The 55,097-nt window shown below is 39.3% G+C and carries 35 protein-coding genes and 11 pseudogenes; 26 read left to right on the forward strand and 20 right to left on the reverse strand.

The features are described 5' to 3' along the window. From FTU01_RS12365 to FTU01_RS12380, 4 genes and pseudogenes are all read left to right on the forward strand, one after another. Positions 1 to 210 (forward strand): annotated as a pseudogene (locus FTU01_RS12365) (IS982 family transposase); the annotation flags it as partial. Positions 211 to 736: 526 nt separating this feature from the next. Next, entirely contained in the window at positions 737 to 2,023 is a 1,287-nt protein-coding gene (locus FTU01_RS12370) for a carbohydrate porin (RefSeq protein WP_180034218.1), read from the forward strand. 166 nt (positions 2,024 to 2,189) lie between these two features. Further along, complete coding sequence (locus FTU01_RS12375; RefSeq protein ID WP_180069200.1) at positions 2,190 to 4,592, forward strand: glucose/quinate/shikimate family membrane-bound PQQ-dependent dehydrogenase; 2,403 nt, start codon at positions 2,190 to 2,192, stop codon at positions 4,590 to 4,592. Positions 4,593 to 4,825: 233 nt separating this feature from the next. Next, complete coding sequence (locus FTU01_RS12380; RefSeq protein ID WP_180139355.1) at positions 4,826 to 6,970, forward strand: TonB-dependent receptor; 2,145 nt, start codon at positions 4,826 to 4,828, stop codon at positions 6,968 to 6,970. A 311-nt stretch (positions 6,971 to 7,281) separates the two neighbouring features. Here the strand turns inward: FTU01_RS12380 and FTU01_RS12385 are convergent, their stop codons facing one another. From FTU01_RS12385 to FTU01_RS12395, 3 genes are read right to left on the reverse strand one after another with little or no spacing between them, the layout of a single operon-like run. Beyond that, the gene (locus tag FTU01_RS12385) at positions 7,282 to 10,470 is read right to left on the reverse strand and encodes a tyrosine-type recombinase/integrase (protein WP_154320135.1); all 3,189 of its coding nucleotides are present in this window, start codon (positions 10,468 to 10,470) and stop codon (positions 7,282 to 7,284) included. Continuing rightward, positions 10,454 to 12,724, reverse strand: a complete 2,271-nt coding sequence (locus tag FTU01_RS12390) for a hypothetical protein (protein WP_070153152.1) — start codon at positions 12,722 to 12,724, stop codon at positions 10,454 to 10,456. Before FTU01_RS12390 ends, FTU01_RS12385 begins: the two co-directional genes overlap by 17 nt. Beyond that, positions 12,711 to 13,415: a hypothetical protein gene (locus FTU01_RS12395; RefSeq protein ID WP_094069346.1), complete on the reverse strand. Its 705-nt coding sequence runs from the start codon at positions 13,413 to 13,415 to the stop codon at positions 12,711 to 12,713. Before FTU01_RS12395 ends, FTU01_RS12390 begins: the two co-directional genes overlap by 14 nt. Positions 13,416 to 14,126: 711 nt before the next feature. Here FTU01_RS12395 and FTU01_RS12400 point away from each other — a divergent pair. From FTU01_RS12400 to FTU01_RS12415, 4 genes are read left to right on the forward strand one after another with little or no spacing between them, the layout of a single operon-like run. Beyond that, entirely contained in the window at positions 14,127 to 14,417 is a 291-nt protein-coding gene (locus FTU01_RS12400) for a helix-turn-helix transcriptional regulator (protein ID WP_070153163.1), read from the forward strand. Next, complete coding sequence (locus FTU01_RS12405; RefSeq protein WP_179994267.1) at positions 14,407 to 15,756, forward strand: type II toxin-antitoxin system HipA family toxin; 1,350 nt, start codon at positions 14,407 to 14,409, stop codon at positions 15,754 to 15,756. Before FTU01_RS12400 ends, FTU01_RS12405 begins: the two co-directional genes overlap by 11 nt. 18 nt (positions 15,757 to 15,774) lie before the next feature. Beyond that, complete coding sequence (locus FTU01_RS12410) at positions 15,775 to 16,779, forward strand: YecA family protein (RefSeq protein ID WP_070153169.1); 1,005 nt, start codon at positions 15,775 to 15,777, stop codon at positions 16,777 to 16,779. Positions 16,780 to 16,789: 10 nt separating this feature from the next. After that, entirely contained in the window at positions 16,790 to 17,908 is a 1,119-nt protein-coding gene (locus FTU01_RS12415; RefSeq protein WP_180139356.1) for a hypothetical protein, read from the forward strand. A 143-nt stretch (positions 17,909 to 18,051) separates the two neighbouring features. Here the strand turns inward: FTU01_RS12415 and FTU01_RS12420 are convergent, their stop codons facing one another. Then, on the reverse strand, positions 18,052 to 19,365 hold the full coding sequence (locus FTU01_RS12420) for an ATP-binding protein (RefSeq protein ID WP_070153175.1): 1,314 nt from the start codon (positions 19,363 to 19,365) through the stop codon (positions 18,052 to 18,054). Between the two features lie 237 nt (positions 19,366 to 19,602). Here FTU01_RS12420 and FTU01_RS15645 point away from each other — a divergent pair. Together FTU01_RS15645 and FTU01_RS12430 are read left to right on the forward strand one after the other, a co-directional pair. After that, a pseudogene (locus FTU01_RS15645) lies at positions 19,603 to 19,908 on the forward strand (transcriptional regulator). After that, a pseudogene (locus tag FTU01_RS12430) lies at positions 19,905 to 20,819 on the forward strand (type II toxin-antitoxin system HipA family toxin); the annotation flags it as partial. The pseudogenes FTU01_RS15645 and FTU01_RS12430, both read left to right, overlap by 4 nt. 44 nt (positions 20,820 to 20,863) lie before the next feature. Here FTU01_RS12430 and FTU01_RS12435 read toward each other — a convergent pair. From FTU01_RS12435 to FTU01_RS12445, 3 genes are read right to left on the reverse strand one after another with little or no spacing between them, the layout of a single operon-like run. Then, positions 20,864 to 23,272, reverse strand: a complete 2,409-nt coding sequence (locus FTU01_RS12435) for a DEAD/DEAH box helicase family protein (RefSeq protein ID WP_094069352.1) — start codon at positions 23,270 to 23,272, stop codon at positions 20,864 to 20,866. A gap of 25 nt (positions 23,273 to 23,297) precedes the next feature. After that, a complete protein-coding gene (locus FTU01_RS12440; RefSeq protein ID WP_000354814.1) occupies positions 23,298 to 23,669 on the reverse strand; it encodes a type II toxin-antitoxin system HigA family antitoxin in 372 nt (123 codons plus the stop codon). A 31-nt stretch (positions 23,670 to 23,700) separates the two neighbouring features. After that, positions 23,701 to 24,003, reverse strand: a complete 303-nt coding sequence (locus tag FTU01_RS12445; protein WP_154320130.1) for a type II toxin-antitoxin system HigB family toxin — start codon at positions 24,001 to 24,003, stop codon at positions 23,701 to 23,703. Between the two features lie 390 nt (positions 24,004 to 24,393). Here FTU01_RS12445 and FTU01_RS12450 point away from each other — a divergent pair, with 390 nt between their 5' ends. Beyond that, positions 24,394 to 24,597 carry a hypothetical protein gene (locus FTU01_RS12450; protein ID WP_094069354.1) on the forward strand — a complete coding sequence of 68 codons (204 nt, stop codon included), beginning with the start codon at positions 24,394 to 24,396 and terminating at the stop codon, positions 24,595 to 24,597. 22 nt (positions 24,598 to 24,619) lie between these two features. On the opposite strand, the gene FTU01_RS12455 is transcribed toward FTU01_RS12450, so the two are convergent. After that, on the reverse strand, positions 24,620 to 25,501 hold the full coding sequence (locus FTU01_RS12455; RefSeq protein WP_179989051.1) for a hypothetical protein: 882 nt from the start codon (positions 25,499 to 25,501) through the stop codon (positions 24,620 to 24,622). Positions 25,502 to 25,568: 67 nt separating this feature from the next. After that, positions 25,569 to 27,122: an esterase-like activity of phytase family protein gene (locus FTU01_RS12460; protein ID WP_167846514.1), complete on the reverse strand. Its 1,554-nt coding sequence runs from the start codon at positions 27,120 to 27,122 to the stop codon at positions 25,569 to 25,571. Between the two features lie 474 nt (positions 27,123 to 27,596). Between FTU01_RS12460 and FTU01_RS12465 the strand changes: the two are divergent. Continuing rightward, positions 27,597 to 28,424: pseudogene (locus FTU01_RS12465) on the forward strand (TonB-dependent receptor domain-containing protein); the annotation flags it as partial. A gap of 268 nt (positions 28,425 to 28,692) precedes the next feature. Here FTU01_RS12465 and FTU01_RS15650 read toward each other — a convergent pair. Then, positions 28,693 to 28,779: pseudogene (locus FTU01_RS15650) on the reverse strand (HNH endonuclease); the annotation flags it as partial. A gap of 38 nt (positions 28,780 to 28,817) precedes the next feature. Then, the gene (locus FTU01_RS12470; protein ID WP_094069408.1) at positions 28,818 to 30,050 is read right to left on the reverse strand and encodes an ATP-binding protein; all 1,233 of its coding nucleotides are present in this window, start codon (positions 30,048 to 30,050) and stop codon (positions 28,818 to 28,820) included. A gap of 335 nt (positions 30,051 to 30,385) precedes the next feature. On the opposite strand from FTU01_RS12470, the pseudogene FTU01_RS12475 reads away from it, so the two are divergent. Beyond that, positions 30,386 to 30,688: pseudogene (locus FTU01_RS12475) on the forward strand (transposase); the annotation flags it as partial. Here the strand turns inward: FTU01_RS12475 and FTU01_RS12480 are convergent. Beyond that, entirely contained in the window at positions 30,673 to 31,011 is a 339-nt protein-coding gene (locus FTU01_RS12480) for a transposase (protein ID WP_154320127.1), read from the reverse strand. The pseudogene FTU01_RS12475 and the gene FTU01_RS12480 sit on opposite strands and share 16 nt — an antisense overlap. A gap of 305 nt (positions 31,012 to 31,316) precedes the next feature. Between FTU01_RS12480 and FTU01_RS12485 the strand changes: the two genes are divergently transcribed. From FTU01_RS12485 to FTU01_RS12510, 6 genes are all read left to right on the forward strand, one after another. Continuing rightward, entirely contained in the window at positions 31,317 to 33,074 is a 1,758-nt protein-coding gene (locus FTU01_RS12485) for a ShlB/FhaC/HecB family hemolysin secretion/activation protein (protein ID WP_154320126.1), read from the forward strand. An 86-nt stretch (positions 33,075 to 33,160) separates the two neighbouring features. Then, positions 33,161 to 40,204 carry a hemagglutinin repeat-containing protein gene (locus tag FTU01_RS12490; protein WP_179994266.1) on the forward strand — a complete coding sequence of 2,348 codons (7,044 nt, stop codon included), beginning with the start codon at positions 33,161 to 33,163 and terminating at the stop codon, positions 40,202 to 40,204. Positions 40,205 to 40,222: 18 nt separating this feature from the next. Next, positions 40,223 to 40,843: a hypothetical protein gene (locus tag FTU01_RS12495; RefSeq protein WP_154320123.1), complete on the forward strand. Its 621-nt coding sequence runs from the start codon at positions 40,223 to 40,225 to the stop codon at positions 40,841 to 40,843. Positions 40,844 to 41,079: 236 nt separating this feature from the next. Then, a protein-coding gene (locus FTU01_RS12500) for an IS3 family transposase (protein WP_179991387.1) occupies positions 41,080 to 42,155 on the forward strand; the annotation gives its coding sequence in 2 pieces (ribosomal slippage) (positions 41,080 to 41,332 and positions 41,332 to 42,155; 1,077 coding nt in all). A 98-nt stretch (positions 42,156 to 42,253) separates the two neighbouring features. Then, a complete protein-coding gene (locus FTU01_RS12505) occupies positions 42,254 to 43,642 on the forward strand; it encodes a hypothetical protein (protein WP_179991388.1) in 1,389 nt (462 codons plus the stop codon). After that, positions 43,632 to 44,150 carry a hypothetical protein gene (locus FTU01_RS12510; RefSeq protein ID WP_179989170.1) on the forward strand — a complete coding sequence of 173 codons (519 nt, stop codon included), beginning with the start codon at positions 43,632 to 43,634 and terminating at the stop codon, positions 44,148 to 44,150. The genes FTU01_RS12505 and FTU01_RS12510 overlap by 11 nt, the downstream gene beginning before the upstream one ends. Before the next feature lie 120 nt (positions 44,151 to 44,270). Here the strand turns inward: FTU01_RS12510 and FTU01_RS12515 are convergent. Continuing rightward, positions 44,271 to 44,534, reverse strand: a pseudogene (locus FTU01_RS12515) (integrase core domain-containing protein); the annotation flags it as partial. Positions 44,535 to 44,567: 33 nt separating this feature from the next. Further along, positions 44,568 to 45,044 (reverse strand): annotated as a pseudogene (locus FTU01_RS12520) (transposase); the annotation flags it as partial. Between the two features lie 490 nt (positions 45,045 to 45,534). Between FTU01_RS12520 and FTU01_RS15655 the strand changes: the two are divergent. Beyond that, a pseudogene (locus tag FTU01_RS15655) lies at positions 45,535 to 45,636 on the forward strand (recombinase); the annotation flags it as partial. Positions 45,637 to 45,821: 185 nt separating this feature from the next. Continuing rightward, positions 45,822 to 47,021: an integrase arm-type DNA-binding domain-containing protein gene (locus FTU01_RS12525; RefSeq protein ID WP_005245164.1), complete on the forward strand. Its 1,200-nt coding sequence runs from the start codon at positions 45,822 to 45,824 to the stop codon at positions 47,019 to 47,021. 41 nt (positions 47,022 to 47,062) lie between these two features. Here FTU01_RS12525 and FTU01_RS12530 read toward each other — a convergent pair whose 3' ends face one another. After that, positions 47,063 to 47,476 carry a Cd(II)/Pb(II)-responsive transcriptional regulator gene (locus FTU01_RS12530; RefSeq protein ID WP_179989169.1) on the reverse strand — a complete coding sequence of 138 codons (414 nt, stop codon included), beginning with the start codon at positions 47,474 to 47,476 and terminating at the stop codon, positions 47,063 to 47,065. Between the two features lie 79 nt (positions 47,477 to 47,555). Between FTU01_RS12530 and FTU01_RS12535 the strand changes: the two genes are divergently transcribed. Then, positions 47,556 to 48,287 (forward strand): transglutaminase family protein, encoded by a 732-nt coding sequence (locus tag FTU01_RS12535; RefSeq protein ID WP_005245162.1) that lies wholly within the window; start codon positions 47,556 to 47,558, stop codon positions 48,285 to 48,287. Continuing rightward, positions 48,274 to 49,161, forward strand: coding sequence for a cation diffusion facilitator family transporter (locus FTU01_RS12540; protein ID WP_127800877.1), 888 nt, complete (start codon positions 48,274 to 48,276; stop codon positions 49,159 to 49,161). Before FTU01_RS12535 ends, FTU01_RS12540 begins: the two co-directional genes overlap by 14 nt. Positions 49,162 to 49,245: 84 nt before the next feature. Here FTU01_RS12540 and FTU01_RS12545 read toward each other — a convergent pair. Then, positions 49,246 to 49,470: pseudogene (locus FTU01_RS12545) on the reverse strand (efflux RND transporter permease subunit); the annotation flags it as partial. Here FTU01_RS12545 and FTU01_RS12550 point away from each other — a divergent pair. Next, positions 49,470 to 49,613, forward strand: a pseudogene (locus FTU01_RS12550) (antitoxin HicB); the annotation flags it as partial. The pseudogenes FTU01_RS12545 and FTU01_RS12550 sit on opposite strands and share 1 nt — an antisense overlap. Before the next feature lie 252 nt (positions 49,614 to 49,865). Here the strand turns inward: FTU01_RS12550 and FTU01_RS12555 are convergent. After that, positions 49,866 to 50,117 (reverse strand): hypothetical protein, encoded by a 252-nt coding sequence (locus FTU01_RS12555; protein WP_004658363.1) that lies wholly within the window; start codon positions 50,115 to 50,117, stop codon positions 49,866 to 49,868. A gap of 194 nt (positions 50,118 to 50,311) precedes the next feature. On the opposite strand from FTU01_RS12555, the gene FTU01_RS12560 reads away from it, so the two are divergent. Next, the gene (locus FTU01_RS12560; RefSeq protein ID WP_004658364.1) at positions 50,312 to 50,533 is read left to right on the forward strand and encodes a helix-turn-helix transcriptional regulator; all 222 of its coding nucleotides are present in this window, start codon (positions 50,312 to 50,314) and stop codon (positions 50,531 to 50,533) included. Positions 50,534 to 50,705: 172 nt separating this feature from the next. Here the strand turns inward: FTU01_RS12560 and FTU01_RS12565 are convergent. Then, positions 50,706 to 51,850, reverse strand: a protein-coding gene (locus FTU01_RS12565; RefSeq protein WP_099046175.1) for an IS3-like element ISAba14 family transposase whose coding sequence is annotated in 2 segments (ribosomal slippage) — positions 50,706 to 51,586 and positions 51,586 to 51,850 — 1,146 coding nt in all. Because the reading frame shifts where the segments join, the coding sequence is not laid out codon by codon here. Between the two features lie 277 nt (positions 51,851 to 52,127). On the opposite strand from FTU01_RS12565, the gene FTU01_RS12570 reads away from it, so the two are divergent. After that, positions 52,128 to 52,916: an aminoglycoside adenylyltransferase domain-containing protein gene (locus tag FTU01_RS12570; RefSeq protein WP_038350081.1), complete on the forward strand. Its 789-nt coding sequence runs from the start codon at positions 52,128 to 52,130 to the stop codon at positions 52,914 to 52,916. Positions 52,917 to 53,042: 126 nt separating this feature from the next. Here FTU01_RS12570 and FTU01_RS12575 read toward each other — a convergent pair whose 3' ends face one another. Next, positions 53,043 to 53,501: a DUF523 domain-containing protein gene (locus FTU01_RS12575; protein ID WP_077170035.1), complete on the reverse strand. Its 459-nt coding sequence runs from the start codon at positions 53,499 to 53,501 to the stop codon at positions 53,043 to 53,045. Positions 53,502 to 53,735: 234 nt separating this feature from the next. Continuing rightward, positions 53,736 to 54,901, reverse strand: a protein-coding gene (locus tag FTU01_RS12580; RefSeq protein WP_119285041.1) for an IS3 family transposase whose coding sequence is annotated in 2 segments (ribosomal slippage) — positions 53,736 to 54,643 and positions 54,643 to 54,901 — 1,167 coding nt in all. Because the reading frame shifts where the segments join, the coding sequence is not laid out codon by codon here. Positions 54,902 to 55,097 lie beyond the last annotated feature (196 nt).

A 55,097-nucleotide genomic window follows, 5' to 3' on the forward strand; every position in this document is an offset into this window, starting at 1 on the left:
ATACAACTTTCTGAGTCAGATAAATATCACTTAAAACAGCGCAATAAGATAGAGACTTTATTCAGTTTATTGAAAGGTCAGTACAATTTAGTGACAAGCAAAGCACGTAGTGTTCATGGATTTCTAGGAGGGATTTACGCGTCCTTGTGTGCATATCAACTGATCCATAAAAATAAGCCAACAATTCAAATTATGAAGTCATCGGCTTAAGCAGGATTCGGGTTATTGATAGAAAGAATTAAACAAGATATACATCTATAATCTAATATGAATAGCCAATAATTATAATTTTTACATATATTTAAACTTTATTTAGCAGATATCACTCTTTATCTTATTTAATGGGTTTAAGTACCTATATAGATCTAGTTTTTTCTCAATTTTCCTCGCTAAGAAACCCAAGAATAGAACGGCAATGACCATCAAGTTTTAGTATATAAAATGAGCAAAAGACCAAATATTTTTTTTATTACGCAATTCGAATTGGTAAATTTTTGTACAAAAGAACTGATGTAGAAAAAATATTTATAGGTAGTATTATTTTTATTAATATTATATTTATTTTATCATAAATTATTGAATTTAAAATTTAAAATTTTCTTAAATTAAAATTAACAAAAGAATTAGATTAGCTAAACTTCATAACATTATTAATACTTTTCCTTCATTATTTGAAACTAAAAAATTAAATGAGTGTACTATATTTAGTAAAAACGTGATTAAGGTGAAGCATTTAATGTCTATTTCTCCCTTATCTAAGGCTGTCTATACATCCTTAGTTGGATTGCTATTGGCAAATACAACTACTCAGGCCGCTGATGCATTTAGTGCAGAAAGTCCGTGGATGTTGGGTGACTGGAATGGTCAACGTATCCAGCTTCAAGAACAGGGCTATGATTTTAGCTTTGGATATACAGGTGAAATGGCGACTTTACTTGACGCGAAACGCTCAAATAGCCATGGCACAGAATATACCGGTCAGTTAAACCTGGGTGCTCATCTGGATCTGGAAAAAATTGCTGGCTGGCAAGACACTGAAGCACAAATTACAGTAACTCATCGTGATGGCCGCAACCTTTCAAATACTTCTGATGCATTAAATGGTCAGTCACTTGATCAAGCAAATGGTCATTTAAGTTCAGTACAGGAAGTATGGGGCCGTGGTCAAACCTGGCGTCTAACAGATTTCTGGATCAAGAAACAATTCCTGAATCAAAAACTGGATGTCAAAGTCGGACGTTTTGGTGAAGGTGAAGACTTTAACAGTTTCGATTGTGATTTCCAGAATCTGGCATTGTGTGGTTCACAAGTGGGTAACTGGGTAGGGGATCAATGGTATAACTGGCCAGTTTCTCAATGGGCTGCACGGGTTAAATATAACGTTACCCCGGAAGTTTATACTCAGGTAGGGGTTTATGAATACAATCCTGAAAATGCTGATAATCGTGGCAAAGGCTTTAACCTGAGCACAGACGGATCTAAAGGCGCGATCATTCCTGCAGAAGTGGTCTGGACACCGAAACTAGGTGAGCAAAAACTGCCAGGTGAATATCGTGCCGGTTATTACTACAGTACCGCTGATGCCAAAATATTTGATGGCGTGACTCCACAAGATGAACAAACCCAAAATGGTCATCATCACGGGGGGTGGATTGTAGCTAAGCAACAGCTGACTTCACATCAAGGGGATACATCACGTGGTTTAAGCGGTTTCGTGAACGTCACTGTTCATGACTCTAAAACCAACCAAGTTAGTGATATGCAAAATATCGGTCTTGTCTACAAAGGTGCGATGGATGCCCGTCCACAGGATGAAATCGCTTTGGGTGTTGCACGCATCAATATGAACAATGATGTATTGGGTAACCGTAGTGAAGAAGTCGATGCGGAAATCTATTACGGCATTCATGCAACTAACTGGCTAACCATCCGTCCAAACCTGCAATATGTCCATCATGTCGGCGCATATAAAGACGGTGAAAATGTCTGGGTAGGCGGAATCAAGTTTAATACGTCGTTCTAATCGGAGTTTTTAGTTGCAAATACACAATTGATTCTTCCATTACTTTGGGGCATTGATGAACTGATACTCCAAGTATTCATGTATTTATAACTAAGAACTTAACAATATGGTGTCTATGCCGCTTAAGTGCTTAGACGTTCAAGAAATCAAAAAAAAGGTGTTCAATATGAATACTTCGTCTTCAGGTTCAGTACTGAAAACGATTCTGGCAGCTATTGCTGCCATTTTCGGTTTGGTTCTGCTATTTGGAGGAATATATCTGGCAACACTTGGTGGGTCTTGGTACTACATCATTGCCGGTCTGTTCTTCCTGGCGACAGCCGTGTTATTACAAAAACGTAAAAGCACAGCCCTTATTGTTTATGCAGTATTGGTCCTTGGTACAGTGGTATGGGGTCTTTGGGAAGTGGGTTCAGACTTCTTTGCACTGGCACCACGTCTAGATATTTTAGGCCTATTCGGTCTGGCCCTGCTGATTCCTGCAGTGACTCGTGGTTTTGGTGACAGCAAAGCTGCAAAAATGGCGCTGACTGGCTCCCTGGCAATTACGATTGCTGTCATGATTTATTCTGTATTTAATGACCCACAGGAAATCCGTGGCGAATTAAAATCACAGCAGCCTGCAGTGCATCAGTCTATTCCAGGTATTGCTGACGAAGACTGGCCTGCTTATGGTCGTACTCAATCCGGCCTACGTTATTCTCCATTGAAACAGATTACTGCTGATAACGTAAAAGATCTGGAGTTAGCTTGGGAATTTCATACCGGTGATGTAAAAACGGATAAAGATTCTGGTGAAACTACGAATCAGGTAACCCCGATTAAAGTGGGTAATAACCTGTTTATGTGTACCACTCACCAGTACCTGATTGCACTTGATCCTGCGACGGGTAAGGAAAAATGGCGTTTTGATCCTAAGCTGAAAGCGGACAATACCTTCCAGCATTTAACTTGCCGTGGAGTGTCTTATTACGATGCCAATAACACTACCGGTTTTGAAAGCAGTCTAGCTGCTCGTTCTACAACGTCTGTCGAATGTCCTCAGAAAGTAATCTTACCAGTGAATGACGGACGTTTGGTGGCGGTCAATGCAACTACTGGTAAGGTATGTTCCGACTTTGGTAATAACGGCGAAGTCGATCTGCAAAAAGACATGCCATTCCCATATCCAGGCGGTTATAACCCGACTTCACCTCCTGTGGTGACAGGTACAACCATTATCATCGCCGGTTCAACAACGGATAACTACTCAACTGAAGAACCTTCAGGTGTGATTCGTGGTTATGACGTAAATACCGGTGAATTATTATGGGTATTTGATACTGGTGCAGAAGATCCAAACGCGATTCCAGCTCCTGGTCAAAAATTCGTAAATAACTCACCAAACGCATGGGCGCCATTGGCTTATGATGCACAGTTGGATATTGTCTATGTACCTACAGGTGTAGGCACACCGGATATCTACGGTGGTCACCGTACTGAGCTAGACGAGCGTTATGCAAACTCTATGCTAGCGATTAATGCATCTACCGGTAAATTGATCTGGAACTTCCAGACTACTCACCACGACTTGTGGGATATGGATGTACCAGCACAGCCAACATTGACTGATATCAAAGATAAAAACGGGAACATGGTTCCAGCGATCTATGTGCTGACCAAAACTGGTAATGCCTTTGTATTAGACCGTCGTACAGGTGAAGCGATCGTTCCGATTACTGAAAAACCAGTACCTCAGTCAGTAAAACGCGGTCCGCAAACCAAAGGCGAGTGGTATTCAAAAACTCAACCATTCTCTGACTTTAACCTGGCACCTAAAGATAAATTGACTGATAAAGACATGTGGGGTGCCACTATGTTTGACCAGTTGATGTGTCGTGTATCGTTCAAGAAATTAAACTATGACGGTATTTATACGCCACCATCTGAAAATGGTACGTTAGTGTTTCCGGGTAACCTCGGTGTATTCGAATGGGGCGGTATGTCAGTCAACCCAGACCGTCAAATCGCATTAACCAATCCAATTGGTTTGCCATTTGTATCTCGTCTGATTCCGCAAGATCCGAACCGTAAGCAGACTGCCAAAGGTGCAGGTACTGAAGCGGGGGTACAGCCAATGTATGGCGTGCCTTATGGTGTTGAAATCAGTGCCTTCCTGTCTCCATTCGGCTTACCATGTAAGCAACCTGCATGGGGTTATGTGGCTGGTGTTGATCTGACCAATCATGAAATCGCTTGGAAACGTCGTATCGGTACGATTCGTGACAGTATGCCGGGCATTCCATTGCCTCCATTTAAAATGGGTGTACCAATGCTCGGTGGTCCAATCTCGACTGCAGGTAATGTGATGTTTGTCGGTGCAACTCAAGACAATTACATCCGTGCGATCAATGTAACTAATGGTGATGAGCTGTGGAAAGGTCGTCTGCCTGCAGGTGGTCAAGCGACGCCAATGACTTATGAAGCCAATGGTAAGCAGTACGTTGTGATTATGGCGGGTGGTCACGGTTCCTTCGGTACCAAAATGGGTGATTCTTTGGTTGCCTATGCACTACCTGACAATAAATAATGAAGTTTTATAGTTAAGTAAAAAAGCCTGATTCGTCAGGCTTTTTTATGCAAAATACAGGCTGTTATGACAATAAAGCTTGATTAGAAAATGATGGACCTTTAGCTCGGCTTTCCTGCAAGTCTTCAGTTTGATCTTATGCAGGTGCTGAGTCTTCGAAAATTAATAAGACACTTTTAAAACTTTTGAACTCCCATGGCATGAGTAAATGCCAGATATCAGGAATATTAGCTATGCACCTTCATACCACGCGGTTGCCGATGAAATCTACTTTATCCTGTCTGATTGCTTGCATTAGTCAAGGAATTTATGCGGAAGAACCGGTTACAGAGGTACAGCGACTGGCTCCCATTGTGGTTGAAGCAACCCGTACGGATCGTGCCATTCTGGAAACCCCGGCATCTGCCTATTATCTGAATCAGGAACAACAAAATAGCCTGAATGTAAATCTGTCTGAAACCTTAAAAGGTGTACCAGGTTTACAGCTGAATAACCGCGAAAATTATGCTCAGGATTTACAGATATCAATGCGGGGCTTCGGTGCACGTTCGACTTTCGGTGTGCGAGGAGTACGTTTATATGTAGACGGTATTCCTGCGACTATGCCGGATGGGCAGGGGCAAACCTCGAATATTGACCTGAATAGTTTGGATCATATTGAAGTGCTGAGTGGGCCATTTTCTTCGCTATATGGTAATTCTTCTGGCGGAACCATCCTGACACAAAGCCGTGAAGGGCAGGGACCTGATTCAGTCACTTTGGGATATTCGGGTGGCAGTCAGAATAAAGGCCAAACGAACCTGGTGCTACAAGGTGGTTCAGAAAATGCTTCTGAACCAAGCTATATCATCAGTTCATCTTATTTTGATACGGATGGTTTTCGTGATCATAGTGGTGCACATAAAGTACTGAACAATGCCAAGCTGACGTGGGATCTGGACGATGGCTCTAAAATTAACTGGATCAATAACTATGTCAAAATTGCAGCTGATGACCCAGGTGGTTTAGAAAAAAAGGATTGGAAAGCTAATCCGAAACAAGTTGTTGATAATGTACGTGATTACAATGCTCGAAAAGAAATTGAGCAGTTTCAGACTGGTCTGACCTGGAACAAACCAATTGATGATCAGCAAGAACTATATGGTATGGCATATTGGGGGCAGCGTGAAGTTACTCAATATCAATCAATTAAAAATGTTGCTCAAAATAAACCTCAGCAAGCTGGTGGTGTCATTGATTTTGATCGCCAGTTTTATGGCGCAGACCTACGTTGGACAGGTAAAGATATTTTTCCTAATACCAAACTGATTGCTGGTGTTGCAATTGATGGCATGACTGAAGATCGTAAAGGATATAAAAACTTCATTGGTAGCACTTTAGGGGTTAAAGGTGAGCTTCGTAGAGATGAAGATAATACTTTGTGGAGTGCAGACCCTTATTTACAAGCTTCTTATAACTTTGTACCTGATTTAACGCTGGATACTGGATTGCGTTATAGCAATGTACATTTTAAAACTGAAGATCATTATATTTTAGGTGAAAATAAAGATAACTCAGGTAAAACGACTTATGAGAAACTTTTACCTTCAGTTGCTTTAAGCTGGAAAATTATCCCTAAGTTAATGGCTTATACAAGCTATGCACAAGGTTTTGAAACACCGACCTTTACTGAAATGGCTTACCCAGCAAATGACACTAATGAAACCTTTGGTTTAAAAGCTGCTGAAAGCGAAACTTATGAGCTAGGATTAAAATCTGCTAATCGCTTTGGTGATATGACCTTAGCAGCATTTCAGACTCAAACCAAAAATGACATTGTTTCTGCGGGAAGTGATGGCGGGCGCTCAACGTTTCGTAATGCAGATAAAACTCTAAGAAAAGGATTAGAGCTATCTTGGAACAAAAATCTTTGGCGAGATCTGATAGCACAAGCCAGCTATAGCTATATTGATGCAACTTTTGATGCAGATATTCCGGAAATTCTAGGCAAAGACGGAAAAGTGGCTGTAGTGAAAATTCCCAATGGAAACTATATTCCTGGGATTGCCAAGAATCAGGCTTTCTTAAGTTTGGGATGGAAGCCTGAGAATGGCTTTAATGCAGGTCTCGATGTGCGTTATTCAGACCGGATTTATGTTAATGATATTAACTCACAATATGCACCAAGTTATACAGTGGCTGGGGCTAATGTAGGCTATAACTGGAATGTCAAAGATTTGTCTATAAAAACGTTTGCACGCGTTGATAATCTGTTTAATAAGGATTATTCAGGTTCAGTAATTGTCAACGAAAGTAATGGTCGTTTCTATGAAAGCCCGATATTGGCAATAGTCACCAACATAATATACATTAAATTGTATAAATTGCTGTGTATATAAGTACAATGAAATAAACAACTTACGTTTTCAAATATTTTTTATTGGAATTAATTTTTATTAAGATCGTTTAATTGTGGTCACATAAGTTTTTAAAAATTTACCAAATTATCACCAACATAATTTTGTGATGATTAATTAGGTAAACCGAATGGTAAAAAATCAGGTTGATGGAATTATATATGGCCAGCCTAGGCTTTTATCAGCATTAATTAACTGTATAACCCCCAAAAAAAATTAAAACAGACACTCACCATTAAAACTTAGGTGTAGCACGAGAGTTAAGCAGTATCCGTTACGATGATTTATTGAAGTCATTTTATTTCTAACTGCAATTGAGCAGGCCTACCAATGCAAGCCAGATGTAAACAAAATTTAAAAGCCGGTAGTGCTTTGCCTTGTTTTAAGGAATATAGCTGTAAGCGTGCATTATTTTCTTTTGTTGTTGGGTAACCTTCTAGTTTCTGATTTGCCTTGGCAAGTTTGAGTAGATTCGGCGTAATTTCTTTGTTTAAAAAATTAACCATATCTATTCCAAGTAAATGCCACATGTTGGCAGGAAACAGATCTTTGGCCGCATAGTAGAATTTTTCCAGATTCTGAATATTTTTCCGCGTTGAATGTAAACCTGTATGTGAAGCAGTTACGTGATTAATAAAGAATTCTAAGACATACCTAATATTTTCAGGTGACTTTTGATAGCAGGCTTGTAGATAGTTAAAAAAATGTGTGACCAATAAAAGGTCCTCATTAGTATCAATCATTGACGGTTTGATGTATTGCAGTTCGGTTATATGAAAAAGTCTTGGATTGTTTTTTCTAGATTTAAGTTGTTTGAGTTGGATTGCATTGTCATACCAATACTTGATGAGCTCATGAGATAGGCAAAGTTCTTGTGCTACGCGCTCCGTATCATATTTGTATAACTCTAATAAGCAGAGTGCCTTATAAAATAGATCAAGATCGATTTTAGATTCTGGAGTCGCGACAAAATAGTCAAAAATACAATGTTCTTGCGTTTGATTTACCTCTAATTCTGCATGTAGTGTGTGAGCATTGCTCGCTATCCATTTTTCTTGATTGTTTAGAAGGAGTTTACAGAGCGTTGTAGCATGCATTTCAAAATTGAATTCAGACTGATCATTGAGCGATTTTAGAAAATGTAACTCTTGTGTTGAATTGCTTATCCCCAGCATTTTCTTAACCAAACCATTGCTTAGTAATGGGCGATATTTGGAAAATTGATAACCTGCAATAAAGTAAGCTACATGAATATAACTTTTAAAGGTCTCGATGGGTTCGAGATGCCCCAAAAGATGTGCGATGATAATCCAATGATTTTGATCAATTGAATTACGTAATAACTCAGCCCTGAGCTGATTATATTCAACTTCCGTATAGTCTGTGAGGCTATCAGACAAAAAATGATAATCACATTTAAAAATTAATGCTAAATGATTTGCTGCAGAATGTCTAAATGAATGAAATGTATAGTGATGTTGCTTGAATAACTGATCCATAAAATTTTTAAAGGGTGCAGTCAGCATGTGCTGGCTGAGTTTCTTATTCTCATTGAACTGACTGAATAAATAATCATTCGGTTTTTTTGTTAACCGCTGTTTGACAACATATTGATGAAATTGTTGATACTCAGATGCTTTGAGTAAGCAATACACGGGCACGCTACGTTGCGCGCTGTCAGTCTTTAATCTGTGTTCATTGCCTATTTTTTCTGACCCATATGGCTTGACCAATAATGATATTCTGTTTAATCCTTCAGTATCTTTGATACGTAAACCAATCATTTCATTAATTCGCATCCCAGTTCTGTAAGCAAGCGTATAAATAAGACTAAGATTTTCATAGTCATGTTGAGAGATGATATTTTGTAGATGTGCTTGTTGAAGTTTTTTGATTAACAGTTGAAATGTGACTGGGCTGATAATACGTGTGCGTGGTCTGGTTTGTTGATCCAGCGTCTCTAAAGTGAATGCTGGGGCATCGAATAGTTGTTCTTGAAATTGATGAAAACGTTTGAGTGTTTTTACAATTTGAGCAGCCGATTTTTTAACAGTATCTTCGAGCAGACTTTCAGCAATACAGTTATTTTGATAAATCTGTGCATATATTTTTTGCAGGCGTGTTTCTTCATCGTCCTCAGAAAATTGATATTGTAAAGAATAGATTAGCCAAGGCTCACCAATTCGAGTGTAGTATGTGTAAATTGAGCTTTTGGCTAACTGGCTATTGTTGGAAATGATTTTAGCAAAAATTGTAGCGCAAAAATCAAATCTCTGAGCTAGCAGATCTATATCTTCTTGAGGTGGTTTAAAGAGACTAATTAACCACAGGGTGATTCGTTTACTGTATTCATTAAAGAGTTTTGCATTCTCCATACAATAATCGATCATGAGTTGATAGATTGGGGCATCTGTTTGGCGAAGACGAATAATTTTTAATAAGTCTTTATGAATTTTTAGTACATCTTTTAGTGCATCTTGCTCATGATGCAAATAAACAGTTTGTGGAGGTAAATTCTTAGACTGATGAATGACTTCAGTAGTGAGCTCATGCTTATATTTAAATTTTGGTTGCACAAAACGCTCAAACTCTTGTTCGGGTAAACCACAACTGAGTAAATTCCCGATGAGGCATTCAGAGAGCGCCGGATCTATATCTACGTTGGGAAGCTGTAACCAGTTGTAGCGAGCATGCTGAAGTAAATGCGATAAGCTATTTTTTTTAAACTTTTTCTTTATTTTTCGAAAGATATACTCAAGATAGCCCTCTACGGGAAGATGAACATGTCGAATATCTCTCAGATTAAAATGTATTAGCCACAGACGTGTGACGGGGTCTGGAATAAAATTTCTAGATTTTCGAACAGTATATTCATCAATAAAAATATCGCCATAATGATTAGAATGGGATTCTAAAAAAAGAATATTAAGGTCTTTATAATGGCGTACTTTTACTGGATTTCTGAGGTGTTCAAGCAAGGCATTAAGTTCAGCTTTTTCATTTAAGCCACCAAATAGAATGGCAGACAATATAATATTGCCCACGATTTCCTCATTTGAGAATGAGTCACAGCTTTCAGCCAATTCCCAATAATTATAAAGCTGTTGTACGAGGTCATTTATTTCATGACCATCGGCATTCCAGCTCATGGTCACGATAGGCTTATCTCTTTTAATATCTAAAACAGCATGAGGCAGCTCTAAATCCAAGCGATGCTGAGCATTTAACTCTTTGATGTAATCTTCAAAAAAATCATATGCAAACTTGATCCACTTTTTACTCGTAGAGTTTTTCTTGATGTGGCTATAAACCTCGCCGTAATCACCTAGCAAATGTGGATTCTGATCAAACTGCTGTTCTGAAAAATATTTGCGGAGTGAAGCATGAACTTCATTTTGAATTTTTTGTTCATTTAATTGTCGAGTAAGTTCTCGTTTCTTTTCGGCAAACAGTTGATCTGCTTTTTTAAGCGATGAGGACATTTAAATTCACTCCAATAATTTCAAAATATTCCTGCATTTCATTTAAATGTGTTGCGAGCGCGCGATATTGGTTCAGAGACAAACTAGAAAATGGATGTGCGGCTTCCTGTTGGAAGGCTTCATGTCCAAAAAGTGCAAGTATTAAAGGCTCGGGGATTTGTTTGTTGGTGAGAAAGGCACGTGTTGTATGGCGGTGCCAGTTGGGATGTGCTAACCCAACTTCAGGATGAAAGTCACGCACATTGGAAGGTGTAAGCGGAGTGAGTGTGCCATTTTGTAAAAGATTTAACAGAGGCTGTTCATTATTAAATATGGCATCAATTTGGGCTGAGATTTCGCGGTTAATCGCCATGTAATGTTGTTGGATATGTTCGAGGAAACGAAGATATTTCTTTAATTCACCGATGAGAAATGCACAAAGTGGAATCAAGCGTCCAAAGCCACGTCTACCACCGACCTCTTTGTCAGACAGCATAATTGTCTGTTGCTGAAAACTTATATTATTCAAAAAACCTGGAAAGTCCCGAACAGGTCGTGCAGCGGTAAACAAAAGTAGGATATGCCACATCCAAATGCTATAAGCATTAAAACTTTCTACCCAGTCGTTATCTGAAGTCGTATAAATTTTGGTGTAAAGATAGAAAAGGATGTCCTTTATGACATTTTTACTTGGTGCTTTTTGGCTACCAAAGCAGATGGACTGATCACTATAGACAATATCACCGTAGTCATTTTCAGCGAGCTGTGTACATAGTTCAGATAAAACTTTGACATAATTTTTTTGTAATTTATTTACATTGTAATGGCAGTAAGAGCTTGAAGAAGAGTGACTTGCATCTACACCAGTGATGATGTCAGCAAGTTGCCTATTGCCTGTTTTTTGCAAAATAACATGATGCAGTAATGAGCTAGTTTTTGATAAGTTCAGCTGAGGAATTTTGACTTCATCTTTTATTATTCTAATTTTTTTCTTTAGCTCATCTTCAGTGATGATTGGTTCTGCTTTGATACGATCAATAAAGTGATTTGGGATAGGGATATCTAAATGAACGGTGTTATTGATCAGTGACTCCGGATATTCAAACGTTGCATCTTCAAAAATGCTGAATTTGGTTGAGAGATAGTATTGGTCACTTTGCAATTTAATGACTTGGCGATGATTTAATCTTTTTACACGCCTTTTTTGAAAATTTAACCAGTCTTTAAAGCCAACGCCTGTGATTAAGCAAAGTAATACAACGAGCACGCTTTTATCATTATGTTTTTTATCATCATGATACAGGTATGTAATTAGGTCAGAAATAGTATAAACACTTGGGAGTAAACAACTTGCAGTGAGCAAATGATCTTGTCGTTGCATATGTTTTGGAATTAACGAAAGTGCCATACGTTGGGCATTTTTAGAATGTCTGGCAAGTGGTGTAATCTGATCTGCTTGAACAATAACAGAGGGGTCTTCTTGCTCGTCAAGGGCTTGCTCATTAGCTAAACCTCTATTACTTTTTTTAGTCTCAATGATTTCGTTAATAGTTCCATCGGTATCCCATGTACGATATTGCAGTTTACTATCTACACTTGATTTGGCAATTTTTGGACGGCTTTTTAGTACATAATTGAATGCAATACGTAATTCATCACAGAAATTTTTCTGAAAATCATTTAGTTCTTGATCTGCTTCAGGTTGAAGAGCAGACTCTACAAATTGCTCTAATGATAGAAATAAAGCAGGGAATTTAAGAGTTAAGAATGCTTGATAATCTAATGCGTGAGCATCTTTTTTTTTTGCAAAAAAAGACTTGTTTGCAACGCGGAAACGCTGAAATAAGCGCTTAATCGTATTGAGATGCTCTGTATGTTGTTTTTCAAATAAATCTGGTTTGATCTGCGGCAATGCTAATAAATATAGTGCTGCTTTAAGGACGAGCACATTCCAGGTGAGTAGTTCCGTGTGCGCATGATAAATGCTGGCAATACTGTTGATGTAATACGTGATTGGGGAATCACCAATTTTAGATTTTCTAGACGCTTGGAGAGTAGCGGGAATGCGAGGTGGTGAACTTGTAGAAATATCAGATTCAATCTCACTGAGAACAAGCCCCTTAAGATAATCTGAGCAGTCATGGTAAACCAATAGATCTGCGATAAAGTTAATATGTGCATGAAGACACAAATCCTCTGCATTAAAAAGCTTTTTTAATAAGTCTGATAATAAAATTTTGGGTTGAGGAAGGGGCTTAGTTTCACTTTCGTGCATATGAACAATTCCAAAAATCTGTTGGATTTGGTGAAAAATCATTTTGATTTAAATAATGATCGACGACTTTTGATTGCTTGCTGACTTCGTCAAGTAGATGCTGGCGACGTGCATGGATTTTTCTGTTTCTATTGTGGAGTTGTGTATGGCTAAAATTGAGTAACTTACCAAGCCCCTCAAGACTGAGCGTTTTATGTGCTTTGAATGAATGTAAGCGATTAAAGTCGAGTAAAACTTCAGTCGAAATATATCGGTTGATCGCTTGCTGAAGATGCTGCGGATTTAAATTGTGTATATCAAAAGTATTTGCTTGCAAAAAACTTAAGAATTCAAAGCTTGCATAGTGTTTGAGTTGTTGTTGTAAGTTGGCATCAGGTGGGAACGTATATACATGTAATTCCTGAGGTGAAGGCGGAAGCTTCATGTGATGCAGGTACAAATCAAAATTATCAGCGATCCAGAAATTGGATATTCCTGCTATAGACCAAACATTGAGTTTGTTTGATGCTAAACGAAAATGAGAAGTTAATCGTAGAGCTCGAAAGGCCATGTGATAGCAGTGATGAATGCCAGCAAAATCTGGATGAGTGTTTAATGCGAGTTTAGAAAGATCTCGCTTGAAGATAATTTTGGGGTTATCAAAATTAAATGAACATTCAGAAGTTACTTGTTTACGCGTTCCACGGCACATATTTAGATTATTAAAATATAACTATGATACATTTCTACTATTTAACTGTTTACTTTTCAAGTAATCTAACGGTATTTATTGTGTAAGTGTAGAAAAGTAGACACAATTTATAGTTTTGGTGTGCATAATTTAATTTGGTTCTATTTTTATTAGTAATATTTTTAAGCTATTACCGAGGTTGGGATTGATTGATTGTATGGCTGTGATTCCTGCTACAAAGTAGTAAAAGTTAGATCATAAAAATACCCCAACCTTGGCAATAGTCACCAACATAATTTACATTAAATTGTATAAATTGCTGTGTATATAAGTACAATAACATCAATAACTTACGTTTTAAAATATTTTTATTGGAATTAATGTTTATTAAGATCGTTTAATTTTGGTCACATAAGTTTTTAAAAATTTACCAAATAATCACCAACATAATTTTGTGATGATTAATTAGGTAAACCGAATGGTAAAAAATCAGGTTGATGGAGTTATATATGGCTGAACCGTACCGGGTTTGTCGGAGACTTTTTTATTTAAGTTAGGCCACCTGACCTAACGGGTTAATCTTATGCTGCTGTTAGGGTCTAAAAATAGCAGTTTTGAAGGGCTTTATCGAGTGATTTTTTCAACACTCTACGCAATTATGGATATCATAGTATCCACTTTATGTTTTATTTCGCTATAATGGATATAACTGTATCCATTTGGTCTTTGCGGATGAATTTTACCTTACTTGATGATACCGATGTAAGCCAAGCTTATGCGGCTTATTTACGTGAGTTACGCAAGCAGGCAAAGCTGTCGCGCGCTGCATTGGCTGAGCGAAGCTGCGTACCTGCGGCCACCATTAAGAAATTTGAGCTGACCGGGCAAATTTCATTTCGTCAATTGCTGTTGCTATGGCAGACACTTGATTCGCTAGATAGGCTTTATCAGCTCACGCAACTTAGCAAAGAACGCGCTGCTATACCCATGAGTATTGATGAGGTGCTAAAAGATGAGTTTTAAACCGATTCAGAAGCTTAATGTTACTCGTACGCTAAGCTCAGGTGAGCAGATATCTGTTGGAGTCTTGGCGCAGAATCGGCAAGGCGTTTTTTTTCAGTATACTGACGACTATTTGCAGCAGTTTGGCAATTTATCACCGTTTACCTTGCAAGCGAATACGCTAGTTCAAGCCGCACCTAAAGCGCCGCACCAAGGTGTACATGGCGTATTTGGGGATTGTTTGCCCGATGGCTGGGGCATGTTGTTACAAGATCGTATTTTCCGGCAAAAGGGCATCCTACCTAATCAATTAACGGCGATGGATAGACTGGCCTTTGTCGGTGATAAAGGCATGGGAGCGCTGTCTTTTGCTCCGGTGTCTGAGTTTTCAGCCACGACATACGCGGACATTGATTTAGCAACCTTGGGCTTAGAAGCACAAACGCTGTTCGATGCTTCAATGTCAGATTATATGGATGATAATCACGATGAGTTAGATGGGCATACGCAACAGGTGTTGGCCGCATTAGTCGCCGGTGGTAGTTCGGGTGGAGCAAGGCCTAAGGCGCAGATTTATATGCCTGCAGGGGAAACTCAGCATTGTCGAACCTTTGCTCAGCCTGGAGATGAGGCTTGGCTGATTAAGTTTACCTCGAAAAATCTCGCGCTCGGGCATGAAGAAGGGTTGTGTGAAGCGGTTTATTTGCAAATGGCCGAGCTTGCCAAGTGCCAACCACCAGTCTGGCAACTCATTGAAGCACCAACTACAAGCGGTGCGTCTGCCTGGTTGGCGCTTAAGCGTTTTGATTATGTCACGGAGCAGGCCCGTTTAAGCGGTAATCGCAGTTCAGGTCGCTTGCATATGCACAGCGCTTGCGGGCTGCTGGATGCAGACTTTCGAACGCCAAGTTTAGATTATATTGACTTGATCAAAGCCAGCCGTCAGTTGTGTAAATCTCCTGCTGCTGGGCAGCTGCAATTTCGCCGTGCCGTTTTTAACCTGCTGTCGTCTAACCAAGACGACCACAGTAAAAACTGGGCGTTTTTGCAAGCGGATGACGGTCAATGGAACCCTGCACCTTTTTACGATGTTACCTACAGCCCACATCCATTCAACGAACACGCCACTGCTTTCGGCGGTTATGGCAAAGTGCCATCGCTTAAGGTGATGCAAAAACTTGCTACTAGTGCTGGCTTTGCGAATTGGAATGATGCAAAGCAAGTTATTGAAGAAGTCGCAGAAGCCATCAGCCAATTTACGTATCTTGCCAAGCAACAAGGGATCAGTAAAACAACAATGTCCGTGATTGCTAAGACATTGGAGCAGCGTAAACAAGAAAATGCAGCGCTTTTTCTATAACAATAAGAAGGGACAGTAATGAAGCTCGGCCGAAACGATCCTTGCCATTGTGGCAGTGGTAAAAAATTTAAACGTTGTTGTATGAGCAGCGTTTCCAAGCAACATGCCCAAGTCTTCGATGATGTTGAAACCATGCTGGCAATGAACCCAAATTTGAGTCTTGATGAACTCAATGCCGCTTTGCAGCACAAAGTGCAAGAACGCAATCATCAACCTCATCCCGATTTTTGTGGCGTAACGCCAACGCAAATGGCCAATTGGCTTTATGCGCCTTTTGATGAATTAAAGTGGGTGACAATTTGCACTCCCGACTCTCTTTCTGCCAGCCCAATAATGCGTTATCTAGCCCTCATTCTTGATGAGGCCATGGCGCAAGAAGGCTCCTTCAAAGCCACGAGTAAAGGCAACTTACCGGCTAAGTTGGTTAAACAGGCCAGTGAGTTATTGCCTGAGTTTGCCGTTGCTCAATTAGAACGTAGTATAAGCATCAGCGAGTTTTCGGGCAGCAATGAAGACAAATTTAATGCCTTGCACTACACCCGAGTGCTTGCCGAAATTAGCGGTATTATTTATCGGCGCAGTGGCCGCTACCATGTAAAAAAATCAGCGCAAAAGCAGTATCAAGCGCTAGGCATACAGGCCTTTTTCAAACCTATGTTAGAGGCCGCTATCAGCAAATATAACTGGGGTTATTTGGACAGTTTCGAATACGATGTCGACTTGCGCACTTTTTGGTTGTTTATGCTGTGGCGTATTCAAAGCCACAACAGTGTGGAGCAGCTTGTGAAAGAGGTGATGACAGCTTTCCCTAATCTATTGCTGGTATTCCCTACGGATGATTACTTCTCGCCAGAAAGAAACTTAAGTATGCTCATCGAATCACGATTTATTGAGCGATTTTTGCAGTTTTGGGGATTTGTAACGATTGACCCAAGACGTTATATAAACGCTGAACAAGTCGCCAGAGTGATTCAGGTACAGCCTTTGTTAAAACAAACTTTTCAATTCACAATAAATAAATAGCAAGGTCACCGTGAGCGAATTTCAATACTATAAATTTGAGCGTCTGGATGGGTATTTAGATGCTAAAGCACGTCAAGCACTCAGAGCCATTTCAAGCCGTGCCGAGATCAGCGCTACGGCCTTTCAGGTGTATTACACCTACAGTGATCTAAAGGCCGAGCCTTTTGAGCTGATGTTAAAATACTTTGATATCGGTTTTTACTATGCCGATTGGGGCTCAATCGATGTATACATCAAGCTACCAGCAGGAACGCTTCCAGATGCGTTACTTGGCTTTTCAAGTGATGGACTTCATGTTCACGAAAACGATGAGTGGCAGTTGCTGATTTTTTCCCTTGAGGAGTGTGATGAGTATTTTGACGATGAGCATGCTGACGACTTTTTCCAGCATTTAGCCGCTTTACGCGGCGGGTTAATGCAAGGGGATTGGCGCCTTGTGTACTTAATGTGGCTCAAAGCGTTTGATTTTAATGATGGCGTTGAGCGAGTGCCGTTAATTCAATTCGATTTTGAGCACCTCAGGGAAGAGGAGCAGTCGTTTGCTGCGCTGTATGATATTCCCTTAGCATTGGTTAAGGCGCTCGCCATGGTGCTGAGCGAACAACCCAGTCACCAAGCCAAACAAACTCAGCTTACGCTTGATGCGTGGATCCATAATCTCTCGCAAGCAGAGAAAGACACGCTATTACGCACGTTGTTTGAGCAAGGCCAGCTAACCCGTCACCAAGCCTTAGCGCTGACGCGAAAAGAACCTGTCAACACAGACGAGATCTATCAATACTGGTTAACTTCCGCCGTCATTTCTCCTTTCATTGAGCAAGCGCAAAGTCAATTACAGCAAGAGCAAGCCGCAGCACTCGCAAAAAAATTAGCTATCGAAAAAGCGGAAAAAGAAAAAGCGTTGACGTATATCTACAATCAACGTGAGCACTACTGGCAGCAATCACAAGAGCAAGCGGATCGAACTGGCGCCAGTGGTTACGATGCGGCATCACGCTATCTGCATCAGCTGTTTGAGGCCTATCAGTTCAAAGCTGATGAAGCGGCGTTTGAACAACGTTTTAAGCGCTTTGTTGTGGCGAATAATAGCCGTAAAGCACTGTTAAATCGCTTGAGTGATTTGCTTTAAACGATGAGGCGATAGGCTGGCCAAATGACGTTAGCAAAAAACCGATTGAGGGTTGGTTGAAAGGTTGTAAGCCCACCAAAGGTCTACAAATTGTTACCTATGAAGTCACTTTGTGTAGACCTCGGGGTCTAAGTAACGCGCTTTTACCATCTCTGTGGTAAATACTGCGTGAAATACAAAGGCATCACGATATTGGTTTGCTCTAATGCGGATGAGCCTTGTGTACCCGTTAACTTAAAGGTTTTACTTGGAGTACATTTTTCAACGTAGGATGCCAACGATTTTGCTCTTGTACGTTTACCACTTTTGACCTCCACAGGGACGATATCGCCTTCATCGGTCGCCAAAATAAATTCGATTTCGGCACGGGCGTCATTCCATGAATAGCTTGGGTCAACGCCAATGGCAGTGAGCTCTTGTTGCACAAAGTTTTCAGCCACATAACCTTTGTATTCATAGTTTTGTTGCTTAATTTCTTTATAACTGCTGCCGAGCATATGATTAAGCAGACCCACATCAAACAAAAACAGTTTCACCATATTTTCTTTTTTATAGGCCGCTAACGGAGATTTCGGCAATCCTTCAATAGGGTAGTTTGGCAAAGCTAGGCGGCAGCAGTTAAGCCAATGGATCGCGGTTTCAAAATCGCTATAACGAGATTTACGCTCATGCACATGCTTAAATTTAAAGCGTTTAACCGACTCATCGCTGACAAGTGATAGCTGGGCTGGAATGCTATTAAATACCGATTCAATCAGTGTGGTGTCGACCTTGCCCGCGTACTTACCAAAATCGCGGCGATAACCTTCCACTAAATCGGCATGAATTTTTGTGACTTTTTCAACACGCTCTAGAATGCTTGAATCCTTATACTGATACCAAGCAGAAACGGCTTCCGGCATACCACCAGTAAAAAAGTAGTCAGTGAGTTTGTCCATCAATTTGGTGTGTACTGCCGGTGTGCTTGCTTGACTATCAAACGCTTTGATCAGCGCTTGCTCGTTGGATGCGTAAATAAATTCTTGGAAGGTCAGTGGTCGTAAATTGTATTGTTCTACCTTGCCCACAGGGAAGGTGTTGAGCAAACCAATATTCGAGCCGCTGGCAGCGACAAAATAGGACGGTGCTTTTTCAGCAAAGTACTTTAGTGAGGTAACGGCACGTTCACATTCGCCAATTTCATCTAATATCAGCAGATCGGTTTCTGGGTTGAACGCTTGGTTGGTTAACAACTCAATATTCATTACTAGCTCGTCAGGTGACAGAGAGCCATCGAACGCTTCTTTGTAGGCAGGGTTTTCAAGGAAGTCGATACGAAGGATGTTGGCAAAGGTATTCCCAAATAACTCTTGTAGCAGATAGGTTTTACCTGTTTGTCTTGCACCATCGATCAATAATGGCTTGCGCACCGGTTGATTTTTCCATGTTATTAGGGCGTTTAGTAAGTTGCGCTGCATTGTCATTTCCCGCCAATTAAGACTGTTAACTGCCTGTAGTATAACTCAGCCTACACTTTTACGCGCAGAAAAGTGCGGAATTTTACATTTTTATGCGCATAAAAGTGTAATTTGATGACCTTTGGCATTCAGGGATTCACATCATCGCCTTGGCCAACGCGCAAGCTAAACCTAAAAGTAGGATATAAATCCAATTATATTGAGTAAAGTGGGAATATAGTCCCTTTGGTTGGTGATATGGCTAAGCGTGACTTACACAATATATTGTTTCCAAAGCAGCGTAAAATCCTGACGCAGTTTGGTGAAGACTTGCTGTTGGCGATGAAAAGACGTGGTTTTACCAAAAAGCTACTGTGTGAACGTACTGGTTTTGATCATAAAACCGTGAATTAAGTCTTAGCCGGTGATCCGGGCGTTGCCATAGGCACTTACTTAAAGGTGATGGCCGTTCTTGGCATGGAAAGCAACTTTGCAGAAATGGCCGCCCATGATGAAGTGGGTATCAAGCTGCAAAACATAAAATTGCTGGAAGGTTCAAGATGAGCCGTGAAATCGTTGAAGTCTATGCCGACTGGCAGCCAATTGAAGCACCTTTGCTAATAGGGCTGCTTTCTTACAGCGATTCAAGCCGAGGTGGCGTGTTTAGTTTTGCCTACGATAAAGCATTTTTAACCTCAGCCTATCGCTTGCAAATTGATCCCATCCTGACCCTCCACTCCGGTGTACTCTAAAACGATGAAGTCGATAAAAGCTTCCGCGCATTTCTTGATTCATCGCCTGATAGATGGGGGCGTATTTTAATGCAGCGGCGTGCGGCGATTGAGGCGCGCAAAGGCATTCGAGCAACAAGTCGATTAAACGAATTGGATTACCTGCTGGGCGTAAATGACTCTTACCGGATGGGTGGTATTCGATTTAAGCGAACAGGCTCGAATGCTTTTTTGGACGACAATTCTGAATTTGCTGCGCCGCCAATGGCTTCTTTGCGAGAGCTAGAGCATGCAGCAATGCAGATTGAAAAAGACGATAACATCGACAGTGACGAGTATTACCGCTGGTTGAAAATGCTGATTTCTCCAGGCTCATCATTAGGTGGTGCAAGGCCCAAAGCTTGTGTCACAGATGAACAAGACCACTTGTGGATTGCTAAGTTTCCCAATTTAAACGATACCCATGATGTGGGCGCGTGGGAGATGGTCTGTTATGAATTGGCGTTAGCGGCAGGTGTTGACATGTTTCCAAGTGAGATGAGGCAATTTTCGTCACAGCACCATACCTTCTTAACAAAACGGTTTGACCGCGACGGTGACAAGCGGCTGCATTTTTCGTCGGCCATGACACAGCTTCAATACTATGATGGTGAACAATCTCAAGGTGCCAGCTACTTAGAGATTGCTGAATTTATTTCCAATTGTGGAGCACAAACCACAGCTGATTTAGCTCAGTTTTGGCGTATGGGGGTAAAGGCATGGGGAAGTGTTTAATGAAGTGCTGCTGTTTATTTTGGCTTGGTATTTGGTGAAGGGATGTTTTCTAATTTCAATGAAGGTTGCTTGTTACTGTTGTCATCAATGTACTCAAGGGCGTACCTCATAGCCTTGTAGCTTTTCTCGCGTTTTTTAAACATGCGTTGCAGCATAGGGAGAGTGCAGTCCACATAGTCGTGAATAGTGACTTGTGTTTTGCCTTCCGATTCACGATGAATACGACCGGCATATTGAGCCAATGTTCCTTTCCATGAGATGGGCATGGCCAAAAACAACGTATCCAGTCTTGGTAGGTCAAACCCTTCGCCTACATATTTTCCTGTTGCGACGACGACTTGAGCCGATTGCAGATGATTGTCAGCGTTCTTGCGTTCCGCAGCTTTCATGGCGCCTTTAAGTACGACAGTGCTTATACCCATTTCGGTAAGTCGTGAGTGTATGGATTCTGCGTGCTCTCTACGCTCTGTAAGGACTAACGGGTGTCCGCCATTTTGAACACACTCGTAGGCGTCTGAGACGATTTTTGAAGTGCGCTGCTCATTATTGACGAGCCAGCGGTAGGCATCGCTTATTTTGGGGCGCTCATCTGTTTTTATAAGCTCTGCTGCTGGTACATCGTAGAGCTGATGAATCATCACGGTTTGAGTAAATTGCTCATCAGGGCTTTGTTTCACTTTGTAGCGAATAGGCCCTGCCGCCATAAAAATGATCTTTTGATGACCATCTTGTCGCTCTGGTGTTGCTGTAAGGCCCAATACATATTTTGCTCTTACCTCGTTGAGTACCATTTCAAACCTTGGTGCAGATAGGTGGTGGCATTCGTCAACAATAATATGGCCGTAGTCTTGAATGAGAGGAGTGATGGAATTGTCTTTTTTATTAACCAAACTTTGGTAGGTGGCTATGTCGATAATGCCACTCGGCTTTCTTTTACCTCCGCCTATACTGCCAATGGTTACTTCGGGTAGGAACGTGCGTAAGCGCTCTTGCCATTGTTCGAGCAGTTGTCGGCTATGAACCAGTATGAGGGTATTTACTTTGCGTTTTACGATCATAGCAATGGCAGTAACCGTTTTTCCAAATGCAGTTGGCGCATGCAAAATACCGAAGTCATGTTTAGATATTGCGGCCACTGCGTCACGCTGGTTCTTTCGCAAAGTGAACTCAGGGGTAAGCTTTAATAATGGTTTACCAATTTCACGCTTATCGTCAAATAGTGGCGAAATGTTTTGCTCTTGTAGCAAAGCAATCGCATCATCGAGGCAGCCTCGCGGTAGTGCTAGATAACCGTTTTCAATACGAGCACAGGAAATAAACCTCGGAATGCCATGGGTTGAAAAGCGCAACGCTTGTGTTTTAAAAAACACAGGATTAGAAAAACTAGCTAATCGCTTTAGTCCGGCCAGTAATGGCCCAGGTAACTCGCTCATCAAAAAGTAGATATGGTTGGCCAAGGTAATGGTCACGTTTTTCGGCAAAGACTCTAATTTTATTGGTGCGGCTTTGGCTGTGATTTCCCAAGGAGGGCGGTTGTCTGTTAGCCCTTGCTCGGACAGTAATAGGGTGTTGGGTGAAATAGTTGTTATGAGTTGGTCAATACTCGACTGAGTGAGCGTTTTAAGCTCAGCAAGGTACCGCCATTGATCATCGATGGCATTCAGGTCACTGTCAACAAAGCAACTACGACCTGAAAGGCGAGCCTCCTTTTGAAGTGGTAACGCAATGAGATTGCCAAACCCGCCTTCAGGAAGTACATCTTGGTTAGGAAAGAGCCTGTCATAGGAGTCAAACGATAGATTTGGAAATATTTCCATGGCTTTATCAAGCAAAGCGAAACCCAGTGCCCGAGCATGGTTCGCTGGGATATTGGTTTCAAAAAATATCCATAAGTGAGCCCCGTTGCCAGAACGCGAGATTTCTATCGCGTGCGGAATATCAAACGCTTGGCACACTTTAGACATTGCTTTGACTTCTTCTTGCCAACAGCCTTTGTCAAAATCGGCTGCCAACAAATAGCACGAATTATCTTTAAGTAGTGGATACAGACCTACCACTTGATGACCGGCAAGGTGCCTGTAAATAATGTGCTCGTTTAATTCGCTAAACTTTCGGTGTGAACAGTCTTGGCATTTAATGCGGGGTTTGTTGCATAGCCCGCTTACCCACTCATTATCACAGGCTACGGAATAGCCACTGCGCCCCTGTTGATTTTGCCAACGATTGGCAAAGATATCCTCTCTTCCACGAAATCGTTGTCTGAATAAGGCGACCTTTTGTTCTGGCGTGAATGTCTGTACTGAACGCTCGATTTGAGCGCTACGCAAAGCCTCTCTTAATGCGAGAAGCTGCTGCTTTTCATTTTCAAGCTCAGCTAGCCTGTTATCAATAGCAGAAATGTTTGGGTAGCGAGCGTCATTCATAACAAACTAATTTTGATTCGCAGCACTATAAAGCGCGAACTTGCGGTGGCTTGATCAGCGACTCTGCTGGAATACCTAACCCTTCATGAAGTTTCCAAATCATTTTTAGCGTGAGTGATCGCTTATGGTTTAGGATTTCATAAACACGATTGCTTTTACCTATCATGGGTTCAAGATCTTTAACGGTTAAGCCTTTGCGCTCCATCTCAAACTTTATTGCCTCAACAGGGTCTGGCAAATCCATTGGAAAATGCTTTGCTTCGTAGGCCTCGACTAACGTAACCAAAATGTCCAGCTTTTCGCCTTCGACGGTATCAGGCTCCGCCATCATTAGGTTTTCGATGTCGTTTAATGCCGCGCGGTAGTCGGCATCTGTTTTAATAGGTCTGATGTCCATTATATTTACCTCTTGTTACTACCTTTTGGCTTCAAATCGTTTGTACATCAATTTTATCGTATTGCGCATGGCTGCCGATAAACCGTATGTAAACCACTTTGTACGCATAATTGATCCAAGCAACTAACCGGTATTTATTACCGGCAATGTTAAACACGACACGCCCATCTTTGAGGATGCTGGCATTTCTAAAGTCCTGTTTCACATCCGCCGGTGCTCCCCAATCAGCGTTTAATGCATGCCTATACCAAGCTAACGTTGGCTCTTTAGCGTCAATGTATTCTGAGCTGTCTTCCCAAAATGTTTTTAAGGTTGATAGTGCGATAATTCTCATAAATAGATATTAGTCCCAATTTGGGACTTTTGCAAGTTTGGTATTCTTGATGCGGTTAGGAGTTGTTACCGCATCCCCAATTGCCCCATTCCTTGGGGCGGTTCACATCCCTCTTATTCACCCTCTTAAGCTCGGCATATCAAGTGTTGCCCCATTGTCCCAACTGCCACGGTAAGTGATCAAATGGGGGGCTTGCTATTTTCGCCTGATGGGCCTTTTCGACATGCGGCTGCGTTTGCCATCGAAGAAGGCCAATACTCTGAACCAATAGAGTGATTCTTCATACCCCAAGCTGTGCGTTGGACGTGCAGGCGGGATGAGCCCCAGTTTGCGTCCTAAACTGACAATCACGTAGAAGCGAACGGAAAATACCTATACGAGCCTGAAACTGTGGCTGAAGTTGAGCATATTCTAGGTGCTGTTGTTGTTCTATTAAGACAGCCGATTTATTCACTCGGTTTAGGCTGTGTGATTAATGTGTTTAGAACAGCCCAAGCTTTAAATATTGGGCTTGAAATTGGGGCAGAGAAGGATAACTTGTATCTCAAACCTGATCTGACAGTTACCCATTTTTTATTGTTTCTATCAGGTTAAATTTTCTAGATGTGTATGAAGGCTAATTGCAGAAATTTGATTGATATTGGTACACAAACTGAGTCTTTGTTGCTGTCGAAGTTGGTGCATTATATTGGGTTAAACCTTTTAAAGCACTGAAGCTTAAAGCAGCACGATCAACTACTTTTCTTGTGAAATTCGCATTGGGATCTGAATATTTAAACGAAATTTCTGCTAAAACAGGTTTTAGACTACCGTAAGGCAATAGGGTATACCATAAACTTAACTCTAAATCTGCATCGAATTCACCTAAATCAATCGTTGCACCACTATATTTTCGTTCATAGATAGTTAGACCACCAACTTGATTCAGGGCTAGACTATTATTAAAATTATAGTCATTTTTGAAGCCAGTAAATAGAATATTGATATCCTCAAAATCGTTAATGGTTCGCGAGGTTGGTACGGTTGTTGACTTGCTTGCAACTACAAGGAAACTCAAGTTATCTTTACGAGTAATGTCATCTTCTAGCTTAGTTTTTGCGCCTGATACATTGCTAGTCAAATCTTTGAAGTCAGCAATATAATGGTCATATCCACGATACTTTAAAGTTACTTCTTTTGTACCATTTTCATTACGCTCTCTGAAGCTGTATCCCATATTTTTTAAAGTACAGCTTCCTTGAGTATCGTAAAAGCGGATTTCTCTTTGTGTATCAAAGATCATAGCACCAGTTACGTCACGACTGATTTTATTTTCAATCGCATTTTTCACCGCTGAAAAATAGCTATTTATGCTGCTTGCTTCATTTCCATAATTAAAATTTATGGGATCTAATAGTACTTTGTATTCGCGAGATGTGGCTTTGGGAGATGCATAGCTCAGCGATGGTAGCACTGTAATTGCCAAGAAAGTTATCAAAGCCGATTGAGTTATTCTCATTTTTCTCTCTAGACAAAAGTTGAATTTAAAAAGCCCAAAAGTTTTAGCTTTTGGGCTTCATTCATTGTTATGGGTTGAAAAGATTTAACTTATCGGCAATATATAAGGTAGGTGTATCGACACGCATGCCCACATTATCCAAATACTTTTGCTCTAAACCATTGGTTGTCCAAAGACCCATGTCATCATCATTCACAATGCCAAGAGTTTGTCGGTTAATCAACCATAGACCTTCCATTTTGTCATGCGCATAACTTACACGTTTACCCATATCCAATACCAATGTTTTACTTACTGGCTGAATATTTAGTGCTTGTAATGCTTCCCATTTTTTATCGTTATTGATGAAATATTGCTCGAGGGTTTTACCTGCAATCGTTAAACCAAGTTTAGGATCTTGCACTAGATCGCCCTGAGTTGCGATATCCTCCAAATTGGTAGCATCCTTCAGATCAATACGATAAACATGTTTCATGATATTCGGATCGTCTTTAAGGAATTTGCCATCACGTTCCAGTACTAAAAACTCATGATCATTAATCGCAATAATAGCTGAGTTTGAGTTAGCATCAATTTCTTGACGATAGAGATACTGAGCAACTTTTCCTGTTTCAAGATTGATCGTCACAATACGTGTTAAGGTTGATTTATTAACAGCTTTAGTCGGTAAGTCCATTGTCGATTGCATAATCCCAACCAATGTTTTTTGGTCAGGTGTAATAGTTAAACCTTCCATACCACGGTTGGCACGACGATAACTAAATTCTTGCGGTAAAGTGAAGGTATTGCGCACATCATTTACAAAAGGATTAATACGACCAATTTCTTTTCCATTGGCATCATAGTGCACAATGTGAGGACCATATTCATCACTCACCCAGAATGTACCATCATTCAATGCTGCCAAACCTTCAGAATCGAGACCGTAATCATCAAGTTTGATAGGGTTCGTTATTGGGTCATAAGGCTTTGATGGATCTTTAGCGATGACCTTGCCATGAATATCGTAAGGTGTTTCGCCTGTACCACCTAGTGCAGCAGTATTCGGTAATCCACTAATATTATTTCCATCACGATCTTTTAATAAAATCGTTTTGATGAGTTTGATTGAGCCATCATCTTGTACCTCAAACAACCCAATTTTAGGTATATAGTCTGGCATTGGAAAAATCTTACCAGCACCATTCACGCCATCATTATAGTCAGCATTTGGGCCACGATCTGTGATTGCGTAAAATTGTTTATTGTTCGTAGGATGGGCAGCAACATCAGAGCCAAAGCCACCCTGTCGAAGTGTAAATGCACTCGCAATAGTTGTTCCATTCGCCTTAAAGCTTGTTAAGTTTTGGTAAGGCAATGCAACCCCTTGGGCAAATAAGTTTGGACCACACTGGATGGAGCTTTGCTGGATTTCATTCGCATCCAACTCACCATTTTGATTTTTATCCAAACCACTTTCAATACGTGTTCCAGCACTCCAGCAATCATCATTTCCAAGTACTAAAGGCGTCTGTTGAATCAAACTATTCAATCCATTTTGACCATTGTCCCCATCATCAGTACATGCGGTTAATAAAATTGTCGAAGCTAATAAAGCTAAGGTTAGTGGTTTTTTTTTCATTTTTTTGAAGCATCATGTTTAAAAAGCTTCATCATAAGAAGCAAAAATGACAATTACATGAATGAAATATGATCAATGTAAAATTTTAGCAAATTAAAAATATCAGTAGTTTGTGGGGGTTATATCTAGGTTTTCTTCATTATTTATCAAATGTGGTTTGAGGTAAAATTAAAATAAAACTTTAAACTGCCACAGTATTCTAGATATAAGCAGCCTTATTATGAAGCTGTCTCATAGGGCAGGGTTATACCAATGCTAAGTTTGAAGTGATTGAATCATCCTACTTACTAACGACACAATGTGACGTGTCGAAATTTATGTTTATTGAAAATTCCCCCAAATAATTTAAATTACTGTAATATTTTCCAATAGTTAAAACATTGCTAGTAGCATCATCAACTTAAATGTACTGTGTTGCAGGTAATAGAATTAAGACATCAGAAATAGCTTCAGCACCATGACTAAACCACAGGCAATGGTGATGACAGTGGTTCAACAGATTATCAAAAGTTACTTCCAACTGTCGCTTTAGGCTGGGATATATTACCTGAGCTTTATACTTATGCTAGCTATGGCAAAGGCTTCGAAACACCAACCTTTACCGAGATGGCCTATCTTACAGTAGGGACTTCAGGCATTAACTTTAATTTAAAACCTGCGACCAGTGATACCGTAGAACTTGGCTTAAAATCGCAGAATACCTTAGGGTTATTTACTTTTGCTGTATTTCATACTGAAACTAAAAATGACATTGTGCCTGACGATGCCAATGGCGGGCGAAGCACATTTCGTAATGCAGAAAAAACCTTACGTGAAGGCTTAGAGTTATCGTGGCAAAAACAGCTCTGGCAAGCACTCAATATTCGAACCAGTTATAGTTATTTAGATGCGACTTTTGATGCTGATATTCCAGCGACCACAACCAAACCGCTGATACAAAAAGGAACATATATTCCAGGTATTGCCAAGAATCAAGCTTTTGTAGGCTTGGCATGGCAACCTGAGCAGGGATTTCAGGCAGGCTTAGAAGCACGTTATATGGACAAGATTTATGTCGATGATATCAACTCTGATACTGCACCAAGTTATACGGTCGTTGCGGCAAATGTTGGCTATTTGTGGGTCAATAAAGACTGGAAAGTAAATACTTATGCACGACTAGATAATTTATTAGATCGAAACTATGTGGGTTCCGTGATTGTCAATGATAGTAATAATCGTTTCTTTGAGCCCGCAGATAGACGAAATTTTAATGTTGGACTATCGATAAAAAAATATTCTAACATAGGCTTTGTTGCATAAATACATAACCAACTGATTTTGTTCATTAATTTTTAGGTTGAAATTCATACAAACCTATTTAAATCAGAAGCTTACAAAATCTTTATGCAACAAAGCCGTGGAACAGCCACAAATAAACTCAGTAATAAATTTTTAAACATATTAATCCCCCGTTAAGTAACGGATTATAACAGCCGTAACTATCTAATCACATGCAAAAAGTAGCCGTTTCGCCTTTTCCTGTCCTCACATGATGCAAGCGGACCATACATCTTAATCAGATAGAAATCGAGTCGAGGTAAATCAATCCATCACAAATGGAGCAGAAATTATGCTTGATCACACTCTTGGTTAATGCTGAAAAGTCTTTGAGTTTTAATTAATAAATAAGTGTATCCATGTCTACCCTCAACTTTACTTATTTTCAGATAGCAACCAATCGAGAGCACTCATTTTTACAATACCATTATAATTCGCTTCAGTCCCTATCGTGTCTAAGGTAAGCAAATACTTGGGATACGAATCAGAAATTTTCTGTAATGGACGTAACTCTCGGCTGAGTGTCTCCTCATTGAGCGTTTCTAATGCCACCTGATAATAAGTTAAATTCTGTAAAGTATCGACAGCAACAAAATCAATTTCATATTCATCAACCCGCCCTACATAGACCGTATAACCTCGTCTGACAAGCTCAAGATAAATCACATTTTCTAAGATATGACCTTGATCAGCATTAGCATCAGGCAACATAATCCGGCGCAATCCGACATCAACTAAATAGTATTTTTCAGAGGATTGTAATAACTCACGCCCGCGTACTTTAAATTGTGCGGCACTATAAAATAACAAACTGTCCTGTAAGCCCTGAATATAGCGTTTTACTGTTTCAAATGAAATTTTAACCCCACTTGAAACAAAGGTATTTTTAATTTTATTGATGGAAATAGGTGAGCCTGTCACGCTTGCCAAATATCTTGCGACACGCTCGAGAGAGTTAATATCGGCAGTATTCAAACGGGGAATAACATCTTTAAACATTACACTGGCATAGACTGCTTGCAAGTAATCATAAGTTTCCTGCTGGCTAGTCATGGCAAGCGTATAAGGGAAACTACTGCGCGTATACATGGCATACAAATCACGATTTGATAATTGTTGGATGATCGGATTATTTTCAATATGCCACTGTTTAAATTCTTGGAATGACAGAGGTAGAACATGTTGCTCGATATAGCGTCCTGTAAGTAAAGTCGCAAGTTCTCCACTTAGAAAGAATGCATTTGAGCCTGTAATATATAAATCGATATAATCCCGAACATATAAAGAGTCGACTACTTTCTCAAAATTTGTAACATGTTGTATTTCATCTAAGAAAACATAGTTTTTTTTACTTTTATCAACTTTGGACAATACATAATCATGTAGTTTACGGTAATCGGTGAGTTCTTCAAATTCCATAAATTCGAAGTTGATGGCAATGATGTTTTCGGCTTGTACACCCTGTGCTTTTAGGATTTGTTGAAACATTGCCAATAAGGTGGATTTTCCAGAGCGACGCACACCTGAAAGTACTTTAATGACATCACGGTCTTGCCATGTATTCAGAAATTTTAAGTAGCCATCACGTCGAATATTAGCGCTTCTCATTATTTACACTTGGAATCTAAAGTTTTAATAAATTATATCAAATTTTAGAACGTATATGTAAATATATTTAATTTTAAAAAAAGTTTAAGGTTAAGTGAAACATTCAAAGCTGCTGTTGAAGTATACGGATAGTAAATGTAATAAAAATCCAGATTCTATCTTTTTTGACTCTGTACACGACAAAAAACCTAAATATGCCTAATATCGTATCTGGGTCTACTCCTTAGATGAGCAATGGTGATGCCTTGTTTTCGGATTTGTTGAGACTGTAAATAAAACTATGTAAACGCTTAAACTCCCCCAACGTTGTTGGGGTCAAACAAAAGGTGTTTACCATGAAAGATGAAGCAATGTTGGCACTCGCTAAAGAGTTAGCCAAGAACCTAAAAACCGAACTCGATCTCAATAATTTTAGTCGGGCTTTAAAGAAATTGACTGTTGAAACTGCCCTTAATGCGGAACTCACCGACCATTTAGGTTACGAAAAGAATAGTCCACGAACAGGTAAAAATGCTCGCAATGGTTACACAACGAAGCGTCTACTGACTGATGATGGTGAGTTTGAACTAGATACCCCTAGAGATCGTGAGGGTAAATTTGAGCCACAGCTTATCAAGAAAAATCAGACCCGTATCACAAAGCCAATTTCTGCTTTTGAGTGAGGTAAAGCAATTTGAACCGTTAACATATTAGTAGAAATAGGATCTAATGGTGCAGAGCAGGATAAGGCAATAAATGCAGGTTTATTCGGTGGTGGTGAGCGATCATTCTTTGGTTTACCATCAAATAAGCGAATCCATTTGGATACAAGATTTGCATTCAATCCATGTTGCAAAGCGACCGAAGCAATTGAAACGTCAGGTGCTTTACAAGCCTGAACGATCTGCTGTTTAAATTCAGCACTGTATGTTCTTCGTTTTTTCGCTAGAGATGCGATGGATGTCTGATTATTTGTCGTCATAAATTTAAGTCCCCACTTGTTTTTAAGTGGGGACTAAATTAAGGCTTATAGGATGAATTCATAAGGTGTGTTCAGCGGACGCTTACGAAAAAACAGCCAAGTGCTCATATGGTACAGTTATATCAAGAACAATGGTCAGATTGGCTATCAACGACACATGTGGCAAGTGAAGGTGTCCTGCAGAATGAAAGTTAAGTGTCTATTGAGGGGTACAATCTAATGGGAGAAATTGAAAAATAAAATACCATTGAATATTTGGTCATTATTTGTTAATTTCTGCGCAAAATTTAACATGCAATAAATTTATGTTCAAAAAAAATATAGTATTAAAAAGTATTTTGCTTACTTTGGGTGGTTTTGTTGTTACTCCTTTTGCATTTGCAGAAACATTTGATCCAGCGATAGATGGTTTGATTCGAAACCAGCAGCGCCAAGCAGAACTAGAAAAAATTATACAACCAGAACGTGATGTTAATTTAGATGTCATCCAAAAAAAAGAAGCTGTACAACTTACCGACCTTGAAGATCAGAATTGTTTTGAAATCAAGACAGTTGAACTTGATGGCGAAATGAGTAAGCATTTTGATCAATATGTGCAACAAGCGTTAAAAGATTTAAGTTTTACTCCAGGTTTATGCATGGGTGAGCAGCGAATTAATCTGTTGATGACGCAAACGCAGAACATCATCATTGGCCGAGGCTTTACTACGACACGAATATTGGCTGCACCTCAAAACTTAAGTACAGGCGTATTAAAACTCACCGTCATTCCGGGATTAGTTCGAGAAATCAAACTCGATTTAAGTGATGAGGAAAATACCCGAGCAGGCCGAATTCAATATGCCAAAAATATCTTTCCAATGAAGAGTGGCGATATTCTCAATTTACGTGACTTAGAGCAAGGCTTAGAAAACTTAAAAAGACTGCCTACAGCGGAAGCTGATATTCAAATTATTCCTGCAGATGCGCCCAATCAAAGTGATGTTATCGTCAAATGGAAACAGCGAAAAATTCCAATTCGCGTGACCTTAAGTGCTGATGATGCCGGTAGTCGTCAAACCGGTAAATACCAAGGTAACATCACCGTTTCAGTCGATAACCCTTTATTTAGAAGTGACTTATTTTACGTCACCATGGGCCGTAACTTAGCAGATCAGCAAGAGATTACGGATCAAAATGGAACCACTGTGAAGAGCGGAACCCATAACTATGCCCTTCATTATTCAGTCCCTTATAAAAACTGGCTGATCAGCGCCAATGCGAGTCGATACAATTATGACCAAGCTGTTGCAGGCACCAATAATGTCTATAACTATAATGGAGAAAGTCAGACTCAAGACTTAGGCTTGACCCGATTGCTTTATCGGGATGCCAAGCGTAAAACCTCAGCGACCTTGAAAGGCTGGCATCGAGAATCTAAAAGCTATATTGATGATGCCGAACTGACCATACAGCGCAGAGATGTTGCGGGTTGGCAGTTAAACCTTGATCATCGTGAATATATTCAATTTGCAGTGCTGGATTTGAGTCTAGGGTATAAGCGAGGCACAGGTGCATTCGATTCATTACCAGCAGTTGAGGAAGCGCTGAACGAAGGTACATCACGGATGAAGATCTGGACGCTAGATGCCAATCTGAATGTTCCGTTCCAATTTGAGAACCAGCAATATAGCTACTCAAGTGCCTTTAGAGCGCAATACAATGACACCCCGCTGACCATCCAAGACCGGCTTTCCATTGGTGGAAGGTATACAGTACGCGGTTTTGATGGTGACCTAACCCTAGCAGCAGACCGTGGCTTCTACTGGCGCAATGATTTAGCCATGTCTATTTTTCCCGCACATCAATTCTATATGGCCTTGGATGCTGGGCATGTTGATGGTCAATCTGCCCAATGGCTTTTAGGTAAAACCCTTGTGGGTGGTGCGATGGGGCTACGTGGTCAATTTAAGGTGGGTGGCACTTTTTACTACGATATATTTATCGGTAAACCAATCAAGAAGCCTGAATATTTCCAAAATTATGATTTGAATTATGGTTTTAGTGCCAGTTATTCATTCTGATCTAAAGAAAAGTACAAACTAAAAAATGAGCTCGTAGTATTAAAGCGAAAAAATCTCCCAAATAAAGACACATTGGTAATTGAAAAATGAATAAGAACTGCTATAAAACGATTTTTAGTCAAACCCGTGGTGAAATGATTGCTGTTGCAGAAAATGTCGCAGCTGCAGGACAAGCCTCAACACAGAATAATAAAGCGGTTGATCTTGAAACACCAGTCGTTGCTTCTGAAAAAAGTTTAGCTTTAAAAGTTCTTTCATTTTCATTGATGCTGATTACAGGCACTGCCCTGATCAATGCATCTATTGGTGTATCGCACAGCAATGTTGTTGCAGACTCGAATGCGGCAGGCAATCAGCGTCCAACGATATTGAACAGTGCCAATGGCACAACGCAGGTGAATATTCAAACCCCAAGCAAAGCTGGGGTATCGGTGAATCACTACCAGCAATTTGATGTGAATCAGAACGGTGTCATTTTAAATAACAGCCGCCAAAATACTCAAACGCAGCTTGGGGGTTATATCCAAGCCAATCCGTGGCTTGCAGGCGGTGAAGCCAAAGTCATTGTTAATCAGGTGAACGGCAGCAATCCAAGTCACTTAAATGGCTATGTAGAGGTCGGTGGACGTAAAGCAGATGTGATCATTGCCAACCAAGCTGGGATTAATGTCGATGGTGGCGGTTTTATCAATGCAGGTGGGGTGACTTTAAGTACCGCCAATCCGAATATTCAAAATGGACAAGTGACAGGTTATCAAGTCCGTGACGGGGTGATTAACATCACAGGTCAGGGCTTGGATGCCAGTAAAGCCGACTATACCCAGTTACTCAGCCGTGCTGCACAGATCAATGCGGGGATTTGGGCTAAAGAATTGACGGTGGTTGCTGGACAAAATGATATTGAAGTTAATCCGCAGGCTGGTGCGATACAGGCGGCTTCGGGGTTGGCAGGCACTGTGCCACAGTTTGCCATTGATACCAGTCACTTAGGCGGAATGTATGCGGGCAAAATCAGTTTAATCAGTACCGAACAAGGGGTTGGGATTAACAATGCAGGGCAAGTGTTTGCTTCAGCCGGGCATATTAAAATCAGTGCCAATGGCGAGCTGCAAAATAGCGGTGCAGTAGTTGCAGAAAATAAAGTCGATAGCACCCCAGCGAGTTTAAATCTTCAAGCAAAAGATTTAAACAATAATGGCAAGATATTAAGTCTAGGCGATCAACGCATTCAGGCTGAAAACGTCAACAATACCGGCCTCATTAATAGCCAAGGTTTAACTCGTATTGATGCCAGTCAAGGCATCCAAAACGTGGGTACAGGTCAAATCTATGGTGACCATATTGCCCTGCAAGCCGCGCATCTTCTCAATGCAGAACAGCAAACCAATGGCGATGTCAAAGCAGGCACGATTGCGGCACGTCAACGCTTAGATATTGCAGGCGGAAAAATTGAAAACCGAGAACAAGCCTTAATTGCCAGCGAAGGTGCGCTGACTGTTGGTGGACAACTCAATGCAAACCATATGGCAGAAGGCTCTGCCGCATTATTAGACAATGCCAGTGCACGTATTCAATCCGTGGGTGATATGTACTTAGGCGTGGATATTTTGACCAACCGAAATTTGCATTTCAGTTCAAGTGTCAAAGAAATACCAGAAACCCGCAAAGATGTGACCGCTTATCAAGGTGCTGGAAGCGCTGAAATTCTTGATTCATCGCATATTACAGGTCGTGGCAGTTATGACAGCATTTATCTGGATGGTCAAAAATATGAAGACTATACCCGATATATCTACAACCAGTACGAAACCCAACACTATGTGGATTCCAGTGCACCAGCGGAGATTATTTCAGGTGGCACACTGACGCTAAAAGGCCAAAGCCTGACCAATGACAAGAGCCAAATTCTAGCGACGAAAGGCATTAATATTGAACAAAATGAAGTGAATAATATTGATGCTGAGGGTGAGCATCGTGTGATTAAAACGGGGACATCACAGTATCACTATGTAGGTTGGAATACATTAGGTACAAGTAAACGAAGTAAGTGGAACAGTGTTAAACCCTATAATCCAGCTGATATCGTAACGCCAATAAAACTTGATGTGGTGAAATATGATGGTGCTCACCAAGGCACATTAAATGGTGATACCTCAGAACTCAGCTTACCGCTGCAATCCTTATACAGCGTTAATAAAGAAAATAATAACCGCCCTTTGATTGAAAGCAGCGATGCCTTTACCAATTATAAAAATTGGTTAGGCAGTGATTACATGCTGCAAATGTTCGCGACCAACCCACAAAATATGCAAAAACGTTTAGGGGATGGTTATTACGAGCAAAAACTGGTCAATGACCAAATTGCACAACTGACGGGTCAAGTTTATTTAGATGGTTATACGAACTTCGAGGATCAATTCAAAGCCTTGATGGATTCTGGGGTAAGTGCTGCCAAAGATCTTAATTTAAGTGTTGGAGTGAAGCTCTCAGAAGCACAGATTGCTCGATTGACCAGTGATATGGTGTGGCTGGTGACAGAAACCATTACCGTTGATGGCGAAAAAATCCAAGTCTTGGTACCGAAAGTGTATGTTGCGGTACAGTCGGGGGACTTAAACAACAAAGGTGCCTTGATTGCAGGCGAGACGGTCAATTTAAAACTGAGTGGGGATTTAAACAACCAAGGCAGTATTGCTGGACGCCAATTGGTGAGTCTTGAAGCCAATAACATTAATAACGTGGGTGGCTTAATACAAGGTCGAGATGTCTTTGCGACAGCACACACCGATATCAATAATATTGGTGGGACAATGACCGCCAATCAAATCCTTGCCCTTGATGCGGGCCGAGACATTAACAACATCACCACGACGATTAAAACTGAAAATAAGCACGGTTTAAGTGAATTTAGCGCTGAAAACATTGGCCGTGTTGCTGGGCTGTATGTACAAGATGCGGATGGTCAGCTGGTTGCCAATGCCAAGAATAATATCAATCTGACTGCATCAGATCTACAAAGCCAAGGTAGCATTGCGATCCAAGCGGGACAAGACCTGAATCTTTCTACGGTGAATGTCAGTCGCAGTGATTTAAGCTCAGCAGGTGACAAGGATCAGATTCTGAATGCTTCGAGTCGAGATGTAGGGACGCAGATTCAGGCGAAAGGAAATATTTCCCTGCAAAGTGGTGCCAATACTCAGATTAAAGCCAGCACCTTGAACAGTACGTCGGGCAATGTAGTGATTGATGCTGGACAAAATGTCTTGATCGAAAATGGACGAGATGAACGCAGTTCTCAGCTTGCAGCCCATGAAAAAGGTGGCTTCTCTACAACAGATAAAAAAATCCAATCTTCGACCAGTCAATCGATTGCAACCGACATCCAATCGGGTGGCAATATCCTGATCAATAGCCAAACAGGAGATATTCAAGCCACGCACCTGCAAGCTGGTGCGAAAGACAGCATTCAAATTACGGCAAACCAAGGCAATGTAAAACTTTTGTCAGATATTGATACTGATATAAAGAGCACGGAAACAGCCAAGAAAAATACAATTCAATTTAAAAACCGTCAATCAGGATATATCGACGAAGATGTTGCACAAACACAGCTCAAAGCTGGCAAAAATGTTGATATCAATGCCGGTAAAAATATCGAGCTGCAAGCCAATGATATACAAGCTCAAGACAATATTTATATTGGCAATAAACAATTCGAACGCCAAGCGGATGGCAGTTTAAAATCCAAAGATGGTAATGCCCTGCCCGAAAATGTCAGTCTGACGACATTAGAAACCAATGATCAGCAATGGGATGAAACCCAAAAAGGTTATCGTGGCATTGCCAAAGACTTAATGAAAGTGACTGCTGTTGGCTTAGCGGGTATTGAGGCTTTAGCTCCGGGATTAAAAGCACCGAAGATCACGATCGGAGAATCATCGAGCACACGGACTGAGCAAAGAACACAAACAGGGACCGATCTTGGTGCCAATAATGTCTATGTGGGTTCAGCAGGTCAAACGACACTGACCAGTAGCAACATTGATGCACAGAACACGGTCTTAGCGGGCAAAAAAGTCACGCTCGATGCAGCAGAAGAACAACACAAAACTGTTACGTCAAACAGCAAAGAAACGGTACAAGGTCTTGGGGTTAAGCTGAATAAAGACAGCATTCGAGTGGGCGGCTTTGTACTTGAAGACGCAGAGAATACCGTTAAAACTACAGCCACAACGCATAAGTCAGGCAATATCAATACTGAAAATTTAACAATTCAAGGTGCAGAAGGTGTAGATATCCTCGGCCAAAATATCACAGCGACAGGTGATACGATCATTGATCATGGTCGAGGAAATCTTAACATAGGCGGTTATGAAAATAAAACCACCACAGAAGAAAAGACTCATACTGAAACCATCAGTACAGAAGTCGGCATTCGCAATGCCTATTTAGATGCAATCTTAGCGGTAGAAGCTGTTGCAGATGCAACTAAAGCCTTATCTAAAGCTAAAGATGATTATAGCCAAGCACAACGTGACTATGCAGCGGGTCGAATTACCAAAGGAGCCTTAGATGACAGCAAAGCCAATGTCGCAATGGCAACGGCCAATGTGGCAAGTGCACAGATTGCTGTAGGGGCAGCAGCCGCATCTGCGGCTGCAAGCAGTGCAACCTATGGCTTTACTATTGGTGCCAATGGTGAAAGGATTGAAACTACGACGACCACGAATACAGAACAAAGCCAATGGCAAGGTAGCAACTTAGATTTAAATAACCTTCAGCTTAAATCAGAAGGCCAAGACATCAATATCCAAGGCAGCCGAGTGAATGCAACAGGCACCACGACCTTTGATGGCAGCAAAGACCTCAATGTGACTGCAGGCGTCGAGCATAGTAAACAGGACAGCAATAGTAAAACCAATAGCCAAAGTGTGAGCTATACCTATGGCGGTGGCGGCAGTGCTTCAATAGGCAAGCAAACCAGCCAATCACAAAACGAAAGCCTCACCCACGTAAATAGTGAAGTTGTGCTGAATCGTACTGAAGGTGCAATAGACAAACTGAATATTCAGGGCGGTGAGGTTTCTATCGCTGACCGAGGTAATCTACAAGTAAATCAGATCCATGTAGAAAGCTTGCAGGATACAGAGACTAGCAGTAATAGCAGCAAAGGCGGAAATATTGGCTTAGGTTTTGGTTCTAACGGTAAAGCCAGCAATATCAGCGCTGGCTATAACCAAAGTAAGGGCAGCATTGACAGTGCATGGGTAAATGACACTAGTAAGCTGCTGATTGGCAATGCGCAGAACGATGCTGATCTAGATGCGATGGGTGTTAAAAATATTACCAGTATTGGTGGTGTGATTGCCAATGCGACGAAGAATGAAGACGGCACATTAACGGATCACGGTAAGCTGAACTATTCAGGCGAACTTGCGCTGAAAGACATAGAAGATCATAACTACAACAGTAGCAGTGGTTTTAATGTATCAACGACGATAGGCAAAACCACGAACAACAAAGATGGAGAAAAATCCAAATATCCAAACGGTTCAACCACCATTGGCCTTAACAGCAGTGGACAAGAAACAGAACAATTGACTAAGGCAACGATGGGTCAAGGGACTGTTGCAAATGCCTCAGACAGCACCAATCGGGACATTAATAATACGCAAGAAATTACTCGTGACCAAGTGACGGGCATGCTGGATGGTTCTGTGACGGTTGATCAGCGTTTACTGAGTAAGAGTGGACGGGCGGAGATTATTCAAGAGCAGAAGGAATTACCTGAAAATTTCCGTCAAAGTGCTGAAAATATTGTGAAGCAAATGCCTGAGGGAGAATATAAAGAGAAGGCTTTACAAAGTTTAAATAATATACAAGCAAAACTTTATAGTTTACCAGCAGATTTTGAGGGTTTAGAGGAATATGGGCAGCAAGTTGCAGGGGAGCTATTGAAAAATGGTCTTGAAATTAAAGAGGTCGAAAAGATTATAGATACAGATAATTATTGGTATGCAATTCAAAAATTATCTGCTGTCCAAGAACAATTAGATATTTTGAGTCAGAATGGTAGTGGCATTGAACAGATTCTTAATTCTGAGCTCTCTAAAGAGCAACCAATAGTCAACTCAAACTCCTTAATTAGTATATTAGCTGAAAATACAGATAGTTCTCTTGCTGTAAAAGAAACGGATTTACTAGGTTTTAAATTTTTACATGCGGCAGCAGAAATTAGTAAAAATATAGAAAAAATTTCTGTAGATAGTGGTGTTGACATTGAAAAAATACAACTTGCTGCTAGCGTGTTGTTAGGAGGGCCTGTAAAAGCAACAGCAGGATATATAGTTAATCAATTTAGTGGAGAATATATTGATTATGCTACAAATGCGGTATCAGATCATTTAGTAAAATCACTCTACGGACTTTCAGATGGTCTATATGATGATTGGAGTCGGTCTGAAAAAATTAGTGAGTTGAAACAGCTTGGACTAAGCGATGATGATTTTCAACGAAGTCTTAATTATGCGGAATCACTGCAAAATGCAAAGCTAGGTGCTACTTTTATTGTTGGTATAGCTGCTGAGACACTAATTTCAGGGAAAGGAAAAGCTAAAAATAGTGATGAAATATCAGTAAAACCTACTGTTCCTGATTATGTTACTCGTAATGATCATGATTTTTCTGCTACAGAAAATTATAAAGGTAAACCAAAAGCTTACATAAATGACAAAGGTGATTTGGTTGCTGCAAACCCTGAAGGAACAGGATCTGTTCAATCTCATATTAGAGGTGGTAATTCTGAGAATACACCATACATTTCAACAAGTGATCCAGCAATAGCTATTGATTCTAAAAATTATGGTGGTGAGCAAATTAAGATTGATACGAAGCGATTGCAGGAAGATATTGATGCAGGTAAGATTTCTGGTAGTCAGATTGTGACACATACCGAAGTTAGAAAGGAATTACAATCTAAAGTCGATGCAGCTCAGGCGAAATATGATCGTAATCCTAGTAAAAAAAATCGAGATAAATTAAGAGATGCAAATAAAGATTTGAATCATGCTATTAGAGATGGGGAATGCTTAATCAAAGGTTGTGTTCCATCAGAATACATAAAGAAATAGTTTGTAAGGAGTATAGAGTTGGAACAGAAGATTATAGACTTATTAAATGAGATTCCTGATAGTGTCAATTATACAGATATAGCAGAGGACTTAGATGCTGAAGATATTTCAGTTAGCCGTATAGAACAGTTAAGAGAATTATTAACAAATTCGGATGACTATATTGTATTCCAAGCTGCTAAATTGTTGACATTTTGGGGAGATGATTATGGTTTTAATGCTTTAACTGCATTATTTGAAAACAATAAATTAAATGGTTTTATTGATCATAGGCTAAATGGTTATGATGATACATTGCAACATGTTCTTAGAGCATTTATTCGTTATTGGGCTGATAAATCTGACCATGGTCTAGGTACCTTAACAAGAAAAAAATTGTTTCCATATATTGTCAAAATAATAGAGCTTGCTAATACTCAACCTTTTGGAATAGATTCTTTATTTGGTTTAATAATCGATGAGGACTTCAAAGAATATATTCCATTTTTAAAAGAACATTTAATTTCAATCATTGATCATCCAGAAATACATGGTTGGAAAATTCATGATGTTATTGAGTTATTTTTAAAAATTGAACCTGATTTTGTATATAAATTATTGGATGAAAAAGGAAAGACGTTAAAGGATTTTAATTTTTGAAATTAATGTATCGACCAGTATTGGTATTCCACAAAAGGGAACTAAAGAAGCTTCTACAGCTCCAAAAGGTTCAACGACCATTGGTATCAATAGCAGCGGGCAAGAAACAGAACAACTGACCAAGGCAACCTTAGGTCAAGGTACTGTGACGAATGTGAAAGATACGGTAATCCCCCCTAAAAATAATAGGATCTAAAAGTAGAATTTTCTCTTAAGATACGAGCAGGAGATTCTGCATGAAAACATCTAAATTTACTGATAGTCAGATCATGTCCATCTTGAAACAGGCAGAATCTGGCACACCTGTAGCGACCCTTTGCCGTGTACACGGCATGAGTAATGCTACCTTTTATAAATGGCGTGCCAAATATGGTGGTATGGATACATCATTAATGGCTCGACTGAAAGAGCTAGAAGCCGAAAATACCAGACTTAAAAAGATGTATGCGGAAGAGCGATTAAAGGCCGAAATCATCCAGGAAGCGATGGCAAAAAAGTGGTAAAGCCATCTTGCCAGCGTAAGATGGCACAACAGGCAGTTGCCCAGCATGCCATTAGTATTCGTTTGGCTTGTAAAGCATTTGGCATTAGTGAAACCTGCTACCGCTATCAAGCCAAACTCAGCGATGACAATGCACTCATTGCTGAACAGCTCATTGAACTCACTGAGGAAAATTCCGATTGGGGCTTTGGTTTGTGCTTCTCGTATTTACGGCATGTTGAGAGTTGCTGCTGGAATCACAAGCGGGTTTACCGCATTTACTGTGAGTTGGCACTGAATCTGCGTATTAAACCGAGAAGAAGACTAAAACGGCATGCGCCTGAACCATTGAAAGAACCAATCCGAGAAAATCAGGTTTGGTCATTAGATTTTATGCATGATCAGCTTTCCGATGGTCGCAAGTTTCGATTATTGAATGTGATTGATGATTACCGCCGCGAAGGCCTAGCCATTGAAGCAGGGTTCTCATTGCCCACAATCAGGGTTATTCGTACGTTGAATCAATTGCTGGAGTGGAGAGAAAAACCGTTAGTGATCCGATGCGATAATGGTCCCGAATTTATCAGTCACGAATTTGTGCGCTGGGCTACTGAGCATGGTATTCGTATTGAATATATTCAACCGGGTAAGCCACAGCAGAATGCGTATATTGAACGCTATAATCGGACCATACGTTATAGTTGGCTGAGCAAGCATTTATTTGATACTTTGGATGAAGTACAAGATTATGCAACAAACTGGTTGTGGCATTACAACCATGAAAGACCACATCAAGCTAACAAAGGAAAGCCACCTCTAATGGCTGCTTAACCTCTGCTTTTAACTTCGGTTATTTATGGGAGGATTACCATACCACCAACCGTGATATCAACAATACCCAAGAAATTACTCGTGATCAGACCACAGGTATGCTGGATGGTTCAGTAACGATTGATCATCGATTACTGACAGAAGCTGGACGACAGGAGATTATTCAAGAACAGAAGGATTTGCCAGAGAATTTCCGTCAAAGTGCAGAAAATTTAGCACAAGCCTTACCAGCGGGTGAGTATAAAGATAAGGCTTTACAAACACTAAATAATATTCAGGCAAGGCTTTACAATTTACCAAGTGAATATAAAGAAACGGGTGTAGTTGGTGACAAAGTTGCAAGTGAATTGCTCAAACGAGGGATAGAGCCAAAAGAAGTTGAAGCTTTATTTTCTAAATTAGATTTTTTCTATGCAGCAAAAGAGTTTAGTGAAATTCAGAGTCAACTAGATACATTAGCTCAATCTGGTGTTGATTTAGAAACGATTTTTAAACAACCTAAAATAGGCGTAAATGAACAAGAAGTAATTTATGCGAAAGGAACTGACATTGAGACAAAAGTTACGACCCAAACCACAGTTGGTATGACGATATTAAGCAATATTGCTGATTTAGGAAATAATATAAAGCAGATTAGTGAAGATACTGGAGTTGATTTAGGTACTGTTCAACTTGCGGTAGGACTAATGATTTCAGGCCCAGTCCGTTTAGCAATTGAGACAGGAAAATCTTTAGCTTTAGATAGTGCGGTAGGAGCTGAAATAGCTCAAGGATTTGATGCGCTGGCGACATCATTAACTGCCGCCGCTCATGTTACCAATTCAAATACGATTAATAATTGGACTAATTCAGAGAAAGTTAAAGAAATTGAAGCCTCAACATCTGAAAATAAATTAGATGAATTGAAATTTGCAAATGAAATTGAAAAAAATAAACAAGGTGCAGAATATTTAATTAATGCTGTGGCTGGAGTTGTAGGTGCTGGAGTAGGTAAAGGTGTCACTAAGGGGAAAGATGCTGATATTGAAATAAATCAAAAGCAATCTCTTGATGTGGGATGGGTTGATAATTATGGAAATCAAAAGAAAGTCACTGGAGATGGAACCGTGGCTAGAGATCATCAGCCGTCTAAAGCTGCATTATTAAAGAGAGCTGAAGACTTAAAGGAAGCGCCCTTAACTCAAGCAGAGAAAAATCGTATTATTAATGAAGGAATGAGTGTAACTGTACCAAATGAGGTGCATGCCGCAGGTCCAACCTATGCAGGAAAAAATAATAAAGGACTCATTGAAAATGATGCAAATGATTTACAAGCAGCACAAATTAGGGATTCTGAGGCAATGATAGATAATGCAAAAAAATTAACGCCTGAGTACGTTACAAAGTTGCAAGAAGCATGTACTACATTGAGCTGTAAAAATAATGCTGATTATGATAAATTTTTGAAAAATATTATGGATGAGGAGGCGAGAAAGAATGACAAATAAGTTTATTGATCATTTAATATCACTGTTGGGTAAGTCAAATATTGATGAAAAATTAGTTGATTTTTTTGTTAAAAATCAATTTGTGAAAAGTCAAGAGGAAATTAAATTACCAATTTATGATGAAGATGGTGATTTATTGGATGAGTATAATTTTTATATTAGTAAATATGATGAGGGATTGGGTTTTATATTTACTGATGAGTCTTTTTATTTAAATCAGGAGGACAAACCCATAACTGGTGAAAAAATATACTTAACGACTATATTTTTTTATAATGATGGTGTGGAAGGCTTTTCTCAATATAAACAAGAACTGCCATTTAATTTAAAATTTTCAATGAATAAAGCTGAAATTGAAAATATGTTAGGAGTGCCATTATTTATTAAGAATGATGATGGCGTGGTTAGAAGCCAAAAATGGAAAATTGAAGATATTCCATTTACAATATATATTTCATATAACAATATAGGTGAGATTAGATATATTTCATTAAGTATTCCTTACTGATTTAGTTAAAGTCGTTCCTACCCTATTTTGAATAAAAAAGCGGTTCTTTATTTAAAATGGAGCTACATTAATAGTTTTTAAGGTAATCCTTCAATAAATAACCGAAGTTAAAAGTAGAGGTTAAGCAGCCATTAGAGGTGGCTTTCCTTTGTTAGCTTGATGTGGTCTTTCATGGTTGTAATGCCACAACCAGTTTGTTGCATAATCTTGTACTTCATCCAAAGTATCAAATAAATGCTTGCTCAGCCAACTATAACGTATGGTCCGATTATAGTGTTCAATATACGCATTCTGCTGTGGCTTACCCGGTTGAATATATTCAATACGAATACCGTGCTCAGTAGCCCAGCGCACAAATTCGTGACTGATAAATTCGGGACCTGAGATACCGTCTTGGTAGTCAATCAGGTTTTGAGATTATTCGACCACTAAATAATCTCTTCGATAGGCAGTCTGATGTTTTAAAACGCCATAACACAGATGTATAAGCTTGCGCATTGCAGCACCTAAAGCACACATTTTATTTTTACCCTGGCTTAATAATCGTTGATATAAAGCTTCAATGTGTGGATTATATTTAATCGCTGTTAATGCCGACATATACAATACTGAGCGTATTTTACTGTCACCTGCTTTTGATAAGTGACTTTGCTTGTTGACTGAACTGCCAGACAACTGATGTACTGGAACCAAACCTACATATGCAGCAGCTTGACTTGCTTTTTCAAACTTGTGCGAATGAAATAACCCCAACAGTAATAAGCCTGATCGTTCACCGATTGAAGGAATAGTTTGCAGTAATTTCAAATCCTGTTTCAATGTTGGATCTTGATCTATGTGATTATTTATTAACTTATCAATATGTTCAAGTTGCCGATTTAAATAGGCTTTGTTGCATAAACATTTTGCAAGGCACTGATTTTTAAAGGTTTGTGAAAATTTCAACCTAAGAATAAATTTAATAAAATCATATTCTTAGGTATTTGTGCAACAAAGCCGATCCGAATCGGAAGCCAAAAAGCTTTTGGGGCAGATTATTAGGACGGAAGTGAATTCATAGTAACTGTCCAAATGAAAGAAGAATCAGTGTCCTTTACGATAAGAATATGCAATTTATCTAAGAATTATATTGCTGAATAAGCTTTTAAGAATATAGGTTTGGGCAATAAAGCCTTTAAATTCTATTACTGAATAAACCCTAAGTGGCCGATTTGGAATAGGAATGAGTGGTAGGGTGCGAATAGGAATAGGTGGTAGGTTTATGCTGGAATATGCATTGAGTCCAATCCTTGATCGTGGAGACTATTGTATTAGAAACAATAGCAGACCTAAAAGGCTTTACTGGTATCCATTGATTATTCAATAACATTAAATAGAGCCGTGAGACGTTGAAAGGCTCACAGAGTGGGAGGTAAAGTATATCCTCATCTCTCGTAAAACAGCTGACGAAGTCCGAGATAGAATCATTGCGTCAAAAAAAACGTGATATTTGAGAACTAAAAAAGAAGTGGTACTCCTACTGGTTACTAAAATTAAAGTATATTGAATAATAAATTTATAAAACAATACTTTACAAATCTATATGATGCGTAGTGTACGCATCATACATAAAGCGTTCTATTTTGATATAATTGATCCAATCAACCCATTGTTAGGTTTCATTTAAATTCCATGAGTCTTACTGAAATTAAAGTTCGCCAAGCTCATTGTAAGGAAAAAACCAGTTTTTTATCCGATGAAGATGGGCTTAGCCTGAAGATTGAGCCGAGTGGAAGAAAATCTTGGTGCTATCGCTATACAGATCCACAAACTAAAAAACGTCGACGCATTCAGTTAGGTCGTTATCCTGATTTATCGCTGAAAAAGGCACGACAAGTCAGAGATGACTTTAAAGACAATGATTTCTGTTTTGAACAAGATACTGCCTCTAATGTCATCACCTTTGGTAAGGTCGGGGAGGAGTGGTTACAGTTCAAACTGAAAAATGCCTTCAACGATCTACCCCGCTGTGGTGTACTACAGTTAGCAGAAAGATGCTTACAGCAAGATATTTATCCAGACCTTCAGGATCTACCTTTTCAAAACATCAAGCGTTATGACCTGGTTTCAGTAATCAAAAAAATAGAGGGACGCCAAGTAAAAGAACCTGTCAAGAAAGCTTGTAGTTATTTGAACCAAATTTATGACTACGCTGTAGCGATGGGTTATTGTGAATTCAACATCGCGCATGGTTTAAATAAAATCGCCATTAACAGTAAAATCAAGAAAAATTATCCGTATTTGAAAGCGGAGGATATATCTGATTTTAAGTATAAATTACAAAAATTGGATGCCCATCCGATTATTAAAAAAGCACTGCTGTTCAAATTACATACTGGCGTGCGAGGGGCTGAATTGTTATTGGCTGAGCCTCATCATTTTGATTTAAATGAAAAAGTCTGGAAAATACCTGCCTTGCATATTAAACAGTTTCGACGAAAAGTCATATTAGGCCATGAGATTCCCGACTTCTTAGTTCCACTTTCAGATCAGGCTTTAGATATTTTAAAAGACGTCATGCAATGGTCATACGGTGAAAAGTACATTTTTGCTAGCCCACGGAAACATAATCAACCGATTCATTTTAATACATTAAATATGGCTATACGTAAGATGGGCTATGGAAAACATCAATTATCCTCTCATGGACTACGTTCCACTTTTAGTACCATTTTGAATGACTCAGGTTTGTTCCAGGATAACTGGATTGAGGCACAACTTTCACATATTGATAAGAACCGTACCCGTGCCAGCTATAATCACGCTGACTATTTAGCCCAGCGGACTGAAATGATGCAGTGGTGGGGTGATTATTTAAGTACTGCTAAGTGAAAATCGTACTTTTATACATAGACTTAAAACATTATGGGGTTTCAAATGGATAGTAAACAATATACTTGCCGTGTTACATGGTCAGCAGAATATAATGAGTATGTTGGGTTGTTCGAACCACAAGCACTAGCCATTTGTTGTAATTCAGCTTTAAGCGCCCTTAATTCTTTCATGCGTTTATTCACTAGTGCAAGTTGCTGATCAATTAATGCATTAACGCTAGAGCAGCTTTCTTCTGGCTTATTTTTTAATTCGATAAGACGTTTAATATCATTGAGTGATATATCTAGGCTGCGACAATGCTTTACGAATTCCAATTGTTTAAGTGCTTTGCTATCATACAGCCTGAAATTACCTTCTGAACGATTTGGATTTAACAGAAATCCTTCTCTTTCATAATATCTAATCGTTTGTATTGAACAGCCCGATTTTTTTGACAATTCGCCTATTTTCATCAATTTCCCCCAGACATTTGACTCTATAGTTACTATAGAGTCTATAGTATAAGTATGCAACGAAAAGGATATATAAAAAATGACTGAGAAATATTTAAACAATACGAATATCGTTAATTTTGAACACAAAGATATCCAATCCTTGATCGATCAACGTAGGTGGAAAAACTTGGATAACTTCAACAAAATTGGTGCCGCTTATCAGTTTGTAAAAGATGAGATTTTCTTTGGTTATAATGAAAGCGATGATATTGCAGCAAGCGATGTGCTAGCAGATGGTTATGGACAATGTAATACTAAGGGTAATCTGTTAATGGCACTATTGCGTGGACTAGGCATTCAATGCCGATTTCATGGGTTTACCATAGACCAGCAACTACAAAAAGGTGCTATCCCAAGCTATGTATTTTGGTTAGCACCTAAATACATCATTCATAGTTGGGTAGAAGTTTACTTTGAAGGGCGTTGGATAAACTTAGAGGGCTTTATATTGGATGAGCAATACTTAAGCTCTCTACAGGAGAAATTTGACCAAGTAAAAGATGATTTTTGTGGTTATGGTGTTGCAACAAAGTGCTTTTCATCACCAGATACAGATTGGCGTGGAGAAAATACCTATATTCAAAAAGAAGGTATTCATGATGACTTTGGGCTTTATGATTCCCCTGATGAGTTCTATCTCGAAAAAGGGACTAACTTGTCGGGGTTCAAACGCTGGATATATCAACGCTTGATACGTCACTTGATTAATATGAATGTATCAAAACTAAGAAATAGAAAAGTACTAGAGGTACAAAATGCACAACCATAATCATAGTCATCAACATGGTAAAGATGACCGTATTGGTTGGGCATTTTTCCTTAATGTGACATTCACTATTATCGAATTTATAGGTGGTTGGCTCACTAACAGTACGGCGATAATGGCAGATGCAGTTCACGATCTTGGTGATAGTCTTTCAATAGGTTTTGCGTGGATTTTAAGTCGTTTTTCAGATAAAGAAGCATCAGATAAGTTTAGTTATGGTTATCGTAGACTTACTCTCTTTGGCGCATTGATAAACAGTATTGTTTTAATCATTGGCTCAATTTGGATTTTATTTGAAGCAATTCCAAAGCTGTCCAATCCTGAAATGCCTGTAGTCGAGGGGATGTTAGGGCTAGCGATACTCGGCGTTGCCGTTAACGGATATGCTGTATTAAAATTAAAAGCGGGTGAAACATTAAATGAGAAAGTGCTGACATGGCACCTTCTTGAAGATGTACTTGGATGGGTTGCCGTTCTTATAGTCTCTATCGTACTGTTGTTCGCTGAACTGCCGATATTAGATCCCCTTTTATCAATAGGGTTCACGCTGTTCATCTTGTTTAATGTTTTCAAAAACCTGAAATCAACACTCGTTTTATTTCTTCAAGCTGCACCCGATAAAGAGACTCAAAAGCGTATTAAACTATCACTAATGGAATTTCCTGAAGTTAATGGTATCCACCACATGCACTTTTGGTCACTAGATGGTGAAAGTCACGTTTTAACAGCGCACCTTGAGCTGAGTGACAACTTTGACGTTAAAGAATTAATTAGGCTTAAACAAGAAGTTGCAGCTAAATTATCTTCCTATCATTTATCGCATACAACGATAGAGTTTGAGTTTTTAAATGAAAATTGTCGGGATGAAGCGCAGTAAGCTTTATCAATAAAATGTTGGGCATACAATATTAAAAGCAGCTTAATTAGGCATAACCTAGTAATTAAGCTGCTTTTTTTGATTTTAAATTTCGTCGGATTGCTGTTTGCTACTCTCAGAGCCATGCGCCCATTGATATAAAATAGGCAATACAAACAAAGTTAAAATTGTAGAAGATACAATACCGCCGATAACAACTGTTGCTAGTGGTCGTTGTACTTCTGCACCAATTCCAGTGTTTAACGCCATTGGAATAAAACCTAAACTTGCGACCAGTGCCGTCATTAAAATAGGTCTTAAACGAATGATGTGCTGAGTTTCCATCATTGTCTTGGCTTGATGCGGATCAGTCTAAAGCATTCTCAGGAATAGAGGAGCTCGTTGCTGATGTTGTCGCTGATATGATTAGCAATAATGAAAAAGTTCCTACACCACTCTCCGGGAAAATATAGTAGGCAGTTTGTTGTCCTTGTTCTCAGTGGTTCAACAAAAACTAGCCCTCGAAGCCGCAGAACGTGGCGTGGACATAAATTGTTTAGTATCAGTAAAAAGAGCGATGTAATTTTAGTACGAGTGAGTGATAGAGCAGGAACCTATGCTTCATATATTCAGTAAATGGTATGTTTTTGAATTAATAGGTATTTTTAAATAAAGCTTTCTTTGATTTAGTGCTTTTTATTTAATAAATTAATTTTAAAAACAACTTAGGCTAATTGATAAACACTATCTGGAAAGATTAAAAGAAAATATTTTTTAATTTCTGCTAATTCATTTAAGGCAGGTTCCCTTTCAAGCAGTTGAAATGTCCAAATAAGTACAGCCTGATGATTATCATAGCAAGTATTTACTCCAAGAAAATTAGCCATTCCATAACTTCTATTGATGTTCATTTCTTTAATTAATTGATTTCCTAAGTCACGAGCTTGCTGGCTGATCAATAACTCATTTGGTAACACGGCGGTCATCTCCACAAAATAATCTAATGCAGGTTCAATCCTTATATTTAAAAAGTTATAATTTAGTTGAAATGGATAAAATATACTTTCTATAAGTTGTAATAACCTGCTGTAGGTTAATTTTAGCAAAGTATTACTCAGTCAACAACTTCAAATAACCCACAGCAAGTTATTTTTTGTAAATTAATTTAAATATGATTACTTGTAAGTTATCTAGCCTCATGGGCGATAGAAAAATTTTAAAATTAAGTGAAGTGGTGCATGCAACAGGTATCAATCGCAACACGCTCACAAGTATGTATTATGACCGTGCTGTACGTATTGAATTACCAGTCGCCGATAAGTTGTGTAAGTACTTTAACTGTACGATGAATGATTTGTTTGAGTTTAAGGAAGAAGTTGAAGAAAAAGATTAACTTAATACTTCGTTTGATAAGTTTTTCGAAGAAAAAGACTAGCCAATACTTAGTTTGATAAGTTTTTCTCTGCAGATCTAATATTGAATTTTATAAAATATCATTACAAACAGAGGTGGTTCCACTTGTTTGAACAACTAAAAGCGTATTTATAAGTGATATTCCGCTCTAGTTAAGCCACCTTGTTTTGTTGGGGTAGCTGATCATAGTAAAACTCATTTGGTGTCATTTTGTCTAGACTCGAATGAGGTCGTTTCAGATTATAAAACTCAAAATATGCACTCAATTGCTTTTTCGCATCTGTGACACTGCTATAAGCTTTGAGATACACCTCTTCATATTTAACGCTCCGCCATAATCGTTCAACCATCACATTATCTACCCATCGACCTTTACCATCCATACTGATTTGAATGCCATTTGATTTCAATACATCAATAAATGCATCACTGGTGAACTGACTGCCTTGGTCTGTATTCAATATTTCAGGTGATCCATATTTTTCAATCGCTTCATTTAAAGCCGAAATACAAAAATCCACCTCCATACTAATCGATACCCTATGCGCAAGTACCTTGCGGCTATGCCAATCAATCACAGCACATAAATAAACAAAGCCTTTTGCCATAGGGATATACGTTATATCAGTAGACCACACTTGATTACTGCGCTGAATAGCCAATCCTTTGAGCAGATATGGATATTTACGGTGAGCTTGATTAGCCTGGCTTAAATTTGGTTTGCAATATAACGCCTGAATACCCATTTTCTTCATTAAAGTACGTGTATGACGTCGTCCTATATGATGCCCTTGACGATTCAACAAATCACGCATCATACGACTGCCTGCAAAAGGATATTGCATATGTAATTCATCAATACATCGCATCAGCTTCAGATCTGATGAGCTAACAGGTTTTGGGCGATAATAATAACAACCACGAGAGACTTTCAGTAACTTAGCTTGTTTAGATACTGAAATCTGAAGTGAGTGATCGATTAACTTTTGTGGTTGAAGCGGCCCAGTTTCTTCAACACACCTTCTAAAAAATCAATTTCTAATGCCTGCTCACCGATTTTTGCATGTAACTTTTTAAGATCAATGGGAGGTTCTGATGGAGCTTTTGATTGATCGAAAGCTTGTGAGGAAGCTGAGATCAATTGATTTTTCCAGTCAATAATTTGGTTTTGATGAACATCAAACTCAGAACTCAATTCAGCAAGTGTTTTTTCTGCTTTGATCGCAGCAAGTGCTACCTTAGCCTTAAAGTCGTTTGAATGATTTCTTCTTGGTCTACGTGCCATAAAATACTCCATATATTGATGTTTATAACATCATTTGAGGAGCAGAGTATCACTTATAGGAGTTGTTCAAATTTCCGGATCCATCTCTAAGTGAGGAGGAAATGACTCTTACTATTCAGATGTTGTTTCAAGCTTTTTTTGATTGATAGAGTTTTATGTATTAAACTCTATATTGAAAGTAAATATATTGTAAAAATAGTATGTTATTTACTAATTGATTAAATTATTTACACTTATTCTGTATAATGCTCTATGAATTCATTACTTATTTTTTTAAATTAAAAATCATATGCAAAGCTTAAATGATGAAGAGTGTCGCCAAGTTGAAAGTGTAAAACAGCTTTTACAAAAAAATTTTAAAGATAAGCTTTATGCTATTTATTTATATGGTTCGTATGTTGATGGTGGTTTAAAACATAAAAGTGATCTTGATATTTTAGTTATTATTGAACGTGAAATTACCGATCAGGAAAGAAAACAATTAGCGCAGAATTTTCTAAATATATCTGTTCCGATTGGTCATGCTACAGCGCGTGCCTTAGAAATTACGATATTAGAAAAAGGGAGTATTACCAATAAAAATCATCCATATACATATCAGCTACAATATGGCGAGTGGTTGAGAGAAGAATTACTCAAAGGTGAATTACTTTATAGTCAATCTGATCCAGATATTAGTATTTTACTTAAAACTGCCCAATTACATAACATTACTATCTTTGGACCTGATATTTGCGATTGGTTAAATCCAATTAGCTATGAACAATTAATATTTGCCATGCAAAAAACTTATCCACAAATTATTGCTCATTGGAAAGACGATCAGGATGAATGTAATCAAATTTTAGCGCTATGCCGTATAGCTTATACATTAGATCATAAAACAATAGTTGCCAAGGATGTTGCTGCGACATGGTTTTTAGAATTCTTAAGTCAGATAGATCAAGACATTTTGCAACTCATAATAGATGAATATATTGGGCAAGGTCATGAGCAATGTTGGTTAGTTTTACATGATCAGCTTGCTAAAATTGTTAAAGAATTACAGCATAAAATTGAACCACTACTTTTTAACTGATGTGGAAGTAATGGATATGCTTCTTAGATTATTACCTCACTATATCTCTAAATACCGAAGAGACTTGATATTGCAAAGGGGGGCGTGGTTGGAGTTGCATGAAGATTTTAAATAAAAGCGGAGGAACTAGGGTAAAAGTTGCCAAAAAGTTTCTTCTGAAATGACTTTTATATTATGACGTTTAAGCAAAGCGGAGGTAACTCCATTGCCATAGATCTTATTCCCATTAAATTGACCATCGTAAATCATTGAACTACCACATGAAGGGCTATTTTCTTTAAGCACTACCAGAGTAGCTTTTAATAATTGAACTTTTTTTAAAGTTCTATATGCCCCTTCAATATAGATTGAAGTCACATCCTTTCCTGATTTTTCAATTACACAGGCTTTTCCATCTAAGACATCATCGCCATTACCTCCCGAAATCTCGGCAGGTTCGCGTGGTGTTGATAAACCGCCAAGAATCTCTGGACATACCATAGTAGCTTTTCCATCTTTGACTAATTTTTCGATTTTTTCGTTTAAGCTATGCGTCCCGTTATAACGTACCTTTAAGCCAGCCAGACAAGAACTTACTAAAATCATATTTCCTCTATGAAAAAGATATGTATCGATTTGCTATTTAGCCAGTACCTATTATTTTTTAAAATTAATAGGTTAGTGCTATGGATAAAACAAGAATTTAAATATGATCAATGCAAAGTGAGTTATTTTTTTTCTAACCCACAAAGCTTATAGATTAGTTTGATCCTTTTTGTTTAGAAAATTTATCAACAGTGATGTGTGCTGAATTAGCAGGAGACTTTCACTTGGGAGATTCTAGGCAGCTAACCGATAAAAGTCTTCTGCCATTTGATTTGGTGTCTTAAAATCCAAGCCTTTTTGAATTCTTCGCTGATTATAAAATAACTCTATATATTTTGTAATATCCGCTTTGGCTTCTTCCCTTGTTTTGTAGTTGCGATGATGGACTAGTTCATTTTTGAGTATGCCCCAGAAACTCTCTATCGGTGCATTATCAAAGCAGTCGCCTTTTTTGCTCATTGAACCCTGAAAATCAAATTTCTCAAGTAAGTTTCGATATTCATTACTGCAATATTGGCTGCCTCTATCTGAATGTACAATGAGATCTTTAGCAGGTTTCTGATTGCGAATAGCCATATTCAATGCATCACAAACAAGCTTGGCTGTCATGCGCTCATTTAAGCTATAGCCAACAACCTGTTTCGTGTAAAGATCTTTGACAGCTGCCAAGTACAACCAGCCCTCAGCCGTCCAAATGTAGGTAATGTCACTCGACCACGCAAGATTAGGCTTCGTCATTGAAAACTGTTGCTTGAGTAAATTGTCATAAATAGAACGGTTGTGATCACTGTTCGTGGTTCTTTTGAAACGCTTATGGCGCTTACAATACAACTGATTTGATTTTTTTATTTGGCGCACAGCATACGTACTTATTTTGATACCTTGCGCTTGTAAATGCTTGGTTAATCGAACATAGCCATAGCTTTGTTTGGTTTCTTCATGGGCTATTTTGACCAAAATTGTCTGCTGATTTCGCTGAATTGATCTTTTACTCATGCCTCGCTTTAGCCAATCATAAAAGCGAGAAACGGATACACGAAGTAATCGAGCCATTAAAATAATCGGAAATAAGTGGCTTTGCGATTTCATATAGGCGTACCTCACTGACTTTCTTTGGCAAAGTACGCTGCTGCCTTTTTTAAAAATTCACGTTCCATTTCAGCTGTTTTGAGCTGTTGTTTAAGCTTCTTATTTTCTTCGAGTAAGGCGTTTAGATCGGGCGAATACTGTTTTGTGCCTGCTAAAGTTCCAGCCTTTGCTTTGTTATTCCAGTTCGAAAGGGTTTGCATTGAAATGCCAAGTTGTCTAGCGGATTCCGATACATTACCTTGGTTCTCTTCAATGGCTTTTATGGCTTCAGCTTTAAATTCTGCGGTGTAAGTCTTCTGTTTCTTGCTCATGGTAAACTCCTAATGAGTATGTATAGTTTACCAAGTTAAACCCTCCTGTTTTTTAAGCACACATCAATAGAGTGGGAGTGACGGGCACTGGCTGGCAATGTCTAGCAACGGCAGGCATTTCGGCTGAGGGTAAAAGAACTTTCCGCTAAGCGATAGACTGTATGTAAACACAGTATTGCAAGGACGCGGAACATGC

It is taken from the genome of Acinetobacter sp. YH12043, assembly GCF_013419915.1.
In the GTDB taxonomy this organism is placed as follows: Bacteria; Pseudomonadota; Gammaproteobacteria; order Pseudomonadales; family Moraxellaceae; genus Acinetobacter.

What these genes read in the sequence shown, in the direction of transcription:
- FTU01_RS12370 (WP_180034218.1), top strand. Translation starts at nt 737, where the DNA reads ATGTCTATTTCTCCCTTATCTAAGGCTGTCTATACATCCTTAGTTGGA.
- FTU01_RS12375 (WP_180069200.1), top strand. Translation starts at nt 2,190, where the DNA reads ATGAATACTTCGTCTTCAGGTTCAGTACTGAAAACGATTCTGGCAGCT.
- FTU01_RS12380 (WP_180139355.1), top strand. Translation starts at nt 4,826, where the DNA reads ATGCACCTTCATACCACGCGGTTGCCGATGAAATCTACTTTATCCTGT.
- FTU01_RS12385 (WP_154320135.1), bottom strand. Translation starts at nt 10,470, where the DNA reads ATGTCCTCATCGCTTAAAAAAGCAGATCAACTGTTTGCCGAAAAGAAA.
- FTU01_RS12390 (WP_070153152.1), bottom strand. Translation starts at nt 12,724, where the DNA reads ATGCACGAAAGTGAAACTAAGCCCCTTCCTCAACCCAAAATTTTATTA.
- FTU01_RS12395 (WP_094069346.1), bottom strand. Translation starts at nt 13,415, where the DNA reads ATGTGCCGTGGAACGCGTAAACAAGTAACTTCTGAATGTTCATTTAAT.
- FTU01_RS12400 (WP_070153163.1), top strand. Translation starts at nt 14,127, where the DNA reads ATGAATTTTACCTTACTTGATGATACCGATGTAAGCCAAGCTTATGCG.
- FTU01_RS12405 (WP_179994267.1), top strand. Translation starts at nt 14,407, where the DNA reads ATGAGTTTTAAACCGATTCAGAAGCTTAATGTTACTCGTACGCTAAGC.
- FTU01_RS12410 (WP_070153169.1), top strand. Translation starts at nt 15,775, where the DNA reads ATGAAGCTCGGCCGAAACGATCCTTGCCATTGTGGCAGTGGTAAAAAA.
- FTU01_RS12420 (WP_070153175.1), bottom strand. Translation starts at nt 19,365, where the DNA reads ATGCAGCGCAACTTACTAAACGCCCTAATAACATGGAAAAATCAACCG.
- FTU01_RS12435 (WP_094069352.1), bottom strand. Translation starts at nt 23,272, where the DNA reads ATGAATGACGCTCGCTACCCAAACATTTCTGCTATTGATAACAGGCTA.
- FTU01_RS12440 (WP_000354814.1), bottom strand. Translation starts at nt 23,669, where the DNA reads ATGGACATCAGACCTATTAAAACAGATGCCGACTACCGCGCGGCATTA.
- FTU01_RS12445 (WP_154320130.1), bottom strand. Translation starts at nt 24,003, where the DNA reads ATGAGAATTATCGCACTATCAACCTTAAAAACATTTTGGGAAGACAGC.
- FTU01_RS12455 (WP_179989051.1), bottom strand. Translation starts at nt 25,501, where the DNA reads ATGAGAATAACTCAATCGGCTTTGATAACTTTCTTGGCAATTACAGTG.
- FTU01_RS12460 (WP_167846514.1), bottom strand. Translation starts at nt 27,122, where the DNA reads ATGAAAAAAAAACCACTAACCTTAGCTTTATTAGCTTCGACAATTTTA.
- FTU01_RS12470 (WP_094069408.1), bottom strand. Translation starts at nt 30,050, where the DNA reads ATGAGAAGCGCTAATATTCGACGTGATGGCTACTTAAAATTTCTGAAT.
- FTU01_RS12480 (WP_154320127.1), bottom strand. Translation starts at nt 31,011, where the DNA reads ATGACGACAAATAATCAGACATCCATCGCATCTCTAGCGAAAAAACGA.
- FTU01_RS12485 (WP_154320126.1), top strand. Translation starts at nt 31,317, where the DNA reads ATGTTCAAAAAAAATATAGTATTAAAAAGTATTTTGCTTACTTTGGGT.
- FTU01_RS12490 (WP_179994266.1), top strand. Translation starts at nt 33,161, where the DNA reads ATGAATAAGAACTGCTATAAAACGATTTTTAGTCAAACCCGTGGTGAA.
- FTU01_RS12505 (WP_179991388.1), top strand. Translation starts at nt 42,254, where the DNA reads ATGCTGGATGGTTCAGTAACGATTGATCATCGATTACTGACAGAAGCT.
- FTU01_RS12510 (WP_179989170.1), top strand. Translation starts at nt 43,632, where the DNA reads ATGACAAATAAGTTTATTGATCATTTAATATCACTGTTGGGTAAGTCA.
- FTU01_RS12525 (WP_005245164.1), top strand. Translation starts at nt 45,822, where the DNA reads ATGAGTCTTACTGAAATTAAAGTTCGCCAAGCTCATTGTAAGGAAAAA.
- FTU01_RS12530 (WP_179989169.1), bottom strand. Translation starts at nt 47,476, where the DNA reads ATGAAAATAGGCGAATTGTCAAAAAAATCGGGCTGTTCAATACAAACG.
- FTU01_RS12535 (WP_005245162.1), top strand. Translation starts at nt 47,556, where the DNA reads ATGACTGAGAAATATTTAAACAATACGAATATCGTTAATTTTGAACAC.
- FTU01_RS12540 (WP_127800877.1), top strand. Translation starts at nt 48,274, where the DNA reads ATGCACAACCATAATCATAGTCATCAACATGGTAAAGATGACCGTATT.
- FTU01_RS12560 (WP_004658364.1), top strand. Translation starts at nt 50,312, where the DNA reads ATGATTACTTGTAAGTTATCTAGCCTCATGGGCGATAGAAAAATTTTA.
- FTU01_RS12570 (WP_038350081.1), top strand. Translation starts at nt 52,128, where the DNA reads ATGCAAAGCTTAAATGATGAAGAGTGTCGCCAAGTTGAAAGTGTAAAA.
- FTU01_RS12575 (WP_077170035.1), bottom strand. Translation starts at nt 53,501, where the DNA reads ATGATTTTAGTAAGTTCTTGTCTGGCTGGCTTAAAGGTACGTTATAAC.